The sequence below is a fragment of the Paenibacillus sp. Y660 genome, assembly GCF_057221575.1.
This window is the reverse complement of sequence record NZ_JBXBBJ010000015.1, coordinates 1-57,671: the sequence shown is the minus strand read 5'-3', so window position 1 is coordinate 57,671 and position 57,671 is coordinate 1. Positions and strand designations below refer to the sequence as shown.

Genomic DNA, 57,671 nt, shown 5'->3' with positions numbered 1-57,671 from the left:
AATGAAATCCAAAAGGTTTCCTTCAATACAGGTTTACAAATAAATGGAGGTTTTTATGAAAAGCATTCGAACAAAAACGTTAGTCATCATTTTGCCGTTGGTTCTATTAACGCTTATTGCTGTGTCGACCCTCTCTTATTTCTATTCGAATAAGATGATTCTCGAGCAGATCGAGAGCACGATGACTGAGCAGTTAAACGGAACGATCGATCGGCTCAATAACCGGTTTATTGCCCATACCAAAACGGCAGAGGTTTTAACTAGAACCTTTGAAACCTACGCTTCCGACTTCTCGCTTGATCAGTACAATCAAATGCTGGGAGGCGTGCTTCAATCAAACGACGACACATCAGGCATGGGCATTTTCTTCGAGCCGAACCAGTTCGAGCAAGGGAAGAAATATGCTTCTACTTACGGATACAAGGATCAGGGCAAGCTTGTGTATACGCAGGAATACAGTAATCCGGAATTCGATTATCTGAATCAGGAATGGTACAAAACAGGCATTAACGCAGCCGCAAGCACCGCATATTCAAGTGCGTATTATGACGAAATCATCGGAGTTACAATGACAACGGTAGCCGTTCCCGCTTATGACGTGAACAAGCAATTGCTAGCCATAGTAACTGCTGATTTCAACTTGAGCACGATCCAAGACATTGTAAACCAGACGAAGGTTGGAAATACCGGGTGGGCCATTTTGCTCGATAAGCAAAATCAGTACATAGCAGGTCCAGAGCCGGATAAAATTATGAAGATGAACGTCAGTCAGGATCCCAATACATCATTCGCTTCATTGTCCGATACTCTGCTCGGCAACGCATACGGGCAAGCGACTTATTCCGACGACAAGGGAATGAATCATGTCTACTATAAGAAAATTCCGCAATTGGAATGGACCTTGCTGCTCATCATCCCGGATCAGGAGTTTAAGGAACCGATATCCAAAATGATGAGGATACTGTTGATCGTCAGCCTCATTGGCATCTGCATTATTACCGCAACGATTTGGTTGTATAGTAGATTTATTTCGGTGAATATCCAAAAGGTGAACAAGTTGTCCTTCACACTTGCAGAAGGAGACTTCACACAAACCCTATCTCTCCAAAGCAAAGACGAATTCGGACAAATGACGAACCAGTTCAATCAGATGATTGTGCGGATCCAATCGATGCTTCTTGAAGTATCAGGCCACTCCCTTCATGTCGCCTCCACCTCTGAGCAGCTGATGGCGAGTGCAGATCAGACAAGCAAGGCTACCGAGATGATTGCCGAATCGATGCAGGTCGTTGCCGAAGGCTCCGAGACACAGGTGCAAAGCGCCGATGAGACGGCAAGAGCGATGGAGGAAATGGCCATCGGCATTCAGAGAATTGCAGAGTCGGCATCAGCGGTGTCCGAGTCTTCGATTCAAGTATCCAGCAAGACGCTTGAAGGCAATGAAATCATCCAAAAGACGGTTCAACAAATGCTGTCCATTCGCGATTCCGTCGATCAATCCGCCCGTATTATGGACACGCTGGACGAGCAGTCGCAGGAAATCGGCAAAATTATCGATGTCATCAGCAGCATCAGCACGCAGACGAATCTGCTGGCGCTCAATGCGGCGATCGAGGCGGCACGGGCTGGCGAGCATGGACGCGGGTTTGCCGTCGTTGCCGGGGAAGTCAGAAAGCTGGCTGAACAGACGCTCAGGGCAGCCGAACAGGTATCCACGCTAATCAAGTCGATCCAGTCTGAGACCCAGCTCGCAGTAACTTCGATTCATCAGGGAAATAAAGAAGTACATGAAGGTACCAAAGCCGTTCAGCTAACAGGTGAAATCTTCCAAAATATTATGACGCAAATGGAGCAGGTTTCGGATCAAGTACAAGAGGTATCAGCTGCTTCCGAGCAAATGTCAGCTTCCAGCGAGCAAGTAACAGCTACTGTTGTTCAGCTAGCCTTCATTGCAAGGGAAGCAGCTGACAACACGCAAAACGTAGCTTCTGCTTCCGAAGAACAGCTGGCATCAATGGAGGAAGTCACTTCCTCCGCGGAGTCGCTCAGCATGCTGGCGCAAGAATTGCATGCTTTGATCGGGAGATTTAAGATATAAATGATTAAAAAGGGGATGCTGCAAGCCTGCGCAGCATCCCCTCTTTCGTTTGTTCATCCATTAGATTTCATAGCTGGCCAATCGATTCAAAAATTGAATAGCGCGTGCGCTCTGTGGATTTTCCAAAACATTCTCCGGCGGCCCTTCTTCAATAATAACTCCGCCATCCATGAGAATGACGCGATCCGCTACATCCGCTGCGAACTTCATCTCGTGCGTGACGATGACCATCGTCATCCCGTCCGCAGCTAGCTGCTTAATAACCTTGAGCACCTCGCCAACCAATTCGGGATCAAGCGCTGATGTCGGCTCATCGAACAGCAGCACCTCCGGATCAACAGCCATTGCTCTGGCAATAGCAATCCGCTGTTGTTGTCCCCCTGACAATTGATGCGGGTAAAATTCAGCCTTATCGGCTAAGCCGACCTTAGCCAGCAGCTCTGCGGCGCGTTGCCGAGAGTCTGACTTGCTCTTCTTCTGCACTGTCACTTGCGCTTCCATAATATTCTCAATAGCTGTCTTATGTGGAAAAAGGTTAAACGACTGGAACACCATACCCGTTTGCTTGCGCAGGGCTACGACTTCCTTCTCCCGAACTTTCTTGCCCGCCTCAAAATTCAACGTCTGCTTACCGACCGTTAATATGCCTCGATCAGGCACTTCTAGAAAATTGAAGCATCGAAGCAGCGTCGTCTTGCCCGAACCGGAGGGCCCTATTATTGCGAGCACTTTGCCCCGCTCCAACGTCAAATCAATTCCCTTCAGAACTTCCAAAGAGCCGAAGGATTTATGCAAATTGCGTATTTCAATCATCTATTTCCTCTCCCTTAGCTTGAAGAATACCGTGCCAATCGTTTCTCGGTAACATCCTGCAGCCACGACAGTACAGAGCAGAACAAGAGATAGATGGCCCCTGCCGCGCTATAAATAATAAGAGGCTCATACTTTGCTGCAGAAATGTTTTGCGCAACACGAAACATCTCCACATAAGTAATGGTAGCTGCGAGAGATGTATCCTTTACCAGGCTTATGAACGAGCTGCCAAGCGGCGGAATCGACACGCGAGCCGCCTGCGGTAATATGACCCGCCGAAGCGCCTGCCACCTTGTCATCCCTAGTGAATATGCGGCTTCCCATTGGCCTTTCTGGATTGACTGAATTGCCGCACGCACAATCTCGGAGCCGTAGGCGCCTACACTGAGCGAGAAGCCGATGACAGCTGCAATAAACGGATCTAATATAATTCCAACGTAAGGAAGACCGTAGAAAATAATAAACAATTGGACAAGCAGCGGTGTTCCGCGAATGATCCATACATAGAAGCGTGCAACAAGCCGCAGTATTCTTATGGTGGATAGTCTTGCAAGAGCAGTAGCAACAGCTAAAATGAGACCAAGAGTAAATGAAACTAATGCTAGCGGAATCGTAAAAAGGACCCCTGCTTTAAGCAGGGGCAGCAGTGAATCTATAAGAATCTCTATTTGACGATCATTCATATGATAAACATCCTTTACGCCTGTGGGCTGTTAGTCAGCAAGGCAGCATTCATTATTTAGAGACGTCTGCTCCAAAATATTTCTCGGAGATTTTCAGGTAAGTGCCATCGCTCTTAATCTCGGCAAGCGCACCGTTTACCGCTTCAATTAACGCTTCGTTTCCTTTTCTGAAAAGAGCGGCGTTCTTGGCTGCATCCGGTGCTTCAGCAACGATTTTAAGCGGCAGGTCAGGCTTTTGTTTCTTTAAATCCAAGAAGGATAGTCCGTCATTTACGGTAGCATCGATACGCCCCGATGCAAGCAGATCGATCGCTTGGTTGAAACCGTCCGTCGTTACAATCTCTGCCCCATTCTCGCGTGCAATATCAGCGAGGTTGCTCGTTAACGATTGTCCCGCTTTCTTGCCTTTCAGGTCCGCGAACGTTTTAATATCCGTATTATCTTCAGCTACGATCAGAACTGCTTTGGAAACGATATAATCATCCGAGAAATCATACTTCTCTTTCCGTTCATCTGTAATGCCCACTTGGTTGAAAATAGTATCAAAGCGCTCAGCATCAAGGCCAGCGATAATGGAATCCCACGATGTCTCAATGAATTCAGCCTTTAAGCCAAGCCGCTTAGTAACCTCTTCTGCAATCTCAACATCGAAGCCGGTGAGTTTGCCTGACTCGTCATGAAATGTAAATGGCGCATATGTGCCCTCTGTACCAATGCGGAGCTTGCCGCTCGCTTTAATCGCATCCCAAGCCGCTTGCCCCGGTGCTGCCTCTGCCGAATTCGAAGTCTCCGCAGTAGGGCTTACCTCTGGCTCCTGTGTGCCTCCATTGCTATTGTCTTTCTTGGCGCCGCAAGCTGCCAGCAGCAATACGGTTAGTGCTATCAATAATGTTAGTGTGCTTATTCTCTTCATATTATTACCCCTCACTATTCTTTCTTTGTAATTTATGGAATGGTCGACTACATGGATTTTATAACGCTGGTGGTGTTGTGTCAATCTTTTTTCCGATAATTCTCATAGGAATTATATAATTTAAGTTTTTTGTCTCAAATTTTTATAAATAAGGCACTCTCATAATTACCTATATGGTTCTTCTTTATGCATTGATGAACCGTGCGTTATCCTTGCCATGGCGCAGCATGCTTCACCGCTTGACTATTTCACTCGAGTATTGGCGCGCGCAAATTAATTTTCGGAAAATAGTAGTGTGGTAATGTGCGCACTTTGGGGATTAATTACTGGCGGGTGGGGAGGCTTCATTTGTAGTGCGGTAATGATGTATACTTGTACTTATGTATCACTCTCAGGTGGTGGATTAATCAAAAATGATCTTCCTGAATACTACAAATATATTGGGGCATTAGGATTAGTTTTTATAATCATTTCTTTTATAATTAAGCGTCGTTAGAGCACTCTCGAATTAGATTTAACTATTTAATAAAGGGGCTGTCCCAAAAGTGTTCGCACGGAATGGGAACATCCCCATGCTGCTCGTTTACTTGTTCCTAACCTATGAAACCCAAGCTCCCGCTTCATTTTGGAGTGTACAAGCCGATTCTGATGCCTATCTGCAACGTAGCCCTTCATCCGGAGCGTCATGTTAGGTTTCTGCTGCCGTTTACAATCCCGCTTTATTTTTTGCTGCTCCGCATCCCTTTCAGCACGGTCACATTGTCGCGTCCGCCTTCAGCAAACTGATGGTATTCAGCCGATTCCTTAGGCACGAGTGCCAGCTTGCCCGCTTCATTAAAATGGATGCCCCAGCCATATTTCTTCGGCAGCATAGAAGCCCTTAAACAAGCCATCGGCTTCGAGAAAAACTCATCCCAAATCTCCGTCCCTCTTGTTTCGAGCTCCTCTGCAAGTCCCTTATGCCGAATATGTACTTCGTATAACAGCTCTTCCTGCGTATATCTGTAAGGCTGATTGGCTGCCAGCTCATATTCGAGGCTCGGCTTCGTCCGTCCGCTCTTCTTGTCAGGCGGCACTGTGCCGATCTCCACCGGACAGTCTGTTGACACCGTAATAAAGGTATTATAGTAGTTCAAGTCCATGACCCGTATCCTCCTAAACCTTGAATAAGGCTATTATATCGATATTCAACTTCCATGACTATACACTCTCATTTATGTCCAATTGTCCAGCGTTTCATTTCAGGCCTAACTTTCCTCCCTATGCTGGCAAAATAAAATGAATCAAGAGGCTGATGAAATAGTCTTGTTTTTATCGGCGCACTTAAGGCAGGAAGTTAGTTTTATGCAAGCTTCACTTAGTTTCGTGTATGTAGCAATTGCGCGGCATCTCCTATAATCGGTGTATAAAAACTTCTTAGGAGGATATCGAACACATGAAGCAATCACCGCTGTTACTGACGGATGAGCAAATGAGAAAGTTTATTACGGAAGGATTTCTGATCTTAAAAACAGACTTCCCTGAATCGTTCCACCTCGCGATGACCGAGGAGCTTACACGGGTATACAACGATGAAGGGAATCCTGGCAATAACCTGCTGCCGCGAATCCGTGAAGTTCAGCAGGTATTCGACAGCCCCGTCATTACAGGCGCATTGACGAGCGTGCTGGGGCCGAACTATATGCTGCATGCGCATAGACACGGCCATTATAACGCGCAGCCCGTTGCCGGCGGCTGGCATAAGGACAGCTACTGGGGCTACTCACGGATGCGCAGCCACCATCCATGGTGGGCCATGATTATGTATTTTCCGCAAAACACGCCGCTTGAGCTTGGACCTACCAGCGTACTCCCAGGCACGCAAAATTACGAATCACGCACCTTCGTCTCCGATGATCCCGCAGGGGAAGCTTATGCTAACGGTGAAGCAGGCACATTCGCGCTCATTCATTACGATATTTGGCATCGTTCAACGCCAAATGTGTTAGGCAGCGCCCGCTATATGCTGAAGTTCGAATTTATGCGCACGTCAGCTCCCACCGCGCCTTCTTGGGACAATCAGACTATAGAGTGGCAAGAGCCCCCCGATCTTGCGCTGCCCATTGCAAACCATGAAACGTTATGGGAAGAAACGTGGAACTGGCTGTCGGGCAGCGTCGGCAGTATAGCCAATTCACGTGATGAGGATGCTTCACAGCTTATAGAGCTCACACATGGTTTAGAAGATAGATTCGAGCCAACTGCGCTGAACGCAGCTTATGAGCTGGCGAGGTATGGCCATAAAGGCGTAGCCGCCTTGCTCGCCGGGCTTCATCATGAAAGTGTGGACGTATCGCGCGTTTCTGCCTACGGTTTGTCGGCAGCTGGCCCGGACGCCGTCGACGAATTAATTGCCGCGCTGGACCAGGATCGCGAGGAAACAATCTATCATGCCGTATTCGCGCTTGGCGAGCTGCGTCAATTCGCGGACTCTGCGCTTCCAAGGCTTGCTCGCTTATTGTCCCACCCTTCCGCTGCCATACGCAGCGCGGTCGCTGAAGCACTTGGGATGATCGAGTCAACCTGTGCAGTCGCGGTTGAAGGCTTAATCATTTGCCTAGCGGATGAGGATGCTCAGGTTCGCTTTACGGCCGGCCTTTCGTTATCAAAGCTTGGCTCCGCTGCTGCTGCAGCCGTTCCCGCTTTGGAGGCAGCGCTCGAAGACGAGAACCGCTACGTACGGGCGCATGCGCTCGAAGCGCTCCGTTATATCGGTACGGAGGAAGCGAAGGATATTCTAATCAAGTCGCTCTTTAATGCGCGCTGGTGTACAACTACGACGCACGCGAACGCCTTTTATCCTTGATCTGCATGAGCAAAGAACCGTAGCCATTTAGCCACGGTTCTTTGCTTATTAGTTTGGCTCATGAAGCTCTATTTGAGCAAAAGCTCCCTATACTCGCTTGGCGACAGCGCCGTGTACTCCTTAAAGAGCCGCGAGAAGTATGTCGCATCCATCCCCAGCGCTTCAGCCACGGCTGAAATGCTTAGAGCAGTAAAGGAAAGCAGCCCTCTCGCCTTGTCCATACGCTTGCGGTTCACATATTGAATCGGCGAGAGCCCGGTCGTATTTTTGAACATGCGTATAAAATAATTGGGGTGAAAATGTACCAGCTGTGCCAGCGTATCGACCGAAATGTTCTCGGAAAGATGCTCTTCGATATAAGTAAGCACGACGTTCATCTTCTCAAATGAGCTTGTTGTCGGCGTGTTGATCGTAACCCGGTCGGTCTGCTCCAGAAACATCGCCATGATCTCGAGGAAGGTCGCCTGTACATGCAAGTCAGCCGTCCATTCCTCGCTCTTATGTTGATCCTTAAGACGATCAAATTTATCTTTTAATGCCGGATGATCGGTTACCGTTAATATGACTGGCAGCTCAAGCATTTGAAAAAGATTGAAATTGCCCAGCTTCGCCGTAAAATGGCACCAATATTTGCCGAAAGTATTCGTATTGATCGTGCCATAGGATTGGGTCACATCCGCCGGCAGCAAGCATAGATCGCCAGCCTTCGGATAATAGATGCGGTCCCCAACCTTTATGTACCCTTCGCCCTCTTGAATATAATAGAGCTTATTCACGTCAGGCGTGTAATTGTCGTCATTCCACGAGAGCGGTACTTTCGTATACTCAACTACGGCCACATGCAATTGCAAACCGGTCAAATACGACTTCCAAAATGTTCTCAAGCTTGCAGCGTCCACTTCAATTCCCGCCTTCCAAGCCCACATATGTCCGCTTATATTAGTTGGAATCATTACTTGGCTTTTAAACTAAAGCGTCATTAGCTACTTCAATAAATAACGTCGCAGTGCGGAAATAAGCAGATCATGATCTTCCTGATCCGGCAAGCCGGAAACGGTAATCGTACCGATCTGCCCCTCACCCTCAACGATAAGCGGGAATGCCCCTCCTGCTCCCACGTAATCAGCAAGCGGAAGCCCATGCTTCTCCTCCATCGTCGTTCCCTCATTGCGAAGCCTGCAGGCCACATGCCAAGAGCTTGTGCCAAAATGTTTTACTGCATTATTTTTACGGCGAATCCAATCCTCGTTCTCAGCCGTTGTTCCTTCCATGGCATGCAGAAATAATCGCTGGCCCGACCGGGTAATATCAACCGTGATGCGCTTGCCGCTCCGCCGTGCCTCCTCCACGATCTCCAAACCTAACGCCAATGCTGTATCATTCGAAAATGTCTCAAAGCGAAGCTCCTGCTCTTCCTGTTCCATCTGCAGCAAGCGTTGATTTATATTCAGCATCATTTGCCTTAGCTCCCCTTTGCAATTCCATAGTAAAAGATAAATGCATCACTCTAGCCCTATCTTATCTCTTATTCTTTTGCTTGCCAACAGAAGCCTTGCACACCAAAAAAGAGGCAAGCATCACGCTGCCCCTTCATTCCTTTTAGCCCCATCAAGCTTACGCTTGCGCCTGTCCGAGCTTTACCCGCTGCGCTACATTTACGGCCTGTTTCGCATGGTATTCAACCGCGCTTTATAAAGTGTTCTATTTAATCATGTTAACGCTTAACGATATGAAACAAGCTCAACGGGCAGAATAACGTAACAAAATATGGTAAGGTAATATTAGCAAAATCGTATCTTTCTTTAGGAGAACCATTTAGTAGATGAGTTTTTATGAGGACGATCATATTACTTATGTTAGTCTTTTTAACTGGGTGCACTAACAATGACAACTCTATTGGAAGCGTGAGTAAGAAACTTGAAAAGAAGGTAGTAATAGATGAAGATATAGAAAGCGAAAAATATGCTGCAGAATTTGATGTGAATTACGACGGACATGGTTATTCAATAGATTAATTCAGAACGCGTCCAGCCGCGCGATTGGCGTTCGCAGCAGTGCAGCCGCCACTTTGATAAAACATAAATAACCCGCAAGAGGACATTGTTTTCCATGTGTCCTTCTTGCGGGTTACAGTTCATTGTCTAAAAGTGAGCGTGTTTCTATTCGAATAATTCATCCATTAGCGCGTCTATTTCACTCTTACGTTTTTTCGTATCTTCAGAGTTAACACGTTCGCATTGCGTGACAACTTTTCTTTCGGTACGTCAATTATTTCAAGATCCAATCGTTCAGGTCAAAATTATTGTCGGCCAGCTTCTCGTCCACAAGGAATTTCTTCGTTCCATCGAGAAGCTTGAGACCGGCGTCGGTAAAGGGAACATCCTTTATTATACTGATCGGGGCCGTCTTCTTAGCCAGCTCCGGTGTCGTGCCGCCGATCTCCGCCGCAAACTTGTAATATTCATCCTCATGCTGCTTGAGGTCCTCCAGTGCCTTCAACCGAATTTCGTTCCATATCTTAGGGAAATCCGGGAACTTTTTCAAATAATCCTCGGATACGACAGTTACACTCGATCCATAAAGATCCGGATGACTCGTCGCATCGTCCAGATGCGTAAAGCCCTGGTCGATCAGCTTGAGCGCATTGACGCCGTTGTTCGTCGTGGCATCCACCTCGCCCCGCGCAAGCGCCGCTTCGGCGTCCGGGCGAAGCAGATGAACCAGCTTGTAGTCCGTTACGCCTTCCTCTTTCAGAAGCCCGACTATATAACGGTGCATAAAGGAGCCTTTTTGAATGGCAATCGTCTTCCCTTGGAGGTCCTTAACCGTCTTGGGACCGTTTTTCTTGCCGATCAAATAGCCGATTAATTCGGTCGAGACCTGCGCGATCACCCGGGTTTTCGCTCCGGACGAGTGGGCCAGAATGGCCGGCGTATCGCCCAAGCCGCCGAAATCGAGCCTGCCGCCGATGAGCGCTTCACTTTGGTCAGGTCCGTTCGGAAAGCCGGTCAGCTTCACTTCGGTGATGCCGTATTTCTTCAATTCCGCTTGAATGATGCCTTTATAGAATCCCCAGCCTTCCGCGCCGGAAGGCAAATTCAGCTTGTTCGTGCCGATATAGCCATAGTTCAGAACAGCGGGAACATCACTCTTGGCACCGCCGGAAGCGGCCGTCACGCCGGCGTTTCCGCTTGCCGCGGATGAGTCCTCCTGCTTGCCGTCGCTTCCGCTTTTATTTCCGCATGCCTGAATGAAAAGCAGTATAAGTGCAAAAGCAAGAATGCCTGTGAAACGCAATGCCTCACGGCCTCCTTTTCCCCTCTTTGTCATCTCTGTTTCTCTCCTCTCAAGTCTCTATACATGTTGATTAAAATCTTGTTTTAACAGACAATTGAAACATATATTCGTGACTGGATACCGGCGTTCGTCCCTGCCCCCAGCCGACTTTCTCCCGGTAACCGCCGAGCAGCCCCTTCTGCACGATTTCCTCCTCGCTTATATGAATGACGGCTTCCGAATCCGGCGCCACATAGAGCGCATCCACCGGACAATACAACTCGCACATGAAGCAGGTTTGGCAGTCGCTTTGCCGCGCGATGAGCGGGATGCCGTTCTCTACGCGGTCAAAAACATTCGTGGGACAGACATTAACACACTGGTTGCACTCGATGCATTTTGACTCGCTGATGATTTCAATCAATTTATGACGGCCTCCTTCTGAACTTCCTGCGTCTTGACCCACACATGATCCAGCCCGCCGCTTACCAATCGGTAGCGCTGCTCATTATCCAATTGCGGGAAGTCTTCCCGTTTGTGCATTCCTCTCGTTTCGGTACGAACGCGTGCGGAATGATACATCCACCGGGCGGTCGCGGTCATGGCCGCCGCTTCGCGGGCTTTGACCCCATCAGAATTCAAGGTTACGGCTTTGCCGCGCAGCTCGTTCCAGATACTCTCGAGGCGCTCGATCGAACCATCCAACCCTTTCTCCGTTCTGAACAGGTTGCGGTCGTACGGCATGACTTCCTCTTGGATGGAACGAACGTATTCCTCCGTCTTCCGTGGAGCGGATTGATCCACTGCTTTGGTGGAGAGTGGAGAGGAGGACAAGCCTTTCAAACGGCGGAATTCCTTTTTCACGCCGAGGTTTTGAGCATACGCGGCCGCCCCTTCACCTGCGAACGATCCCGAAGACATCGCCCAAGCCGCATTATGGCTGCCGCCACCGGTGAAGCCGCCGCAGATCAGCTCGCGCGTTGCGGCGTCGCCGGCGGCGTATAATCCGGGCACTTTGGTGGCGCAGTGCTCGCTGGCGATATGAATTCCTCCGGTACCTCGCACGGTTCCTTCCAAACGCAGCGTGACCGGGAACTTGTCTTTGAACGGATCGATGCCGAGCCGGTCGAACGGCAGAAAGAAATTGGTCTGCCCGACGCGCAGCAGCGGCTGAATATCATCCGGCGCTTGATCGAGACTCGCGTATACTTGCCTTCCTTGCAGCAGGTTGCGGGCTATAACCGAACGGCCCCGCTTCGATCCGGCTTCTTCCACAACCGAACCGTCCTCATAATAGAAGCTGGCGTATTTGTAATAAGCCGTTTTGGTCACCGACGAGAATGTGGGTGAAATCGCGTAAGCATTCGAAAATTCCATTCCCGAGAGCTCCGCTCCTGCTTCCGCGGCGAGCAAGTAACCGTCTCCCGTCAGTACGTTGCAGCCGAGCGCCCTGCTGAGGAAGGCGCATCCGCCGGATGCGATAATGACTGCCCCTGCGCGCACGGTCCAGGTGTCGCCCGCTTGCGTGCGGACGCCGGTCGCTCCGCCAACGCCATGCTCATCCGCCAGCAGTTCCAGCGCGGGACTGTGGTCTAATATTTTCACGCCCGATTTCAGCGCCTTCTTGCGCATCAGCTTCATATATTCCGGTCCTTGAAGCCCTCTCCGGTATTGGGTGCCGTTCTCATCGAGCGGAAACGGATAGCCCCATTCGGCGATTTTGTTCATATTCTCGTAGGTCCGGTCGAGTACCCGATCCATCCACCCATTCTCTGCCAGATGGCCTCCCAGCCCGAAACGGCTTTGCTTTGCCTCTTCACGCAGCTGAGCGTCCGGCTTGATGTACCACACCCCAGTACCCGAAGGCGCCGTGGCGCCGCTCGATCCGCAGTATCCTTTATCCACAAGCACTACCTTCGCGCCTTTGGATGCTGCAGTAATCGCCGCCCACGTGCCCGCAGGTCCCCCGCCAATGACCAATACATCGGCATCCAACTGAAGATCGACCGCCTTTACACTCGTTTCACTCATTTTCCTTGCCTCCTATTTTTCATTATTGATCTATGGAACACATCTGCCATGTGCGACAAATGAAACCAATCAAGCTTAACCCCTGTAATTGTCTCGCCAGTGCAGCCAGCGTCGTTCCAACAGCCGCACAAGATAATCGAACAGCTTGCCGACGATTGCGAAAATAATGACCCCGACAAAAATGACTTCCGTCGTCGAGTTCTGCTTCCCGATGTTGATCAAAAATCCGATACCCGATTGTGAACCGATCAATTCGGCGACAACAAGGCCAAGCCATGAGACGGCCAAGGAAAGCCGCACTCCGAGCAGGATGTTCGGTAAAGCGGCGGGCAGGATGAGCCGCGTAATTTGTTTGAACCGGCTGAATTCCAGCACGCCCGCGACGTCGAACAGACGGTTATCTACGCTGCGTATTCCCGCGAACGTGTTGATATACATCGGGAAGAACGCCCCGTTTGCGATAATGAAGACTTTAGACGTCTCACCGAATCCGAACCATAAAATGATGAGCGGCGCGAGCGCCAGATGCGGCACCATCCGCAGCATTTGGAAGCTCGGATCGAGCACATGCTCCGCTTTCCGGGAAAATCCGACGAGCAGGCCGGTCAGCAGGCCCAAGCTGCCTCCTATGGCGAAACCGGCCGCCGCTCGCTGTATGCTGATGCTCAAATTGATGACTATTTCGCCTGACACGATCATCTCTTTGAATGACTCCAGTATCATGGCCGGTGTGGGAAGGAAGAAGGTGGAAATAAACCCCAGCTTGCCCGCAAGCTGCCAAACAATCACTATGATTACAGGAAGGATCGATCCGATAATAAAATCGTTTACTCTCGCTTTCCATTTCAAGACGGACCAAGAGGACTTCCGTTCATTTGTTCTGCCTATCGGCTGGACAAGCACTTCCACCTGGTTGCTCATAACGATGCATCGCCTCCTAGCCTTGATAATTGTCGCGCCACTTCAGCCACCTTCGTTCCAACAAACGGACGAGCGAATCGGTCAGCTTCCCGACGACTGCGAAAATGATAATACCTACAAATACGATTGGCGTCTTGCTAAACTGCCTCGCATCCGACATCAGATAGCCGATTCCCGAGGTAGAAGCCATGAGCTCCGCCACGACCAATCCGAGCCAAGAGATTCCAATCGAGAGGCGCACCCCCAGAAGTATGTTCGGCAGCGCAGCCGGAATGACGAGCCGAATCAACTGCTTAAACCGGCTGAAGCCGAGCACCCTCGCCACTTCAAACAGCTTGTTATCCACATTGCGGATACCGAGAAAAGCATTGATATAAAGCGGGAAAAAGGCGCCTTTGGCAATGAGCAGCACTTTCGATTCTTCCCCGATTCCGAACCATATGACGAACAGTGGCGCTACCGCCAGACTCGGAATCATTCGAATCATCTGGACGGTTGGATCGAATGCCCGCTCAGTCCGGCGGAACAGTCCTACAAGAATACCGCACAGAAGCCCGAACCCACCGCCAAGGAAAAAACCAAGCGCAGCGCGGGCAACGCTGATTCGAAAGTGCTCCCACAGCTCACCCGAGGCAGCAAGCTTACCGAAAGCTTTGGCAATTGTTACAGGCGTCGGGAACAACAAGGTCGAAATAACCCCAAGCTCGCCCAGCACCTGCCAGAAAACAAGAAGCGCGAGGGGCAGAAGCGAACCCAGCAAGAAAACCGTCGTTCGCTTGTAGCCTCCGGGTTTCGTGATTTCGGTCGATGCGCTCATTCTAGTATCCTCCCTTCATTTGGCCGCTAGATGCCTGCGCCGCTTTCGACTAGCTCCAGTTCCTCGATTCTCTCGAATTCGCCGATTACCTTATAACGCAGCTCCTGAAAGGCGACACTCGATTTCTTGCGCGGAAACAACAGCTCCACGGGGACAATTTTCTGAACCGTTCCGGGACGCGGCTTCAGAATGACGATCCGATTGGCCAGAAATACCGCTTCGTCAATATCGTGAGTAACAAAAATCATCGTCGTTTTGTTCTGTTGCCAAATATCGAGAAGCACCTCCTGCATATGCGCTCTCGTGAAGGCGTCAAGCGCGCCGAATGGCTCGTCGAGCAGCAGCACCTTCGGGTTGCGTAGCAGTGCCCGGGCAATGGCTACCCTTTGGGCCATACCTCCGGACAGCTCCCGCGGATACGATTTCTCGAAGCCCTTCAAGCGCACAAGTTCGATCAGTTCATCCACCTTCTTACGGATTTCCGGCTTATGCAGGGATAAGTCGGCGGCGATGTTCTTCTCGACTGTCAGCCATGGGAACAAGCGAGGCTCCTGAAAAATAAATCCCTTCTCAATGCCCGGCCCGGTCACCTGCCGGTCATTCAGCTTAACGCTGCCGTCAAAATCGACGTCGAGCCCGGCGACGATTTTGAGCAGCGTGCTTTTTCCACAGCCGCTCGGACCGATGACAGTAATGAATTCACCTTCTTTCACCGCCAGATTAATATTTTGAAGAGCCGAAATGGTGCCTTTGCCGGAATGAAAAGTCTTGCTGAGCTGCCGGATGTCGAGTAACGCGCTCATGAGTTTCATCCTTTCTCTCGTCCCGTTCGTTATTAACACAAAGAGGCATTCTCAATTGAGAATGCCTCCGTTCGAACGGTCGACCTTATATAATTTAGTCAAACCATATTATTCTTAGTGAATTAGTTGGTTTTAATATAACAAGAAACCGCCATGCTGTCAATGGTAGTGTAGAAGTTGGTTTTAAACCTGTACATACAGCTGTATGTACAGGTATAAAAATGATAATAAACGTCTGCATACTTGTTGAAATAGTACTCCTGTATGCTAAACTAGTAAATAAATGATAGAAAACGCAAGGAGATAAATGATGATCAAGCTCGTATCCTGGAACGTAAACGGTCTTAGAGCATGCGTAACCAAAGGCTTTAACGACTACTTCAAAGAAACAGACGCCGATATCTTTTGCCTGCAGGAGACGAAGCTGCAAGACGGACAAATCAGCATGGAGCTGGGCGAGGCGTATTTCCAGTATTGGAATTATGCGATTAAGAAAGGCTACTCCGGCACCGCTGTGTTCACGAGAATAAAGCCTCTATCCGTGCACTACGGCATAGAGGAGAACTCGGAGCCCGAAGGGCGTGTCATTACGCTTGAGTTCGACGGCTTCTACCTCGTCAACGTATATACACCGAATGCGAAGCGCGACTTGACGAGACTGGATTACAGAATGGAATGGGAAAATCGGTTCCGCAGCTACCTGCAGCAGCTGGATGCCGTAAAGCCTGTACTCGTATGCGGCGATCTGAACGTGGCGCATCAGGAGATCGACCTGAAGCATCCAAAACCGAATCTGGGCAACTCAGGCTTTACGTTAGAAGAGCGAGGCAAGATGACGGAGCTTCTAGAGGCTGGGTTCCTCGATACGTTCAGACATTTGTACCCGGATCGTGCGGATGTGTACAGCTGGTGGTCTTACATGCCGAAGGTGCGCGAGCGGAACGTTGGGTGGCGTATTGATTATTTTCTAGCTTCATCCAGGCTGAGCCCGCTGCTCATCGATGCGCAAATCGATACTCATATTTTGGGAAGCGACCACTGCCCTGTCCTGCTTATGATGGAGGATATTGAAGCCGAAGCTTCGGAATAGGCAGTACATTAAACTCGAATAGGCGGACGGCACTCAGGGCTTGAGCGTCGTCCGCCTATTTGCATCGTTAATTGGGGAGCGTCTCCGTCATGGCATCCTTTTCGCGCAAGTAAGCCAGCGCCGTCTGCATTTTATCGATATAAGCCGGCTCGTTGCCCGTACACCTAAATTGAACGTTTCCGGTTCCGCCGCCCCCGGCGAAGCCGTACCGGCTTAGCAAGGCTTGCAGACGCTTCACCGTCCCGGCATTCCCATCCACAATCTCGATATGAGCCGGAAGCAGCTCTCGCAAAATATCCTTGTAGAACGGGTAATGCGTGCAGCCAAGTACAATGATGCCGTAATCATTCAAATCATAATTAGAGAGCTTGGACCTGAAATATTCATTCATGATTTGTTTATCAAATTGCAGCGATTCGCAATAATGCACAAGCTCCGGCAGAGGCAGCGAATCGACGATTCCCATATCATCCACGCGGGAGACGAGCGCAAAATACTTAGGCATCTGAAGCGTTAATGGCGTTGCGAAGACGAGCACTCTTTTGCCCGTTGCACGGTTCATCTCCACCGCCGGCTTAACTGCAGGCTCCATGCCTACGATCGGAAGAGAGTATCGCTTCCTAAGCTCCGTAATCGCAATGCTAGTCGCTGTATTGCAAGCTACGACTAACGCATCCATTCCCTCATTCATCATCTTGCCAACCGTATCGAAAATGTACGCCTTCACGTCTTCCTTCGGCTTCGTGCCATAGGGAACGTGAAGCGTGTCCGCCATATAAAGAAAATCCTTGTCAGGGAGCCGTTTGAGCGCTTCCGCCAGCACGGTAAGTCCGCCGATCCCTGAATCAAAAAAACCTATTCGCATGTCTCATCGATTCCTTACGTTTAATGAAATAGAATAATCGGATAGAGCCTAATTCCATCTTAACTCATTCCCACCCTGCATTAAAGCTTATAATTGCTTCTTCGATGAAAAAAACGCCCCTCGTCCTTCATGGACAAGAGGCGCTCTATCGCATATTAAGGCGCTCGCTTCGGCAGCAGCCGGACATATTCATCCGAAAGCTTCATGAGCTCCAATATATAATCATAATCCTCGCGGTATTGGCTGAAATCTGCTACTGGTTCCTTCGTCCTAATATCGGTGGCCGTACCATCCTCGAATCCTTTGCCTGGCACGAACAAAATTTCATTGTTGAAAAATGACCCCGTCGGCAAATAATATCGCATACCGACTACATTTTGCGTCGTATTGAGCAAATCATGGCCAAAGGCCGTATAGCCTTCATCCTTGAGGGATATGCCAACCAAATTAGAAATCGTCGGCATAATATCCACTTGGCCGCCTACCTGATCAACGACTTTACCCTCTGCGCCTGGCACATGGATAAATAGCGGGATGTTGAAGCGGCTGACTAGACCGTCATATTTAATGCCCAGCTGCTCGCTGACCCATGCGGGATCATTATCCTTCGCCTGCAGCCCGGAGTGATCGCCGTATGCGACCAGCACCACATTTTCCCACATGCCGTTCGCTTTGAGTCCCTCTATAAATTTCCCGAGCGCGTAATCGGTATAATTGATCGCTGTTAAATAATCGCCTAGCTGCGTATCCTGCAGCGATTCCGGCATCTTAATCCGCTGGAGCTCGCTCGGCACCTTGAACGGATGATGGCTGGATGCCGTTACAAACTGCGCGTAAAAAGGCTTATTTTGCTGATCGAGCGCTTGAAGCTTCTCTAATCCGACCCGGTACAACTCCTCATCTGAGGCGCCAAAGGAATTAAAATGGTCATTTTTAAAAGAAGGCTTATCATAGTATGTTTCAAATCCTAAAGCAGAATACATTCGGTTGCGATCCCAGAACGTTACATCATTAATATGAAACGTGTTCGTGGCATAGCTGTTCTCTCCAAGCAATCTTGGCATACTGGGCACGACTCTGTTGCCATAACCGGTGGACATAGCCATAACGCCTGACGGATAGATGGAAGTGTTGGACATGAACTCGGCATCCGATGTGTTGCCCTGCCCGATTTGCTGGAAGAAATGCGGGAAGTAGAAGCTCTCCTTCGCCAGCTTATTCAAAACAGGAGTAACGGCTTGTCCTCCAACCGAAAGATTAATCGTAAAGTTTTGGAACGCTTCGAGCTGAACGACGATGACATTCTTACCTTTGGCGAAACCAAAGTAGTTCGGCGTACCTGCTGTCATCGCAGCCCCCGCTTGGTCAAAATAAGAAGTCTGAAGCGCCTCAGTGCTAGCAGCCGTTTCTTCCACGCTTCCGTTCTTAATTGCGTTCTGCTCCTGATTCGCTTTAATCGCAGCGACAACCTGATAATCTAGAAAGCCTAAGCTTTCAGCTTGCACGATCTCATTTGGGATAGAGCTGGCTGACCAGATGTATCCGCCCGATACAGCAACGCACAAAACAGCAGCCATACTTGCGATCAATGGCCTGACAACGCATCTTCGACCCTCGCTGCGCTTACCCCGTACAAGATTAATGATATACAGCAGAACAAATACGATAACATCTGCAAAAAATAAATAATATTTAGCTTGGATAATCGATCCTACGCTTGTCCGAATTTGCAGCACCTGATCCAATCCATGCAGTGCGGTGTATGTAGGCACCGTTCCATAATAGCTAAAATATATAGTAGAAGCGAAAAGTAGAAGCGACAGCACTGCATCCAGTATCCCAAATACCGTCCCTCTCCACTTCGCGGAGGTTACGATCTCAACGACCAGCAACAAGGCAAGCACCGCTGCCGCATCCGTAAGCAGACGATCCGCCTCTATGCCATTAAAGACGAATTGGCGAAACAGGACCATTTTCAGCATCATAACAACAAATAAAATAATAAACGGCGACCTATCGTAATTGGAACGGGTAGATATAAGCTTCAAGATCCTTCACTCCCTAGAAATCAACACTTGCTCCGAAAATAAAAATAAACCGTCAAGGAATGACGGCTTACTTAACTATTAATGTTAAGGGAATGTAAAGAAAAATGCAACGGCTAATATAGGATACCCTGAGGAAATAACCGTATTCGGAGATAATCTGAACGATATGGGCATGTTTGAAGGCTCATCGCATTATCGACGCTCGTAGGTGAAAGCAACGAAAATTGCAGAAGGGCATCCCTATCCTGAAGAACGGGAACCCTTGCGGGTTCCCGTTCTACGTTATTTATTTGACCAGCAAGGTGTAAATCGCTTTCGCGCTTTCTGCGCGTGTCAATTGCGCTTTAGGAGCGAATGAATTGCCGCTGCGGCCTTCAATGAAGCCAGCTGCATATGCTGTGTCGATGTAAGCTAGTGCCCACTCTGCAGCTTCGCTGCGATCCGCAAACTTCGCTTCAGCCCCAACTGCTAGCTTGCTGCCTGCTTTATGCTCGTATGCCCGAACCAATAGGGCTGACATTTCTTCTCTCGTAATCTTCGCGTTTGGTGCGAAGGTTGCAGCATCCTTACCTTGAACAATACCCGCTTGGCTTGCAGCAGCTACGGCTTCCGCATACCATGCGCTAGCGCTCACATCCGTGAACCCTGCCGGCCCAGTCGCTGTAAGACCGAGCGCTCTAACGAGCAATGCAGCAAACTCGGCACGCGTTACATCGGCTTGCGGTGCAAATTGATTCGCGCTTATACCTTTTATAATGTGCTTAGCGGCCATCTCTTTAATGATATCGGCTGCCCAATAATTAGCTGCCACATCCGTAAAGGATTTGTTATACTCCAAAACCGCATATTTACTGAAGTGATGAATATCTACCTTAAGCTCATCTCCAACAAGCTTGCCGCCTACATACTCCAGCTTGCCGTCATCGGCGATATAATACACGCCAATCAAAGATTTATTGCGACCTGCAGCCACTTTCAGACTGATCGTAATAGGCTCATCAAATTGGCTTAATACCGTTGTCTTGCCATCTTTCGTTACAACGGACAACGAGAAGTCGTAAATATCGCCTGCTGGCTTCACATCCGCATTGCTTTGCGTTTTTGCTTTGCTTAATAGATCAGATGATGCTGCGTCCGAAACCTTTTTATAATCAAATGAGATTTGGGCGCCTTCGAGCTGACTAGCAGGCAGTAACGCCTGAAGCTTCGCCAGCACCTTGGTTGGAATTTCTACGCTTAGGTCATCGCTGTCCAATTGCAGCTTGTTGCTGCCAATCGCTTCTGCCGCTGTAATAGGCAACAGAACTTGCGGCTTATCTTTGGCAATCGCTACCGTCACGACGCCGTCTTTACCGTTTTTCAAGCTATCCGTGGTGATAACTTGCTTTTCTTTATTGGGGTCCTCAATTAGAGGTCCACCACCAGAACCGCCAGGTTCACCTGTCGGGGGAGGGCCAGCTGTTCCCGTTGAATCAGCAACAAAGGAGAGGTTATTAAACCTTGTTATATTTTCACTTGTGAAATAATAAGTGTCCGCTCCTGTTTCCAAGCTATTAAATTTCAAATAGTTTCCATAGCGCAATACGGCTTTATATTTCTCCTTCGACGATGGCAGTATGACTTCATTTCCGCCGCTTGTGCTCGACAGCTGAAGTTCATAGGTCTCGCCCTTCACTAATGAAACAGGAAACTTCAAAGTAAAGATATGATCGCTATACACCACTTTTTGCAGCTCGCTATCGTACCATGAGTCTACTTGTACTTCAGATGCGTATGCAATTAGATTTATTTTACTATTTGATAATACAAAATCTGTTGGAACAGCAGCCGATCGATCAATTCGAGCTCCTTTTCCGTTATTTTCGGGCAGCTCTACTTGAATGAATGGATAGCCTGATTTTTCTGGTGTGAACGAAAAGAGCTTTTCTCCACTCTTGAGGTAAGAATTCTCTTTTTTTCCTGAGAGATATTCCGCAGTTTTCATCCGGTACAAATCCAATGCAACGGTTTCGTCTTCGTAAAGATACGATCCATCTTCACGTTTAGGAATAACAAACTCCTTCTTATCTTCTCCTTCTGTTATCTTCATTTCCTTTGTTGTATCCGAGCCAACAAACGCGCTATAAGCAACCCATTTGTAAGGTGTATTGTTATCGTCGTATTGTGTGCTCGCATTTGAAGACACTTTTCCAGCGATTTGTACAGCCTTGCCTGATGCGTCGATTCGTTCAACCGTCACGTTATCAGGGTCAGCTGTATAGATTCCCCCTGTTAACTCTCCCGTTGTTTCGTTGTAATCGAATCCTATGTAGGCAGCTGCATGAGAAAGGATTGGCATTAACATAGACAACAACAACAATGTTACTACTGAAGCACTAAACTTCTTGCGGAATGGCTTGTTCATCGATAAACTCCTTTTTTGAAATTTTTTACATAACTATTCTATTCTATCAAATATGATTTTCTATATCTAGGTTTTTAAGTCTTTATACTCTTTTTTTCCCTTCAAAATATTTTTTTAGTAAATTTATACAAAATAGAGATCAAGCACGATTCAGTTTCTTCCAGATTAAATCGCAAAGAAAATAGGAAGCCTATCGAGTTCCCATTATTCTATCTTTTATTTGACCAACAAAGTGTAAAACGCTTTCGCGCTTTCTGCGCGTTTTCCATATTACTCAAGCGGAAAATGGGAAGTATGCATATTAAATATTATTTAACTTCAACCTTGATTGCGTATGCAACAGATCCTTTTGACCATTTTGCAAAAAAAGAATATATATGCACTCCACTAACATCAGAGGCCTTAATTTGGTTAGACACTACCGTTATATTTTTAAAGTCTTTCTTACTTATTGTTTCAACAGCCCTTATCTCTTTTGGAGGATGATAAAATGATATATTAATTTTCGAGTTTTTAGGTACGACAATAGGCTCTTTATTTTTCATAATATCTGAAGGATCTCCATAACCGTCTTTTGTTCCCCAACTATAAGATATTACTTCTACAGGAATATTAGTCTCATTGTCCTCAGATACAGCTGTAGCATTAGGTAATGGCATATTGCTCAAACTCCCACAGCCAGTAGGTATCATAATACATATAAGCAAAAATATGAGTCTAAACATTAAACTCCCCTTTTCATCAATAAACTCAACATTTTTTTCCAAATCGAATGTAACATTTTTGTCGAGTTAGTGATTGCAGCACTGATAGGGTCTAAGATTACTAGAGCTTTTTCAGATGTTTAATAATAGAATCCAACAAGTCGTTATACAGCTTCTGTTGAGTTACCATATGCTTAGCCTTCACTAGCTTACTTGCAGCCCGCTCATAATAGCGAGAGTCCCCTGAATCATTGCCCATTCGTACATCTATTTTGGCTGATTCATATAGGATCGAGCTCGACCATGGAATAGCCCGCTCTGCCCGAACGAGCTGCGCTTGTGCATATTCCAGATGATTTGCTCTTACTGCTCTTACTGCTTGCTCCTTCCAATGGTAGCCGGCAGCCATCCATCCAAAGAAAAAGGCAACGAAAATTAAAGCCGAGCATGCTGCTGCAAGCTTAACCCCATTAACTTTTATCACCTTTATTTTCTGAGGCATATGAAGCATTAAGCTAATCAGCAAAGTGAGTATAAGCGGAAACGTCAGGTCAAAATCAAAGGCCGCGTGCAGGAGCATCATTGTGATCATAACAAATAAGCCTTTGCCTTCTATCTCATTCGTGCTTCCAGCCGCATGCCATACAGAAAGTCCATTCTTTATAAAAATAGCAATCAGAGCCAACCAGCATAGTCCGCCTATTAGACCGATATCCAAAAATACTTGAATATAGTGGTTGTGAATAAATTTTACAAAATACTCCTGAGATTGATACACATACTGAAGCACCGTCCAGCCGCCTCCGCCAGTACCTCCCCACATATAATCCATAAACATATGGATACTATCTTTCCAATACACCAAGCGGATTTGAAATTCTGATGTTTTTGTTTGAATGCTCGCCACGCGATTAAGAAAGAACAAAACATCCTGCTTAATTAACATGGCGATAATCAGACTTCCTAGATGGCAAACTGCCACGTAAAGGATTGATTTTTTTGTTCGTAATTGCGGAATAAGAAATAGGGTCACAGCTGCTGAGATAAGCCAAAGTATCCATACTGAGCGAGAGAAGGTTAAGAGCAAGCCAACGGCGTTGACTGTCAATAACAATAGCTGAAGCTTGGATTGGGTCTTAGCGAATGCAAGCATGCTTATGAGGATTCCTGCCAAAAGAATGATTGCGAGGGCATTGGCATATTGCAGCGTAGATTCCAGTCTTCCCTGTCGTTCGAGTTGAAACGCAATACCGATGAACACCAAGAAGGAGCCTATCCAAGGCCAGAGGTATAGGAGCTTTGCAAGCTTTTCACGCGCAAGCATCGTTGCCATCAAAGACAACGGAATCAGACTCGACACCCTTGATGCTTCTAATACAGCAGCTTCAAGATCTACAGCGTATAGGCAAGCAACCCAATAACAGGCTACAAATAATCCAATCGGCAAATGCAGCCAAGTAACCGAAACGGATCTTCTCCACATTAAAACAACAAAAAAACCTATGTAAGCAAATACATTCATCACTAGAAAAGTTTGCTCAACGATATAGCCCGTGAAGATAGCACCGCCCAGAAAAAACAACATCAATATGATATACACAAAAGAACCGCCCATCCTGCACGCTCCAAATCTATCGTTAATTATTGGCTATACTTAGTTCGACAAATATTTCAGATCCCCTCTACACCGCAAAAAAGGAGCTGCCCCAGGTCATCGACCTTACGGGACAGCTCCTATTTCCTGCTCGTGTTACTTCTTCGCAACGTATTTGCGAATATCGAATGCTACGGCAACGACGATGATCAAGCCTTTGATGATCAGCTGCCAGTTCGGGTTGATGCCGATGAAAGTCAAACCGTAGTTGATGACGGTGAAAATAAGAACACCTGCGATGATTCCTTTTACCCGGCCTACGCCTCCGGTTGTCGACACGCCTCCAACCACACAAGCTGCGATAGCATCAAGCTCGTACATATTACCATAGTTGTTTGACGCACCACCCGTACGCGCAGCTTCCAGTACGCCTGCCAGACCATACAAAGCGCCGGCAATCGCGTAGATCCACATCAGGTTGCGAGCAACGTTAATGCCTGATACATGAGCGGCTTGAATGTTGCCGCCAATAGCGTACATGTTTTTGCCAAGACGCGTTTTGTTGAAAACAACCCATACGATGAATGCTACGAATATAGCGATGAGTACGATATAAGGAATTGAGAATTGACCGTCGCCAATCGCGCCTGTTCCAATCTCCGTAAAATCCTTGCGCAGGCCGCCGATCGGCTGCGAGTGGTTAGGCGGCAAATCGAAATAAAGCGAGTTCATGCCATACACCGCAACCATTGTACCGAGCGTTGCGATAAACGGCGGAACGTTAAACTTGGCTACGATCAAGCCGTTCAAGAGTCCAACCAACAAGCCAACGATAATCGCAATTGCGATCGGGATGATGACTGACAGCTGCGGCAGGTTAGGGAAAAACTTGCTGGCGTAATCCGGCATTTGCAGCATCGATGCGGATACGACCGCACTGAGGCCAACGACACGTCCAGCGGACAAGTCCGTACCTGCGGTAATAAGTACAAAAGCGGCGCCAAGTGCAATAATTACCCTCGTAGAAGACTGCACCAGCATATCTCTAAGCGTTGTTATAGACAAAAAGTTGGCATCAATGATTCCGATTATTAAAATTAATACGACAAGTACAATCCAAATTGCGTTCTGCGAAAATGCATATTTTGCTTTCAAGCCTTTAGCTGTGGCCATTTGCCCTAAACCTCCTTAAATCCTTCATCATTAGCCCGTCTGTGCTGCCAGCCGCATAATACTTTGCTCGGTCGCCGAATCGCCATCCAAAATGCCGGTCGAGCGTCCTTCCGACATAATCATGATGCGATCCGACATGCCAATGAGCTCCGGCATTTCCGACGAAATCATAATGATGCTCTTTCCTTGCTTCGCCAGCTCAATAATAATGCTGTAAATCTCGTATTTAGCGCCAATGTCGATGCCCCTTGTCGGTTCATCCAGCAGCAAAATGTCTGGATCGGTCAGCAGCCATCGAGCCAGCAGCACCTTCTGCTGATTGCCGCCCGATAAGTTGCGAATAAGCTGATCGACTGACGGCGTTTTTGTTTTGAATTTCTCGACGCCTTTCGCCGCTTCTTTTCTCATCTTCGCTTCGTCTAGGAAGCCGAAGCGATTCTGATACATCCCCAGATTTGCGATAGCGGTATTCTCCATGACAGACAATACGGGGAAAATGCCCGTTACCCGCCGCTCTTCCGTTAACAGCGCGATTTTGTGCTTCTTCGCGTCAATTGGCGATTTCACCGTAATCGGCTTGCCATTCTTGTAAATCGTTCCCGATTTCACGGAACGAATACCGAATAGCGCCTCGATCAGCTCCGTACGCTGCGCTCCGACAAGCCCGCCTACGCCAAGTATTTCTCCTTTACGCAGCTCGAACGAAACATCTTTGAAAGAATGCGCATGAGGTGATGTTAAGCCATCCACCCGCAGCATGATCTCGCCTGGCTTGTTTGTCCGCTCTGGGAACCGGTCCGATAGATCGCGGCCAACCATACGGGTAATAATCGTATCGATAGTCAGCTCGGGAGCCGGCCAAGTGCCGATATATTTACCATCGCGCATAATCGTCACATCATCCGAAATGCGTAATATTTCTTCCATTTTGTGCGAAATATAAATAATGGAGACGCCTCGTGCCCGCAGCTTGTTGATAATAGCGAACAGCTGCTCAACCTCATTGCCTGTAAGCGATGACGTCGGCTCATCCATTACGATAATTTTCGAATTAAACGATACCGCTTTGGCAATTTCGAGCGATTGAATCTTGGATACGGACAATTCGCCGACAAGCTGGTTCGGATCAATCGTCATATTTAAATCCTCGAACAACGCTACCGTGTCGCGGTACATCTTTTTATGGTCAATGAACCGGAGAGGGGGAAAGCCTCTTACCGGAAATCTGCCAAGCCAAATGTTTTCCATCACGCTGCGCTGCGGCACCGGGTGTAGCTCCTGATGGATCATAGAGACGCCTTGGTTCAATGCGTCTTTTGAGTTTTTAATATCGACCTTCTGTTCATCCAAGAAGATCTCACCGGCATCCGGCTTATATATGCCAAACAAGCATTTCATTAAAGTAGATTTGCCTGCACCATTCTCTCCCATTAGAGCATGAACTGTGCCGGGACGTACCTTCAGCGTTACATCATCTAGCGCTTTGACACCTGGAAACGTCTTTGTAATCCCGTTCATTTCAAGCAAATAAGGATGCTGCTTTGCCATCGTATAGCCTCCTTTTATCCAGCCCACCTGGAAAGTGGGCGAAAAAAAACAGGGGCAACGCAAGTGACGTTATTCCCCTGCTTCTTGTTCATCCATCTGTCTGCTCGTATTATTTGCTTTCTTGCGTTACTTTTTGGTACGGAATCCAAACATATTTGCCATCCGTAATTTCAAAGCCTGTGTTTTCTTTCGTTGGCGTTTCGCCAGCCGCAAGTACACGCATAAGCTCAACTGTTGCTTTACCTTGGTTCGTTGCATCGTTCAGAACTGTTCCAAGCAATGTTCCTTCTTTCAAAGCTTGGTTTGCTGGATCTGTTGCGTCTACGCCGACAACCGGCATAAATTTATCGTCCTTGAAATAGCCGGCAGCTTTCAACGCTTCTATTGCACCAAGCGCCATATCGTCATTGTTAGCTAGAACAGCTTCGATGCTGTCGCCTTTGGAAGAAAGGAACGCTGCCATTTTTTCTTGGCCTTTAACGCGATCCCACATCGCTGTATCTTCAGCCAGCTTCTCTACTTTAATGCCTGCATCTTGGATCGCTTGAATGGAGAATTTCGTCCGAAGCTCAGCATCCTGATGTCCCGGCTCGCCTTTTAACATAACGTATTGCAATACGCCGTCGCCGTTTTTATCCGCTTCCGGATGCGCTTTCCAGTACTCAGCAACGATTTCGCCTTCCATCGTACCGGACTCTTCCGCTTTAGCGCCTACAAAGTATGCTTTATCCCATTTTGCCAAATCATCAGCAAGCGGCTCGCGGTTGATGAACACAACTGGAATGTTTGCTTTTTGCGCTTTATCGATAATGATGCCTGCAGCCGTACGGTCAACCGGATTGACCGACATCGCTTTTACTTTTTTCGTAATAAATAGATCAACCTTATCGTTTTGCGTTGGCTGCGAGTTTTGGCTATCTACGATATCTACTGCCAATTTACCTTCTGCCGCTGAATTGATTGCATTACGAACGCCGCTCATGAATGTATCGTCAAATTTATAAATCGCAACGCCTGCCTTTGGCAAGCCGCTAGTGCTTCCCTCTCCGTCTGAGTTTCCGCAAGCTGCTGCCGTAACCGCAAGTGCTCCGATCATAATCGCTGCCGTCCACTTTTTCATTTTTATTGACCCCCTGGTGGATTAATTAACTACAGCTTCATTATGTCGTATACAGCGATAGATTCACATTTAATATCCTCATCATTTTTATTAATATCCTCATGTCTTTCGATTATTGAACGACGGGGAACAGCAGTTTTTGATTTTTCAGCCAAAACATATTTTCCTCCGTAATAAATTCCATATCCATTTCCACGCGGGCAGAAACATTCTTTCCTTGCGCCGCCGCAAGCGCATGCTTGACGCCGAGATAGCCCATGCTGAACGGATTTTGCACTATTAACAGCTGCAATTGATTTTCCTGCAGCAATTCCAGAAGCTCTGGCGAGCTGTCGAAGCCGACCAGCTTAATCTTCTCCCCAGCCTGCCTGCGCTTAAGCTCAAGCGCCGCTCCGATCGATGTTTGTGTATTAAGCGACAGAATGCCGTCAACCTTTTGCCTATCCAGCATGCCGCTGACGGTTTGCTGACATTCGCTATATTCATCCGAGCAGGGCTTGCTGTCTACGAGCCGAATGCCTTCATATTCCGCAACGGCATCACGAATGCCCTGCTCACGCAGCTTGCCGTTAATGCCCCCTTTGGTGTACGCAACGATAGCTACGTCACCTTCGCCGCCAAGCTGGCCAGCCATCTCGCGCACCGCTGCTTTCCCGGCAACATAATTGTCCATGCCTATATAAGAGGCCGTCTCTCCTGAAGTGAGCAAGCTGTCGATTGCAATGACTGGAATATGCCGCTTGGCAGCCTCCTTCAGAAACGGTTCAAAGGCCCCATCGTCATTCGCTCCAAGCACAATGGCATCAGGCTTTGTCTCCAGCGATTGCATCGCCGTTTGCAGCTGGCCCGCAACATCACCTTCATCCGATGGAGCGGAGACATGCAGATTGATGCCAAATTCCCGAACGGCTGCCTGCGCGCCCATCGTCACGTTCTGCCAGTAGTCGCCTTTGCTTGTACGGAGAATAAGCTGAATCGTCTTCCCTGCCCGCTCCTCCTTCGGCTCCTGCTCATTTGGATAAAGGGCAGAATATAGCAGGTAGGCAGCTGCAAGGAAGAGAAGCACGCTAATGATGCTTCCTTTTTTCATGACCATTATGGCTGCTCCCCTCCTTCGACTTGCTCAGGCAAACGAGCAGGGAAACGAATCGTGACGGTTGTCCCGACTTCCAGCTCGCTTTCAAATTGCAAACCATACTTTTCGCCAAAATATAGTCTAATTCTTTCCTGCACGTTCATAATGCCTACACCTGATCCTTTCGAGCTAACGACTTCTCCCATCAGAATTTTGCCAAGCTGCTCCTCCGACATGCCGAGCCCATCATCGATCACCTTAATAACCACATCGCTGCCATCAAGCTTAACAGATACGACAATATGCCCCTTATCGACGGATGGCTCGATGCCATGCATAAGCGCATTCTCGATTAAAGGCTGGATAATAAGCTTCAAGGTTACACAAGACAAAGCCTCTTCTTGCATATCAAAGGAATAGTCGAATTTATTTTTGAAGCGCATCTGTTGAATAATCAAATAATTTCGAGCATGCTCCATCTCATCCGCAATCGGAATTAAGCTTTTTCCTTTGCCGATACTAATCCGGAACAGCTTCGACAGCGCCGTAATCGTCTTGATTACCTCTTCGTTCTTGTTCATGCCGACCATGCGGACGACCGTATTTAACGTGTTGTACAAAAAATGCGGATTAATTTGCGCTTGCAATGCTTCGAGCTCATACTTTCGTTTGCTCTCCTGCTCCGTGACGATTCGGTTCATCAATTGCTTGATCGTGCCGATCATAATGTTGAACCGATCCGCAAGATGCTTAATCTCAAGCGGTCCCTCGCCGCTCGCCGTTAGATCGAAGTCGCCTCGCTCCACGCTTTTCATCGATAGCTCCAGCCGCTTGATCGGCCTTGAAATACGCCGAGAAACCATGCTGGACAATAGGAAAACAATGAGCGCCAACGCGACAAGAAGCTTCGACATCGAACGGTTCAGCACCGCGCTCGTCGTCATCACCTCATCCATATACGATACGCCAACGACCTTCCAGCCTACGTTGCCGATCGTTTGGACGCTGATCATTTTCGCTTCCTCTGTAGATTCATCTATATAGCTCCCATAAGTATGCTTGAGCGCAAGCTCGACATTCTCATCCTTTAGACTCGCATAAATAAGCTCAAGCTGCGGATGATACACGATGTTTCCTGCCGATTCGTCAAGCATGTACACATACCCTTTCTGCCCTAAGCTTACTCGTTCGGACAGCTCATCTATCGTATTAAAATTTACATCAAGCAGCAGAACGCCGTTCACCTGCTTGCCATTATGCTGAACCGTAATGCTTTTGCTAATCGATACGACCCAGCGGAATTGCTGCTTGTACAGGTTTTGCACATGGGGAAGCGATATGGACAAATGCCCCGTCGTATCGAGAGCGCTTCGGAACCAGCCTTCCTCCGTCACCTTCAGCGTGTCCTTCAGCTCAACATTCGGCAGGTCGAACAGCAGCTGTCCTTTATCATCAAAGAGTGCCAACGAAACCGTATCAGTACGCGTAGACATCATCGATTCCAGCTGCCGGCGCATCGTGTCGGACTTTACATTTTCACTTAGACCAATCGCATGATGCATCATGTTGAACAGATCGGACGTAACCTCTACATAATTTTCAAGATTGTAGCTGACCTGATCGACGATTTGCTGCGAGTTGCGAAAGGCGTTTTCCTTGGCGGTAGCCGAGAATCGGCCATATAGAACGACGCTGACTATTAATATGATAAATACCGAGAACAACGTAAACGATATCGTCAAAATATACTGAATGCTTCTGCGCTGCATCATCTGCCTTGCTCCGTCAAGCCGCTTCGATATTCTTTGGCGGATAGTCCTGCATATTTCTTAAAGCTGAGGCTAAAATAGTTCGGGTCCGCAAAGCCCACCTTATCGGCAACTTCGAACGCTTTCAGCTCCGTCGTCCGCAGCAGCTCCTTGGCCGATTCCATGCGCAGCTGCAGCAAATAGGCGCCGAACGTCATTTTCAGCTCTTTTTTGAACAATCCGCTGAAATAGCCTGTGCTGATATGCAGCTGTGCGCAGAGCTTCGCTATCGATAAATCGCTTTCGTGAAAATGGCTCTTCGTATAGCTGATCGCATCCTCCACAATTTGCTTATACGTATGCTGCCTGCGGCTGGCGATACGGCTTCTCACCTTCGCACACAGCTCACCGAACCAAGCCTTCGTTTCCTGCATGCTGTTCAGCTTCTGATATTGATTCAATATCCCCCAGCTGCCCCCGAATATATCATCGGAATCGCTCTCGTGGATTCTTGTTAATTTGATAATGGCTGTAACCATTTCGAGCAAATAATGCTGGTATTCATGTACAGGCGCCTGAACGCGAGCGATTTCGTCGAATAGACCCTCAACGACCTCCTCCAGCTCCTTCTCTGTGCCCAGCTTGACGGCGCTAATCAAACTTTGCTCCTTCCACTCGTCGAAGAGCAGCTTCTCATGGTCGCGATTCTCCATATCATCAATGCAAATAATTAGGTTATTGCCAAGAATTCGCCGATAATCGAGAGCGACCATTGCGGATTCGTATGCATACTTCAAATTGCCGATATCCCGTGTGAACGTTCCGACGCCAATCATGACCGGGAACCGCAAAAACCTCTCGATGCTTTGCAAAATTTCTTTTAGCGCATCCTGCGTTTGCTCCATAATCAGCTCAGAGTCCGGGCGCGGACTCACGGAGAACAGCACGACCTGATCCTGATGAATAAAGACTTTGCCAAGCTCATGTCTCGCCCATATTTCACTCGCGATGTTGCAAACCGAAAATAGCTTCAGGTCCAAATCAGTTGACGAGGCTAGTGAATTCGTCGAGGGCTGAGCAGCTTCCTCATTTCCGATGTCTGAGTGGTTCACTGCAATAATCGATACGACATAGCCTTCGCCCTCGAGCTGCATGTCATATTTGGCTGCTTTCACCAAAATATCCTTAGGCTGCTGCTTGCGCGTAATCAAGGACGATAAAAACTTCTCGCGCACGATGGGCAAGCTTGTACGGTAATGCTCCTCTAGCAGCTCGATATTGCTCCGCTTCTCCCGCTCCTCGTCCATCCGCTTGGCAACCTCTGCAATCGTCTCCGTCAGCTGCTCGGCTGAGAACGGTTTCAAAACATATGCCTCAACCTGCAAATGAATCGCCTGCTTCGCATATTCGAACTCATCATGGCCGGACAAAATTACGATCCGCGTAATGGGATACATCTTCCTCGCCCATTCCGAGAGCTCAAGCCCGTTCATATAGGGCATACTAATATCGGTAATGAGCACATCCGGCTCCATTTTCTCAAACAGCTCCATCGCTTCCTTGCCGTTTCCTGCCGTTCTTACCTCTGTGAAGCCGCAGCTTGCCCAGTCCATTTCTATCATTAATCCTTCCGTTACTTCCGGCTCGTCATCGACTAGCAGCAGCTTATACATAAGGCTCCCCCTAAAACATAGCTTTGAGCGCGACGCCCCCTTGCGGACTGCGTATCGCCAATACCATTTTGCCATATATTTTGTCTTTGTAAAAATAGCATGGCCTGATTAGATTATGGTTTGTCATTCGCCATGCTATTTATTCACTATAAAATGTGCTGCACATCAATAAAGCCGGGCTCTCCAGCGGAGCTCCCGGAACTAAATATATGTGCCGCTAGCACGAGATGCTGGCTATTTCCTCATTAAATTGCTATATTACCTAAGATGAGTTAGATTTCTTATACAATAAGGGTCTCCTTAGACTAAAGAAAACGTAGGTGAGCAACATGATTGAGGTAAAGACTTCCAAGCTTAGCGACGGAGAGTTCAATAGAGGGGTATTCGCGACACGTGATATAGCAAAAGGCGATCTTATTCACGAAGCACCGGTAATTCCCTTCCCAAATGAAGAGCATGAACACATAGAGAAAACCTTGCTTGCTGATTATGTGTTTGAGTATGGCGCTAACCACACCGCAATTTTACTGGGCTATGGCATGCTGTTTAACCATTCCTACACGCCTAACGCCTACTATGATCTTAACTTCGACAACCATACGGTTGATTTCTTTGCTCACACGGCAATTACGGCCGGGGAAGAGATCCTCATTAACTATAATGGCGAAGTCGATAACGAAGATCCGCTATGGTTTAATGAAGATAAAGAAAAGTAATAAAGGTTAACGGCATGAAACGAGGCAGCTCAGGAGAAAATAAACCCGGGCTGCCTCGTTTTTCACACTTCGGATCCTCAATCTAATCACAAATAAGCTTATTTGAAATAATAAGTCCGAAGCACATCCATTAAGCCGAGCTGGTTTTTCCGGAGATCCTTAGCGCTGAAGAAAACATCGCCCTTCACTTCCGGATATTTCTTGTTGTACTCCAGCTGATTAATCATTTCCTGTACGCTTTTCCAGCCCGCTTCCTTCGTGCCGAGCTTATACGGTGAGTGCCCGATATACAGGTCAACCCCCGTTCCTTTCACTTCTTGTACCCACCAATCTACAAGCTTGTCATAGCGTGCAGCATTAAAGGAGAGGCTCCAATAAATTTGCGGATTGATGTAATCAATCCACCCCTTTTGAATCCACGTTCTTGTATCCGCAAACATATTATCGTACGCCGTTACGCCTGCGCTTGTATCTGAGCCCGACTTGTCCACTGACTTATTCCGCCACACCCCGAATGGGCTGATCCCGTATTCCGCCTGCGGCTTCACCGCGTGAATCGACTCTCCAAGCTGACGAACAAATTCATTGATATTGTTCCGGCGCCAGTCCGCTTTTGATGTTAATTTACCGGCATTATTGCTCTTAAAGGCTGCCTCGTCGTCAAAAGCCACATTCGACGGATAGAAATAATCATCCAAATGCACGCCGTCAATCGCATAGCCGTTCACGACCTCCATGATCGTATCGATAATATGCTGGCGTGCCGCCGGGATACCGGGGTTAATGTACAGCTTGCCTCCTGCATTCACGATCCAGTCTGGCTGCTGCTTAGCCACATGATTCACAGCCAGCTGATCGATCTTTGTATCCACATTTGCCCGAAACGGATTGAACCAAGCGTGGAACTCCATTTTCCGCTTATGCGTCTCCTCGATCATGAAAGCAAGCGGGTCATAAGTTGGGGCAAGACCTTGTACGCCTGACAAATATTTTGACCATGGAACAAGCTTTGAAGGATACAAAGCATCGCCAGTAGGACGCACCTGTACGAAGACTGCATTTAACCCCATCCCTTGCAGCTCATCCAGCAGGCTTATGAATTCACCCATCTGCTTCACTGGATTCTGATAGGAGGACGGAGTGGGCCAGTCCAAATTATACACGGTGGAAACCCATGTTCCGCGCAGCTCAGGCTTTGTGACTGGTCCTGTATTCGGATCTGGAACAGGAAGCGGATTTGGATCTGGCTCTGGATCAGGATCTGGCTGGACAATGCCGCCTGTCGGATCTTCGACCGCTGCTGTCAGCAGCGTAATCGTCTGCTCCGCTTGATTCCAATTAACCGTTAATCCGAGCTGCTCGCTGACGAACCGCAGTGGTACCATCGCCCGTCCGGCTTTGACCTGCACGGATGCGTCCAGCTTAACGCTTTCCCCATCTACGGTTGCAGTTGTGCTCCCGCTGGTCATCGAAATCTCTTTATTTCCGCTGCCTTGAATCGTTACCGACCTCTCCTTGGCGTTCCAATTCACGCTGGCGCCTAGTTCTTCACTAATGATACGAAGCGGTACCATCGTTACATTAACCTTCGGAAGGATATAAGGCGATACATCGCTTGTAATCGTTTTTCCGTTCAAAATAATGCGAATGCCTGTCTTTTGTGCCGCTTGGCTGATTGGCGCAGCTGCAGTCAAGCAAATAGCTGCAAGCAGCAGCCAGATGGACCATTTTCCTAATAATTTCATGCGTTTCAATTCCCCTATCCCCAAACCATGTAATATAGTATCAAAAAGTTAGACGATAGTTCCTATTCATTGGTTTCATAAGAGAAAACAAACAAAAAACTAATATGAGACAAGCATCGGGAGCACTGCAGAAATAACAGGAGAAAATTCATTAATAAATCGGCATATGTGGTGATCGGTATTGGTTTGGAAGGGCATAAAGACGTCCTCGGCATGTGCACTGGAAAGCATGAATCCGTCAAGTTCTGGCTAGATGTGCTGAACGAGCTCAAAAACTGTGGCGTGAAAGACATCCTGATTACCTGCGTAGATAACCTGAACGGATTTAGTGAGGTGATCGCCGCAGTTTATCCCCAAAACCTTTGCCCAGAAGTACATCTCGTTCACCAAATACGAATCTCCATAAAACACATTCTGGACGGGACGTGTCCAAGGTCGGGGAAAAATTATTCTTCAGTTGTTCATCCACTTTGTGGAACGAATCCCCCCTTATATCCAAATCCTTTCCAATATTTCATGTGCTTTATTGCCCTGATCGTGATTATAAAGATCATGATATAAATCTCCTTGAAGCGTAATAATAATCTTCTCTATTTTCAAATCATCGTACATCATTCGTTCCTCTTCTTGATAAGGAACAATTGACCTTGTGTATTCATGTTCATTTCCATCCGTATCGTTAAAATAGTCAGGAATTTCAAAAGAATCACGGTTAGATTTCGATTCAGATAGTCTAGCCTCAGCCCGATCTCTTCTATTTTCGATAACTCTTTTTGAAAGTATTCTGCATCCAGATTGGATAACTTAGACTGGGCTTCTAGCTTGGCTTTTGGGATGGGTCTACGCTTACTCAGCCAGTCCGTAACCGTAGATGGTGTAATCTCCATATTCTCAGCTAATTTTTTATACGTTCCGTTGTATAACTTTACGATGAATTCTAAATCTATCATAAATATTCCTCCACGTCTTGGTGTAAATACATCTTTGAAATTCCGATACGTCAATAGTTTGAATATAAATATTTCACTAAAAAAAGCCACTTGGAGTGTATACTCTCATGTGGCAAAAGAAATGTTATAAATAAAATTTTCGGCTCTGCTTTAGTAAGCGTCAAATCCAGCCCACCTTCAACGTCCAAACCATTCATGAGAAAATGAAGGCAACCCAATGAAGGAGGTTGCCACATGACCACGAGAGAACAACGTCGTCAAGCATGGATTGAACGTATCACAAATTACAAGTGGCCTTACCATGTCAGCATGGTGTACCGCCCAATTACTTTAAGCTAGATCAACTCAAATATTGGCTCTACTGATTCTGTAGCCGAAAGTGTATTTCCCCAAATATCATACTCATATTCGTTTAATACGGCACCTGTCGCACTTCGGATATCGACTACATCACCTTGTCATCCATTATGCTGGTAACTACTGCCTTCGCTATTCGGGACTTTAACTCTAGTGATAATGCCCATGCTGAGCGCACAAAAAAGAAGCGAAGGCATTCAGCCCTCAATTCTCCAAGAAATCATAAAAATTGTGTCAATTACTCTTTGTATCCAAACCATTCTAAATAATAATATTGTGGTTCTAATATTGATATAACTTTTAAATTGTATCGTATGCATCCCCAAGAGAAACAAAGTCATCCTCTAACCAATACCAGTAATCACCTTTGTTAGCTATTAATCTTGTCAGTAACTCCGTGAATGAATTAGCAATAATTGAGTTTTCACCAACTACTCCATGCCTGTCAGTGTAACTATCATAACACCTACCGAGTCTTTTACTTGATAAATCGATTGTAATATATTCTGAGCTACTTCCAACACCGATAATATACCAATCTGCAGTTATATCTTCTTCACCATGACTTATGCAGTTCATGAGATTAACCGGTAATTGTGAGAATCTATGTTTGAATAAACCGGCCACATGGTCATGGAGAGATTCTTAGGCCAGTATGCTGAAATAAGGCTTGCAAAACGGCGTACCTAAAGTCAAGGGGTTTTCCGGCTTTTAGCTTACATTTCTATGACTATTAATCGGTTTCCATCGCTTGGAATGAACTGCATAAGTCATGTAATTCCTAGTTCATTTCTAATATCCCAATATAATTGACTTCCAGATCCGTTTATACGTGCTATATTTAATAGCATTTCCACTTGACTACCAGAGTATGTCATATGGCCCGTAGGATCTGTATATCTTAGGGGATTATTATGCACATACGTATAAAGATTTTGACTTAGCGGATTCGTCAATTCCCCTTCATACGTATCCTAGTTAATAAAACGGAACTTAGAATAAAGAAGGTAGAAACTGGAATATAAATCCAATTACCACCAATTATATCATCCTGCTTGCTGTATCGGTAAGGTCGGCATCACGTAAACGGATTTGTTTTTCATCATTGCATAAATGATATTTACCAGTTTCCGCATAATGCAAACAATCGCTTGCTGCTTCGTTTTGCCTTCTGCTAGTCTTTGCTCATAATAGGAATGAAAATGAGGATTTCTTGACTCTTTCTTGGTGCGAGTAACGGCAATTTGTCGAATAGCAAGGCTTTTGAATATGTCATGTAGTTTTCGGTTACCTTGCTTACTCTTGTAGTTTCTTGACTTATTCCCAGAACCTACGGTCACAGGTGCGATTCCTGCGAATCGAGCAAGCTTGTCTGCTGATGAAAATCGGTGAATATCTCCTATTTCAGCAACGAGTTCTGCCGCTGTTACTAATTCAATGCCTGTCATGGATTCAAGCTGAAAACCAAGCTGCTTCATCAAGTCCTCAATATCGACTTCAATGCTGGCTATCTCCTTCTTCATAAAGCCTATGGTTTTCACCTGACTCTTCACAACAGAATCTCGTGAATCCTGATAATCTCTATACGTATCTCCGTCAGCAGCAATCACGATAAGATTTGACTAGCCTTCTTATTAGAAAGTCCATTGTTACTATGGCTACGTAGAAAAATAGCAAGTTCATCCTCTAATACATCTGTTAGTTTCTGTGGAGAAGGATAGGACTCCCAAAAGGCGAGTGCCGTTTTGCCATCAACTTCTGAGAAGAACTTCTTATAGCTGGGATACGGATAACTTATCTGCTGATGTAATTTCTTCACCGTTCCAGACAAGCTATTTGCTAACCATTTCCTTGCGTTATAAGCTGGCTAATTGCCCAGTATAGATCAATTGGCTTTGCATCAGGCAAATTGTGCAATTCATCACGCAAGACTCTTGCAACACATTCTGCATCCCAACTGTCAGACTTCTCGACCGTCACATGGCTCTTTCTTCTAGCGTTAGACAACTTAGGATTAACCTCTTTTACCCAGCACTGCTGTTCTATCAGATAGACAGCCAACCCTCTGCCGTAACCGCCTACATCTTCCAAGCCATAGATAACGGATAACTTCTTTTTTGTATGCTTCTTCACTTCCTTGACAAGTAAAGAAAATGCGGACGGCTTGTTGTCAAACTTGATTTCTCCTAGCTTTTTGTTCCAGCAATCCGTAATGACGGCTGTATGATGCTGTTTGTGGAGATCAACACCCACATAAATAAGATTTTGCTGTTCAATCATCTTTGTTCGCCCCTTTTGTCATTGTTATTTGAATCGTTACTAATAAGTTTGATTCTCATTTCACACAAGATTCATTACTACGGAAATACTCGCTCTGTATGAATCCAGCTTATTAGTAACCACTCAAATGAGCGGCTAGAACATCAATGGTTAGATAAGGTTGCATCCTCAGTTCGAGCGGTCAGAGCCGCAAAGACACGTTAGCAATCTCTTATTTACCTCAATTGTATTCCTTGACTAAATAATAGCTTGATGCAATCCATCTGCTTCAATCTGTCCGTAACGATACTTTCCTTGATAAAATGATTTGCGGTCGAGGATGCGTTTTACCTGTACCTTGGTAAATGACTTTCCTTGCTCCGTTGTGAATCCTTCTTCATTCAACTGCTCAGCTAATGCGGATAGTGACCGTGCTTGAAACTGTGCTTTTAATTGAAATAATCTCTTTACGATTGCTGCTTGCTTCTCGTCAATAACGATTTTCTTTAAACCACGCTTTCCCTTATAACCAAAAGGAATGCCACCTCCTGCAAACTTGCCTTCGGAAGCTTTCTTGTTTCTCCCACGCCCTAGCTTCATCGTAATCTCTAGGCGTTGATAAGCATCCAACAATTCCATCAACCCATTTATTAAAAAGTCTGATGGGTCTTTCTTAAAAATGCTGTATGTTGGCTGCTCAATGCTTTGTATGTCGATGCTATGCCGTTTTAATTCACGATGTACAAGCACTTTGACAATGTCGCTTCTCCATAACCTGCTTGTGTTTAGAACAATCACGTAATCAACCTTATGACTGGGTATAAATGTCATCATATCCTGAAAACCTTCACGTTCGACTTCTAAGGCTTCCTCGTCTACCTTTGCACCGCTGATTCCTTCGTCCGTAAATACGTGAACCAGATTCCATCCTTGGCGGTCACAATAGGCTTGAATCTCGTCCTGCTGATACGACAAGCTATAACCATCCTTCGCTTGCCCTTGTGTGCTTACCCGAACATAACCTATTACATTCATGATTAATCCTCCATCGTTACGGAAATTGTAATTAGTGTAACGCCTAACAGTTCCATATGGATATTATATACCCTTTAAGCGTGACATTCAATGATTTCCCAGATAGGTTCGTGGTATAATCTCTCTATATTTCCCTGTTGGAACGATGGAGGATAGGATGAAAATAAAAATTCGACTTAAAGATATATTAGACGAGCGTGGAATGTCACAAAGACAACTCGCCCGACAAATGAATTTACGTCCAAGTACGATTAATCATCTCTGCTCGGATAAGGTTGATCGGGTCTATATCCGAACGTTAGAAGCAATATGTGAAGCCCTTGATATAAAAATTCATGAACTTATTGTTGAAGAACAAGAATAAGCTATCGTATCGCTTTCTATTTTCAACTTGACTCGGTCGCTGGATGTGCTATGCCCATTTTGAATAACACGAAATAGCCTATTGATTTAAACCACTCCCCGATGGTTAGTTATCGTCTTTCCATTAGTTTCTCAGCATCGGGGATTTCTTTTTCTTTATTTTTAAGTAGAATTAGGTCTAAGTTATTTTTATTTCATCCAGCATTTTGGACTTTTTATCGTTATCGGCAAAATAACGTGTCCGTCTGTGAGTATGTGTATCTACTGGTTTATTGCCAGTGGCTCTAGGCAGTTCCCTGTGGGAATTGTCATTTTTTTTGCCAAGGCTTTGCGATTGGCAAACGTCGACGATGTAAATAGTGAAGTTAGACTGAATAGTAGACACAGATTATACTAGATTCAACAACTTGAACGAGGGAGACTGTGTCTGTGAAGAAGATCGAGCATGATGAAACATACAAGAAGCAAACAGTTCAATATATCAAGGAGAGTGGAAAGCCTGTCGCTGAGGTCGGACGTGAGTTAAAGATTAACGCCAATACCTTGTATGGCGGGGAGCCGGAAATCGTTGCTGTGCAAGCGGTGAAGTCGGAAGATGAACGGCTAAAAGAATACCAAAAGCAGATTCGTGAACTGCAAGAAGAGAACGAAATTCTAAAAAAGGCTATGCACTTCTTTGCGAAAGACCGTCGGTAAAGTATACGTTCATCCATGAACACCGCTCCGAGTACCGACTGGAGAAGATGTGCCTCGTACTGCAAGTTTCTCGTAGCGGCTATTATAAGTGGTTAGGGCGCCCTGAGAGTGAACGTGAGCGTCAACATAAGGAATGGACTGAGCAGGTAAAGGAAGTGTATGACCAATCCAGGAAGCTTTACGGTAGTCCTAAGGTGACCGAACGACTGCATCAAAAGGGCATCACAGTCTCTCAGCGTACGGTCACACGTATCATGAAAGCCAATGGTATCCGATCTAAAACCGTAAAGAAATACAAAGCGACGACGAACTCCAAACACACCCTACCCGTGCAAGAGAACGTGCTGAATCGGGAATTTACCGCAAGCAAGCCGAATGAGAAATGGGTTACAGATATTACCTACATTCATACGGCAGAGGGCTGGCTCTATTTGGCGAGCGTAATGGACTTGTACTCACGTAAAATCGTAGGCTGGCATATGAATGAGCGGATGACCAAAGAGCTTGTCCTTCAGGCTTTAAAGCAAGCTCATGGACGTCAGCATCCGGATCAAGGTCTGATTCACCATTCGGATCGCGGTAGCCAATACGCCTCCTTAGACTACCAGAAACAACTCCAGATTTACGAGATGGTTGGTAGCATGAGCCGGAAAGGAAACTGTTATGACAACGCCTGCATTGAGTCATTTCATAGTGTACTGAAAAAGGAACTGATTTACCTTAATAAGTACGAAACCCGAGAAGAAGCGAAGAAAAGCATCTTTGAATACATTGAGGTATTTTACAACAATGAACGCATTCATTCTTCGATCGGGTATCAAACGCCATCAGATTTCGAACGTATGTACCTGAATCGAGTGGCGCAAGAAAAATATCTGTGTCTACTATCTTGACAGAAGTCCATAGCTGTCGTAGTGTTGATTCTTCAAACATGCTTTGCAACACTTGGAAACCTAGAAGCGTTTCTATCTTAGATATGCTCTCTTTATTTTCCATTAGCCATGATAAGTCCATCGTGCTTACTGATGATGGATATTCAATTTCATATAGCACTTTAGCCGTCATGTAATCAAAGAATGGCTTACCCAGTAACTCAACAGCATTTTTAGTCTGTGAGAACTTCTTCATCTCGCTATTACTTGGCTTAATTTCAAGCCGTAGGATTCCCTTGGATTGCTCGACAAGTTCAGGAGATGCTTTCTCCTTTTGTATCTGTCGCTGCTTGTCATAGAACATTCTTCTGCTGCTCTTGTTGGAAAACGTCTGATCTTGGTTGTAGCTTCTTGTGTTCTTAAGTGCTAACTTCTGCTTGCTTAGCATTCGTACATACTCACCAACATCTCTACCTGCTTGAAAGTTCCAACATATATCTGCTCGGCTTATCAACCATTCCGAATGGGGAATACTAACAGAAAAGAGTAGATGTATGCGTTCCTGTACTCTTTCAAAAAATCTCGGTATGTCCTGTTGATTAATGAGAGTTACATTGTTTCCATACAACAGCTTTGGAATGGATACTTGAATCGACAATGTCTGACTGCCATCAAGATATTTGATATATGGCAATTGTTTCACACCTCGTTTGCAGTACACCAGTTTCCTTATTTAGAAGTGTAAGTGACTTACAGTTCTCCATGCTTAACAATAAATCTGATTCAAGGTAAATAGGTTTGCTTTTATCACAACCGTATCAAACATTCAATTCCTTCTTTCTATTTTCTGGATAGATTAATATTCTGGATCAAATTAGCTATGTTATAAGAAAAGACAACATGCCTACATCATCATCACCTCCTTTCAAATTTTCTCGTTTTACTCTTTCATCCACAGCAATTCATGCTTTTTCAGAAGCTTAAACAATTCGTTATGAAAGCTTTCTTCCTCTTCGTCCCATACCGAAAATCCTGTAATACCCATGAAATACATCATGGAACGCAATGCTTCAATGCGCTTATCATGCTTTCTCTCCCATTGCAGTTGCTGCTCAAAATCCAGATCATTGGGAACAGATTCATTTAACAGGTTTGAAGTCCTTTCCAGTATCTCATGTGTTTTATTTCCCATATCAACAGCGTAGAGTTCATTATACAAAGCACCTTGAAGCGTAAGAATAATCCTCTCCATTTTCAATTCAGCGTAAATCATTCGTTTCTCTTCTTGATAAGGATCAATTGACCTTGTGTATTCATGTTCATTTCCGTCTGTATCCGTAAAGTAGTCGGGTATTTCAAACGAATCTCGTCTTGATATTCGATCAAGATAATCCAGTCGCAATTCAATTTCCTCAATTTTCGATAACTCTTTTTGAAAGTATTCTGCTTCTAGTTTGAACAACTTGGAAAGGGCTTCTAGCTTGGCTTTTGGAATGGGTCTACGCTTACTCAGCCAGTCCGTAACCGTTGATGGTGTAATCTCTAGCTTCTCAGCTAATTTCTTATACGTTCCGTTGTACAGCTTTACGATGTATTCTAAGCCGATCATAAATAATATCCCTCCAATCGAATGACGTGTCATTACGTCTTGATGTAAATATAGCATTGACGTTTTAATACGTCAATAGGGAGTGAGTAAATATTTTTAAGCAAAAAAGAAACCACATGGAGTTATTATACTCGCATGTGGTTTGCACTGAAAATTATGGATTATATAACTTTGGAACTAGTTCATCTTTACACTTATTCCACCACTGTGAATCATGACCATAGTAGATAGTGTATGCCCAATCAGTAGGTGAATCATAAAATAAAAAATCATCATCAAAAGGACTTTCATATTGGCTCCAATGGTTGTTTAACCTTCCAATAGCTTCCTCATCAGATATCAAAAACTCTTTAATCATTGCTTTGGCAATTAACTTTAAATAATTCAGATTCTCTTCACTACCCACATTGAAGGAAAACTTCAGCAAATGACATCCCTCCTGTATAGAACTACTTTACTTTTACGTAAGTAGGTAACATTAATCCTTCATGTATTGTATTCGCAAGTGTTTGATTATGCACTGATAATTGAAATCCTGTCCCATTGTAATAGTCTCTAGGCATAACTTCTCCATTTGTGAAATAAGGATTCGCCAGCATTGGTCCACTGACAAAATCATACTTGTGATGTTGTCCACCGTTACGATGGTTATAAACAAAGGTTTTCCAATCATCGCTTTCTCCATTGAAAGACAAACCATCGTAAGCGTCTAAAAAATCATCATCAACTTTAAATGTCATTACAACACCTTGCGTATCCCCTGCTTTCTTGGCTTGTCTTTTTGCCCACTTCACAGCCTGTCCTTTATCAGTTGTAACATAGAATCCTTTTCCAAAATCCAAGTTGTCTCGACCTCTTTTTATGTCAATTCCATTGTTAATACTTTTCGCATCAGCAATTGTTGTTCCGTGATACAGAAAAACATCATCGTTCTTTTTATTTTTTGTTGGCGTAGTCGCTATATCTTTAGACTTTGATTCTGACCTCTCCTTGGCATTATGCATCATTGAACTTACACCAATCCCAGCTCCTACAGCAGCAGCACCTCCTGCTATTGCTGCCCATGCAGTGGGGAATGCTAACGGTACTAACGGTATTAGGAACGCAAAATGCCCAGATGGATCAATATACTTAAGTGGATTATTCTTCACATAAGTATACAGATTCTGACTCAGCGGATTTGTCAATTCCCCCTCATAAGTATCCTCATTTATAAATCGACCCATACTTGGATCATACCAACGTGCACGGAGATATTGCAAGTCAGTTGTTTCATCCCAATACTCCCCGGAATAACGGAATGAGTTATCTACTAATTCTGTAGCTGAAAGTGTATTTCCCCAAATATCATACTCATATTTGTTTAATACGGCTCCTGTCGCGCTTCGTATATCGACTACGTCACCATGACCATTATGCTGGTAATAACCCTTGTCTCCACTTTTATTTTCTTGCATCACTAGTCCGTTACCACGAAGATAACTTACTTTTTCAGTTACTTTTCCATCAGGCTGTACGATCCCTTCGGCTATGATTTGTTGACCGTCATAATAATAACGTGTTTTCACACCATTTTCTTGACGTTCAACAAGTAGATTATCACCATTGTAGCGATAATTAACGACTTTTCCGTCATCACCGGTCACTTTCTTCAGACGATCCCAGTCATCATACTCATAAGCAGTATTCGTTTTTAATTCGACATCACTCGTCGTTACTATGGTCTGACGATTTCCTCGATTATCATACATATACGCTTCATTAAATTGCGTCGAAGTATCAATTCGATTCAATGGATCATAAGTAAAGCTGTTATTCGCCGTAACTTTTTCATTATTTTTCTCCAAGATCGACTTTATATTACGATTTAAATCATGATCGTAAGTTATTTCCTTTTGCACAACGGTATTTGGATCAACATGCTTCAAATTCGTCATTTTGTTATCAACAAATCCATATTCAGTTTGCATACCATTGGCTTGTGTTTTCTTTAGTTGCTGCCCATTTACATAATAACTATAACTTTCTTGTATTTCACCATTCCAAGATACGCTTTCCAACTGATTCATTTTATTAAATGTATATTTTGCTTTGTCCGCAAACGGAGTCGTCATCTGGTCACGAAGACCACGCACATCATAGGTGTAGCCAATTGTTTTGCCATCTGGATAAATAACCGTTTCTAATTCATTTGTATATGGTTTATACATATACTGAGTTATTCCTGTTCCATCTGTCATTTTCTCGCGAGAACCGTTATCTTTATACTGGAATGAAATGGTTTCCGTTGGACTCTGTTTGGTCAGTTGGCGATTACGATCATCATATGAATAATTGAATATTTGTCCAGCTTTATCTATCATCTTCGTACGATTGCTATTGGCATCGTAATAAAAAGTATCCTGTTTCAGCATCGGATCTGTATTTCTAATTAGTCGACCGAGTTCGTCATACTCCTTCAATTGTATTTTTCCATCCGGGAAAATGATTTTAGTCAGATTACCCATTTTATCATATTCATAATTCGTCTTTTCTAGCTTCGCATTGATAACTGATTTCAATTGTCCAATTAAATCATAGGACATTGACGTTAATTCGTTCTTCGCATCCCGCTGTTCTACTACTTGTCCATTAAATGGGTGATACTTATTTTGTGTAATGAGCTTAACCGCCCCACCTAGTTGGGATTGCTCTTCCACAGTCATTAGTTGACCAAACTTATTGTACGATTCAATCTGTTTGTATCCAAGAGCGTCGCTATAGGTCACTTTTCTCAAAGCATCGTTGTAGGCAATGCTTGATACGGAAGCATCCTCTGAAATGTTCTTAACTGCTCGACTCCAATTATCATATTCTACCTGTGTCCGACTACCTAGCGCATCTTGAGTCTCAACAGGTCTTCCATGAGTATCATAAATAGTCTTGCTTTTCCTCAAGTAGCCGGTTTGGTCAAATAAACCCTCTTCTTCTATCCATCCTATTCCGTTATAACGCGTTTGTGACCGGTTTCCGATTTCATCAGTCATGGTTACTGTATTTAAAATATCATCATAAACCACACCCAATGTCTTATTACCAGGGTAAACTACTTGTTTTATCCGTCCTAGCTTATCGTATTGATATTCTGTCCGAATATTCCTCCCATCTATGGATTCTGTAATGGATGCTGTCATTTGCCCAGTTGACTTTGCATATTCTGTATCCATTTTAATGGTACTCGACACGCCATCTGCATCCCTGACAGTTACACGCTGTCGGGTTGGAAAGGCTTGAGCATAATCACTACTATATTCCGTCGTCTTCATTACGCTTTTATTTCCATTGGCAATCTGAAGAGTGGTGAAATTACCATGGTTATCGATATCACCATAAGAAACTTCTTGTACAACTTCACCTGAAGCATCATTTTTTCTTACTGTAACCTTGATAATATCTCCTTTTGCATTGCGTTCATAGGCAGTATACAGGTAAACTCCAGTATCTACGAGTGTACGTTCGGTCATCAACCATTTCTTTGCAGGATCGTAAGTAAAGGTTGAAGAAACACCATTTGCATTCGTAGATGCTAATACGTTTCCGTAATCATCATACTGCACACTTGAAGTGAGAGTATCACTCGTTTTATTGTCACTTAATGCCGTACTTGTTGGTGATGTGACCGGATAAGCGCGAGTTCCCACATTTTTGGAATACGCATAAACCGATTTTTTTTCCATCCCATCAGCTACCTCTATTTGCTGCTCAAGATAGACCTGCGTAGGTGTTTGATTATCAATATAATCTTTTTTATATTGTGAGGTTACGCTTGTAAGACCATTGTTCAGTGTAGTTGAGAATGTATAGTCCTGACCGTACGCCTGGCCAAAATCCGTGTTGTTATAGAATAAAGTATGACGGTTAAATTCTTTAATTATCCCATTCTCGTAAAACAACTTATCTACTCGAGAAGAAATTCGGTAAGCTTCATTTGTAGATTCGGCACCAGTAAACCGTTTAATGGGAGCAGGTTCATACGTATAGGAAGATTTTAATCCGGTTGGATGTTGAATTTCAGTCAGTAAGGCATATGGATTGGATTTTGCTCTTTCTGGATATGCTCCAAATAGATTAAACTTGGCATTAGATATGGAATAAGAATAAGTGGTTTTTCTCCCTTCCGCATCTGTTACCGAATCTAGCAGCTCGGTAGACCCCTCTACTCGTTTTTTGTAAGTTACTTTTTCATTTCCTTTTATAATGCTAACTTCAGAAGAAGAATAAGTAATTTCCATCGTATTCCCAATGGCGTCTTTTACTTGACTGAGCAGTTTGCGACCGTATGTTGGATGATGTGCATATATAAACTCTGTTGTATTATCATAAGCGTCTGCAATTTGGATGATTCGACCGTCTTCGTCAAAATACTTTTTAATGCTTCCATCTATTTGAGATAATACATACTTAGATCTCACACCATTAACAACTTTAGTGGTATCTGTCGTTAAGCTTATTCCTTCCCAGTCGTAGCCCTTAAGTAAATTACCTTCCACTTCATACCTTCCACCATCACCCATTTGCATATATTGTTTACCATTCTCAGATCCTACATATGGCAAGCTCCACGACCAGCCCTTTCCAATCGGATAGAGTTGTTCATTCAGCGGGACAGCCGTATCGTTGAAATAAGTAACGCTTGAATAAGTACCCGTTTGGACGGACATGACCTTCGCTGCTGTATTGCTAGAAATGTAATAATTAAATCCACTATCATTACCAATAAAATTATTGGCTTGTCTATTAATTACTGTCTGCGTATTCAATGCTTCGTAGTAATCAGATGTTAAGGAGGTCCTCAACATTATTTCAGTTCCAGGGCCCTCATACGGCACTGAGTTTATCCATTGAGATCCATTTATTGAATAGACATTTCTCCATCTATCACCGTCACCTGATGATACCCATGGTCCATAGTTCACTGAACTGGAATATGCTGGCATTGTTACCGTTCCCAGATATTTTTGAGTATACACGCGTGTATCAGTTGCCGGTTTCTTAACCGTCCCCGAGTAATAAACTTTCCATTGTTTAGTACAAACGTAACCTTTTTGTCCTTTAACAGCACAATCTTTTAATACATCCGGCGTTCCTCCCGTTAATACTCCTGTATAACCATCAACGTTATAGTATTGCGTAGATGGACAAGTTGTTGCGGCTCCTGACGTTTCTTTCCAAGTGCCTGTTGAATCATAAGAACCAGGTTTAGAATATGTACACGAATTGGAAGAAGAATTGGAAATTGATTTGGAATGCGCTGCGGTATATTTACCAGATGTAACTTCGGGTACCCCCGAATTGTACAGTGCACCGCTATAACCATATTGACTGTACATTACATAAGGCGCAAAATTAGCTGGATTAGCATTTGTTCTAGTTGCTTTTTTTTCAATCGAATCGGATGGGATACTAAAGTTTAACGGTTGGTTCATTATTTGCATAGCGCTCAATGCAGTTGAATATGTACCGCGCAACTTTTCTTCAGTATTTAAAATAGAGGTATATCGGTCTATACTTCCATCACTGTCATAATCTTCTTGAACCCACCTATTCTCTTGATACTTTACTTCATATTTATACAAAATCTGTTTTTTCATTGCATAATATTGAACATAATATTGATAAATTCCGTATTCATTTCTACTAGAACCATATTTCATATCATAAAACTGAGAATCACCAGAGTCATATTGTCTCGTCAAGGCAAAAGAGAGGCCATTTCTACCAGGCAAAGTCATATCCGTGTTCTTAGTGGACAGGCTCCCAGAAAGGCTTGAGATTGATTCATTATTAATGCCAACCGAATATGGGGCTTCATTTATTTTCGTCTTATCATATACGGGCGGCTTTTCTAAAATTGGTGGTACTCCAAATGCGCTCATACTCATAAATTTATTAGATCCATAAACATTTTTTGTAACCGTTTGATCGTTATAGTCTGATGTTTTAACATTAGGATCATAGACCTGTCCCGTGACAGTAGATTGATTAGCTTCAATGATCACAACATCTTGAAGCGATTCAACAGGCAGGTTACTGTACACACTACCACTTACAGAAGGAGATATGTTTAACACATCAGAAAATAAAAGATTAAGCGCATTTTCAAATGTAATGCCTTCTAATTCTGCTTTATATAATGCGGAATAAATTTCATTCATCGTATAGCCAGCATCCATATATTGCTGTAAAAATGCTTCCGTTACAGGAAAACGTTCCATCACCTTTTGGAAAGTAAGGGTTGTTTCATCCTCCGAACTCGCTTTTACCTTTTCAGCCTCAAAATTGCTAAATATACCAGTGAAGAATGTAAGTATAAGTAATATTGAAATAATACGCATCCATTTTTTTGTTTTCAATGCTGTTATCTCCCGACTCAAAATAATAGTTAGTTATGCTGTGTTATCTACTTTTAGTTGATAATTTTTATGTGTTAATTAAGATAAAACACTTTAAATAATGATAGACGCTTAAGATATACGTTTGATCGATAATAGATTACCGTTCTCATCATACGTATACTTATATTTCACACCATCTTTTAAAATAAAGTCCACGCGGTTATTTGAATCATAATAATATTCAATCATTTTGTTAAACACTAGATTTCTTATCTGACCACTAGAACCCCACCACAACCAGGCTGTCCCATCTATTTTTATTGCACTCAAAGCTCCTCCACTATTTATAACCTTTACATTTGTAAGACCACTCACTTGTCCTGGTGAAGTATTATTCCCTCCCCATGACCATACCGTTCCATCTTGTTTCAAAGCTAAGGAAGTGCTGCGTCCGGCAGATATTGATATCACGTTCGACAAACCACTCTGTACTGGAAACAATCGTTCAGTATTTGTTCCATCACCCAATTGTTTAGCATTGTTCACTCCCCATGACCAAACTGTTCCATCTTGTTTTAGGACTAATGAAAAACCATCTCGTACGCTATCATCTCCTGCGCTAACAGCTACTACGTCTATCAAACCACTAACTTTTGTTGGATTGGGATAGTATTCAAATTCTTTCGTACCATTCCCTAATTGACCTGTTGAATTATACCCCCATGTCCAGACTGTACCGTCTTGCTTTAAAGCGATAGAATGATTTTCCGATGTATTGATGGCAATTATATTAGTCAACCCTGCTTTTTGGACAGGAGTCCTCATATAGGTTCTGACTTCATCATGCAAATAACCTTCCATTTCTAGGCCCCACGCCCAAACCGTACCGTCTTTTTTTAGAGCCAATGAATAGTTATATCCAGCAGATATAGCAATCACGTTCGACAAACCAATCACTTGGACGGGAAGTAATCTTTTTGTACCAGTTCCGTCACCTAGTTGACTATCAAAGTTATTTCCCCATGACCAAACCGTTCCATCTTCCTTTAATGCAAGCGAATAGAAAACACCCGAATCTACAGAAATAATATTCGATAATCCTTTTACTTTGGTAGGGATAGTACTTGATGTTGTTGATGTTGTTCCATTACCTAATTGTCCGTATTGATTACTCCCCCATGCCCATATAGTTCTATCTTCTCTAATTGCAAGAGAATGACTGCCGCTTGAAGATATCTGTGTTACTGTTTGCGCATTTGCTGCTTCTACTTCTGGATTTATAAATAGAAAAATTGCATTAAAAAACAGTATAAAACTGATAATTATTTTGAGCTTCATTCTTCACTCTTCCTCGCTTTTTGTTTTTTTCAATCTGATAATCTGTTTGATTTTTAAAAAATGTAATAATCTTTATTTTTCACTTCGTCGTATTTCTCCCCTCCGCTGAAAATATGCATTTCAAATTAGAAAAATGAGAATTATAAAAGCACATTTACACATTATATCTTTTAGTTACAAAAAAAGTAAATGTCTCATTATGTTGACAATTGTCGAATAGTTATAATGTAACGTAAATTCTTTAAATTAATAGATTAAAAATATATACTTTTTTCAAAAACTTAATATTTGTTTGGAAAATGGATCGAGCTTCGCCTGAGAAGTGCCGTGTCAGCTTAAAGCTTGAACTTACATACACTCTGCCAAAGTCTTTGATCTCGAAGCTGTCAAATTAGCAGGTTGACAACGACAAACTAGATTTAACTACACCGCCTAACTATATGCTAAGGGGCCCGACCATTTATGGTCGGGCCCCTTAGCATATAGTATGATCAGCTCCTTATTTCGCTACAAACGGTTTATCCTGCGATACAGCAATCTGATACGTATATAGATCCGTTCCGTCGCCTATCGCATAGTTGAGTATCCGCTTGTTGACCGGAGAGATCACAGCGCGGTACAAGGTTGGGAATACCGGAACCTCATCTACCATTAGCTGCTGCCATTCCTTATAAATGCCTTGACGAACCTTCACATCAAACGCTTCCGCTGATAAGCCAGCTTTAAGCAGACGATCCTGCTCATCGCTCGCATAACGCGAGAAGTTGTAGATCGCGTCGCGACCATACAAGCTTGCAGGATCAACGTCAATGCCTACACCCCATGCCCCTTGATATACATCAACCTTAGGATCATCCTCGCCATTGGAGCCCACACGCTCATAGAAGGTGTTGAATTCTAGCATTTCAAGCTGAACGTTCAATCCGATTGCTTGCCAAGACTGCACGTAATACTGGGCTAAAGGCTGAGCAGTATCCCCGCCAGTCATGGAGATAAAGTTAATGACCAGCTCGCTGCCATCCGGATTGGTACGATATTTTCCATTTAACTTATAGCCCGCATCATCCAAAATCTTCTTGGCTAATTCCGGATCAAAAGCAAGACCTTTATTCGTATCATCATGGTATTCAGGATGGGACGGCGGGATTAGCGTCGTCGCGTTCCATCGCAAGCCGTGATAGAACTTTTTGCCGACCTGGTCATTATCGACGGCATGCGCCATCGCTTTCCGCAAATTCACATCGCCCATTTTGGCTTTTGGATCAGGAGCAACCTTTTTGGTCGCTGCATCCCATTTCCCTAGCTTAAAGCCAATGTACGTATACGCTCGGTCAATCGCGCCCAAATATTCTACGTTCGACATCGTCGCGTTGTCCGGGTATTGATCAACCGGGAATGAATCGACGAGATCGACTCCGCCGCTTTCGAGCTGCTGAACGATAGTCGTAGGGTTAATAACTTTCAGGATAACTTCATCCAAAGCAGGCTCTCCCCGCCAATAATCCGCGTTTTTCTCAAAGACTACCGATTCGCCAGGAACGATGCTTTTCACTTTAAAAGCCCCGAAGCCGATTGGCTTCTCGCGCACCTCTGGCGAGGAAGAAATTTTTGCTACATCCATATTGCCGAAAATATGCTTTGCCAATGGATAATTCCACACGCCGCCGGTTAATAAGGATGGCGTTGATTCAATGTAAGTAATTTTAAGCTTTTTGTCAGAAAGAACCTCTATGCCGGAGATGGTTTTTGCTTTGCCATCATGGAATTCATTCATCCCTACAATATTCGTGAAACTAGAGTCATATCGCGGGCCGTCATATTTCGGATTTCCAATAACTTCATGGGCAAACAGCCAGTCTTCAGCTGTTACCGGCTTGCCATCATGCCAGTTGACATTATCACGAATCGTAAGCGTAAACGTTTTGCCGTCTTCCGACACTTCATACGTTGCAGCTCCGTCATTCGTGTATACATAGTTTTTATCCCAAGTGAGCAGCGCTTCATCAAACCAGCCGAGCACCTGAGAATCCGGGTCACCGGAATAAAAGTTGAAGTTCAGCGTCCCTTCAAACGGTGTATCCGATACCAAACCGAAGGTGATGGAGCCGCCTTTAATGGCTTCGCCCTCATTTTTCTTCACGTTGCTGAAATCATCAATGGAATAAAGACCATCCTCTACGGCAGGCTTCTCGCTCTCGGTTGGCGTTGGTTTATCCCCGCCGTCCGTCGGAGACGGATTCCCCGCCTTGTTCCCATTGCCGGATGTACATGCCGCTAGAAAGACGAGCAGCGCCAGCATTAGCGGAAGGATTAGCGACCTTGCAAAAACAGACTTCCTCTTAACCATAAATTTCCTCCTCTATTATCCTTTTCTTTGTCTTGCATCCGTCGCACGCTTTAACGCTTGACCGACATTATTTATACTCAACATCAATACCAGGATCAGTAACGATGCAGGTAACCAGATCCACCATCTAGACTCTAGCGTTTGCGGGTCCCTAGCATAGCTGACTAGAGTGCCTAGACTAGGCGTGCTCTCTGGAAAACCGAACCCTAAGAAGGAAAGGCCGGATTCCAAGCCGATATTTGCCGCCAAATTCAAAGTCATCGTAACGATAATAAGAGAGCTTAAATTTGGCAGCACTTGCGACAGCATGATTTTCAGATTAGAAGAGCCTAACGTCTTGGATGCTTGCACATAATCGAGCTCCTTCTCCTGCAGCGCTTTGGAGCGAATCAGCCTTGCAATCCCCATCCATAGAAAAGCGGTCATAATGAGCGAAAAGGAAACAATGCTATATTTAGGAACGGCTGTGACAAAGGCAATAACGATCATCAAAGTCGGCAAAATCATAAAGAAATCAACGAATCGCATAAAGACATTGTCCACCGTTCCCCCGAAATAACCGGAGATGAGTCCTACTAAAACGCCAATAATCCCAGTGAGCAAAGTAACGATAATACCGATTGATAAAGAGTTCCGTGTTCCGATAATCAATTGCCCAAAAACATCGCGTCCGCCATAATCGGTGCCCAGCCAGTATTCAGCCGATGGCGGCTGCTTAAGCGCGAATAAATCTACCGTTACGATTTGCTCTTGGTCCAGAACAAGTGATATCCCATAGACGGACAAGATCACTAGGCTTAAGAAGATTAATGACACGAAGGCCAGCCTATCTCGAACGATTTCCCGCCAGATGATGCTCCAGCCTGAAGGACTTTTGTCCAGTTGCTTGTGCGTGCTTATTGGGGCGGTTGCCTTTCTCATTTCATTCACCTCAAGGTATCGGGTTCTTATTTAATTCGAATACGAGGATCAACTATGCTTAAAATGATGTCGGAAATTAATGCTCCGAGAATGGATGCCACTCCGTACAAGAGAACCAAGGTCGTAACGACGCTGAAATCACGCAGGGAGATCGAGCTGAGGAACAGCTCGCCCATTCCGGGATAACTGAAGATACTTTCAATGAACACCGTACCTCCGATAAGCCCTGTAATTTCATAGCCAAAGAACGCTGCGATCGGCAATAACGAATTCCGTAAAATATGACGATTATACACGCGCGATTCCGAGGCGCCCTTTGCTCTTGCCGTTATGATGAAATCCTTCTGCTTCGTATCGATAATCTCGCTGCGCAGCAATTGAACGCTTGTTACCGTCGTAATTAATGCCATGGACAAGGCCGGCAGCAGCAAGTGATAAAATTTGCTCATAACGTATTCAAGCGTTCCTGGCTCCACTCCAGGTTCGATGCTTCCTCCTGTCGGAAACCAGCCAAAATGAAAGCCGAACACCCATAGCATCAGCAAGCCAAATATAAATAACGGTGCTGCAAAGCCTAAGTATGTATAGCCTGTAATCATTCGATCCGCCCATGTATCGTTATAGCGTCCGCTAGTGATGCCGAGTGGAATCGCAATTAAATAGGTAAGGATTAACGTCACTAAGGATAACCAAATGGTATTCATCATCCGCTGACCGATCAGATCGGAAACCGGCATTTTAAAGCGAAACGATTGCCCGAAATCGCCTTGAAAAGCCTTCGTAATCCAGTCCCAATATTGCACATACCAAGGGTTGTTGAGACCTAGCCTCTCACGCAGCGCATCCAGCGCCGCCGGATCTACATCTGGACCGATCATGCCTGTCAACGCATCTCCCGGCATGGCTTTAGCCATTAGAAATACAAGAATACTCAATAAAAAAATTTGAGGAACCATAATGACCATTCTTCGCGCAATTGTCCTCCACATCGTCCTCAACCTCTCTCAGGCAAAGCCACGAAATGTGTCTCTGATATTCGTTTCAATGGATAAGCTAAGCCATCCTCGTCAAAATAATTGCCATAGGCTTGTTCATATTCCGTCTTTACCGCTGCTCGGAACCTATTCTTTTCCTCACGTTTATTCGGATCAATATCAGGTATGGCAGAGATAAGGCGCTTCGTATAAATATGCTGCGGGTCATCGAAAATATCCGCTGTCGTTCCTTGCTCTACGTAACGGCCCTTATACATAATGCCAATCTGATCGCACATATGCCGAATAATGCCAAGATCATGACTGATCAATAAATAAGTAAGATTCAATTCCTTCTGGATATCCTGCATAAAATTCAGCACCTGCGCTTGCACCGACACATCGAGTGCCGACACCGGCTCATCAGCGATAATCAGCTTCGGCTTGAGCGCAATTGCTCTCGCAATGCCGATCCGCTGCCGCTGGCCTCCCGAAAATTCATGCGGATATTTATAAATCGATTCCGGGCTTAAGCCTACCTGCTCCAATAGCTGCTGGACGCGGCGTTTCTCCTCACTTGCCGACAGCTTCTCGAAGTTTCGCAATGGCTCGGAAATAATGTCCAGTACGCGCTTCTTCGGATTTAAAGAGGAATAAGGGTCTTGGAAGATCATTTGAATATCTCTGCGGAATGCGGAATGTCTCTGCACGCCATCTGCAGCAAGCTGTCGTCCTTCAAAGAGAATTCTGCCCGATGTTACTGAATTTAGACCTATAATCGCTCGGCCTGTCGTTGTCTTGCCGGAGCCGGATTCGCCTACGAGCCCATAAGTTTGTCCCTGCTCCATGGAGAAGTGTATACCGTCTACCGCTTTGACCGGTTGACCTTTTTTGCTGAAAAGGCCGCCGCGATTTGGAAAGTGCACCTTCAGATCACTTACCTCAAGAAATGACATGATGACGATCCCCCTCCTTCGAATCAGGGAAGTGAAAGTGCTTGTAGCAGCTGCATCTGACCAGATGCCCCGGTGAAATCTCATGCATAATCGGGTTCTCTTCATGCGCAGATTCATCAATCCAAGGAATCCTTGACCGAAAGCGGCAGCCCTGACGCGGGAGATTTTGCAGAGACGGTACGATTCCCTGTATGACATGGAGCTTGGATTTTGCTTCATTCACAGTCGGTATGGATTGCAGCAGCGATCTTGTGTAGGGGTGCTGGGCATTTGAGATTAACGTATAAATATCGGCGATCTCGACAATTTGGCCGGCATAAATGACCGCTACGCGATCAGCCATTTCGGCAACAACACCGAGGTCATGCGTAATTAAGACGATTCCAGCCTTGCTATCCTCCTTTAGCTTTCGGAGCAGTTCGAGAATTTGCAGTTGAATCGTCACATCAAGTGCGGTAGTCGGTTCATCGGCAATCAGCAGCTTGGGATCATTCGCGATCGCGATCGCAATAATTACCCGCTGCCTCATTCCGCCGGATAATTCATGGGGGTATCGCCCGTAGGTATGCTCGGGGCGGGGAATACCTACTTTCGCCAAAAGCTCGATTGCTCTGTTTGCCCTCTCCTTCTTCGAAAGCCTAGGCTGATGAAGGAGAATGATCTCTTCAATCTGGGAGCCAATAATCATGAGCGGATTTAATGCCGACAAGGGATCTTGGAAGATCATGCCCATATCTTTTCCCCTTAGCTTGTTTAGCTTGGAGGGAGACAACTGCGCAATATTGTGCCCGTTGTAAATAATATTCCCTTCAATTCTCGCTCTCGTATGCAGCCCCATGATCGAGTAGGCTAGCGCACTCTTGCCGGAGCCGGATTCGCCGACTATCGCCAGCACCTCATTTTCTCTCACCGATAGCGTGACATCATCCACCGCTGCATAATAATGATCCGAGATTCGAAAAGAGGTCGTTAAATGTTCGATTTTCAGCAGCTCTTCGTTCAAATAAATCCTCCTAACAGCGCAATCATGCTAAAGTCTCAATTCTCTTAATATTCAGATAATTACACGCGAATAGAACCATGTCTTCGGAACGATATAAAGAAATATCTACTACTAAAGCAGTAGTCATATAGACATTTATTTACTTATATTTGGTTAACGTTCCTTATTTTCTCCATATATTAATGTTAAATTTACATTATGTCAAGTATTTATGTGGAATTAATCCTATTAATAATTCAGTTTGTTTATGTAATAATATTACATAAACAAACTATTTTAAATTATTTTATGCAGCTTTCGTTTTATTATAGTGTCTTCACAATCAATCTTTTCAATGAACTATCACTAATTATCAATAAACAAATCAATTCTATAAAATTATTATTTTTTTTGCTTAAACGGTTCCTTTTCTATTCATTAACATGCTTAGCTATTTGCACATGGAATATCGAACATAAACATGACATGCATGACGAATCAAGCGTTAAGCCTTTCTTTATATCAATAATTAACTAGGTATATATTCCTGCATGCGAATGACTAGGATTAATGACTTCTATTGGGCGAAAATACAATAGGGCCTCGCTTAGAAGACGGCGCACCGGCGTAAGCAACAGGAGAGCGTTAAATTTTATGAGAAGGAATTGTCATCAAAGAAAAGCAGTCTATATTTATGAAATCGGTCATGCGTTAGGACTTGCTCATGCTTCGACCGGAGTGGCTTCTATCATGAGAGATCAAGATCAACGTCATGCAAACGGTTGGTATGTTCCTCAGACGGATGATATTAACCTGAATTTCGAAAGCCCCTAGTAATGAGTGTTAATACACGATGTCATAGGGGACCACTTCCAAATATGTAAGTGAAAATGATGAAGTGATTGGTCCTGCTAGATTTTAGCGTACATCATCCC

General features: G+C 45.1%; 41 protein-coding genes and 3 pseudogenes. 7 read left to right on the top strand and 37 right to left on the bottom strand.

Features of this window, described 5'->3' with window-relative positions:
• Positions 1-55: 55 nt before the first annotated feature.
• Complete coding sequence (locus tag AC2TDN_RS17170; RefSeq protein WP_484689244.1) at positions 56-2,098, top strand: methyl-accepting chemotaxis protein; 2,043 nt, start codon at positions 56-58, stop codon at positions 2,096-2,098.
• A gap of 60 nt (positions 2,099-2,158) precedes the next feature.
• Here the strand turns inward: AC2TDN_RS17170 and AC2TDN_RS17165 are convergent, their stop codons facing one another.
• The 4 genes from AC2TDN_RS17165 to AC2TDN_RS17150 form a co-directional block, all read right to left on the bottom strand.
• The gene (locus tag AC2TDN_RS17165) at positions 2,159-2,911 is read right to left on the bottom strand and encodes an amino acid ABC transporter ATP-binding protein (protein WP_482068484.1); all 753 of its coding nucleotides are present in this window, start codon (positions 2,909-2,911) and stop codon (positions 2,159-2,161) included.
• 14 nt (positions 2,912-2,925) lie between these two features.
• The gene (locus tag AC2TDN_RS17160) at positions 2,926-3,594 is read right to left on the bottom strand and encodes an amino acid ABC transporter permease (protein ID WP_484689241.1); all 669 of its coding nucleotides are present in this window, start codon (positions 3,592-3,594) and stop codon (positions 2,926-2,928) included.
• Positions 3,595-3,646: 52 nt separating this feature from the next.
• Positions 3,647-4,507: an amino acid ABC transporter substrate-binding protein gene (locus tag AC2TDN_RS17155; RefSeq protein ID WP_484689239.1), complete on the bottom strand. Its 861-nt coding sequence runs from the start codon at positions 4,505-4,507 to the stop codon at positions 3,647-3,649.
• A 719-nt stretch (positions 4,508-5,226) separates the two neighbouring features.
• Positions 5,227-5,649, bottom strand: a complete 423-nt coding sequence (locus AC2TDN_RS17150) for a DUF6157 family protein (RefSeq protein ID WP_482068480.1) — start codon at positions 5,647-5,649, stop codon at positions 5,227-5,229.
• Positions 5,650-5,942: 293 nt separating this feature from the next.
• On the opposite strand from AC2TDN_RS17150, the gene AC2TDN_RS17145 reads away from it, so the two are divergent.
• Positions 5,943-7,352, top strand: coding sequence for a HEAT repeat domain-containing protein (locus tag AC2TDN_RS17145; RefSeq protein WP_484689236.1), 1,410 nt, complete (start codon positions 5,943-5,945; stop codon positions 7,350-7,352).
• Positions 7,353-7,420: 68 nt separating this feature from the next.
• On the opposite strand, the gene AC2TDN_RS17140 is transcribed toward AC2TDN_RS17145, so the two are convergent.
• The 8 genes from AC2TDN_RS17140 to AC2TDN_RS17105 all read right to left on the bottom strand — a co-directional run bounded on the left by AC2TDN_RS17140 (position 7,421) and on the right by AC2TDN_RS17105 (position 15,200).
• Positions 7,421-8,305 carry an AraC family transcriptional regulator gene (locus tag AC2TDN_RS17140; protein ID WP_484689234.1) on the bottom strand — a complete coding sequence of 295 codons (885 nt, stop codon included), beginning with the start codon at positions 8,303-8,305 and terminating at the stop codon, positions 7,421-7,423.
• A 30-nt stretch (positions 8,306-8,335) separates the two neighbouring features.
• Entirely contained in the window at positions 8,336-8,809 is a 474-nt protein-coding gene (locus tag AC2TDN_RS17135) for a heme-degrading domain-containing protein (protein ID WP_484689232.1), read from the bottom strand.
• Positions 8,810-9,620: 811 nt separating this feature from the next.
• Positions 9,621-10,682 carry an ABC transporter substrate-binding protein gene (locus AC2TDN_RS17130; protein WP_484689230.1) on the bottom strand — a complete coding sequence of 354 codons (1,062 nt, stop codon included), beginning with the start codon at positions 10,680-10,682 and terminating at the stop codon, positions 9,621-9,623.
• Between the two features lie 37 nt (positions 10,683-10,719).
• Positions 10,720-11,052, bottom strand: coding sequence for a 4Fe-4S binding protein (locus AC2TDN_RS17125; RefSeq protein ID WP_484689228.1), 333 nt, complete (start codon positions 11,050-11,052; stop codon positions 10,720-10,722).
• A complete protein-coding gene (locus tag AC2TDN_RS17120; RefSeq protein WP_484689226.1) occupies positions 11,049-12,659 on the bottom strand; it encodes an FAD-dependent oxidoreductase in 1,611 nt (536 codons plus the stop codon). The genes AC2TDN_RS17125 and AC2TDN_RS17120 overlap by 4 nt, the downstream gene beginning before the upstream one ends.
• A gap of 75 nt (positions 12,660-12,734) precedes the next feature.
• Entirely contained in the window at positions 12,735-13,580 is an 846-nt protein-coding gene (locus AC2TDN_RS17115; RefSeq protein ID WP_484689224.1) for an ABC transporter permease, read from the bottom strand.
• A 16-nt stretch (positions 13,581-13,596) separates the two neighbouring features.
• Entirely contained in the window at positions 13,597-14,397 is an 801-nt protein-coding gene (locus tag AC2TDN_RS17110; protein WP_482067864.1) for an ABC transporter permease, read from the bottom strand.
• Between the two features lie 26 nt (positions 14,398-14,423).
• A complete protein-coding gene (locus AC2TDN_RS17105; RefSeq protein ID WP_484689222.1) occupies positions 14,424-15,200 on the bottom strand; it encodes an ABC transporter ATP-binding protein in 777 nt (258 codons plus the stop codon).
• Between the two features lie 313 nt (positions 15,201-15,513).
• Here AC2TDN_RS17105 and AC2TDN_RS17100 point away from each other — a divergent pair, with 313 nt between their 5' ends.
• Positions 15,514-16,290 carry an exodeoxyribonuclease III gene (locus AC2TDN_RS17100; RefSeq protein WP_482067873.1) on the top strand — a complete coding sequence of 259 codons (777 nt, stop codon included), beginning with the start codon at positions 15,514-15,516 and terminating at the stop codon, positions 16,288-16,290.
• Between the two features lie 67 nt (positions 16,291-16,357).
• Here AC2TDN_RS17100 and murI read toward each other — a convergent pair whose 3' ends face one another.
• The 11 genes from murI to AC2TDN_RS17045 all read right to left on the bottom strand — a co-directional run bounded on the left by murI (position 16,358) and on the right by AC2TDN_RS17045 (position 32,242).
• Positions 16,358-17,155, bottom strand: a complete 798-nt coding sequence (murI, locus tag AC2TDN_RS17095; protein ID WP_484689220.1) for a glutamate racemase — start codon at positions 17,153-17,155, stop codon at positions 16,358-16,360.
• A gap of 155 nt (positions 17,156-17,310) precedes the next feature.
• Positions 17,311-19,203 carry an LTA synthase family protein gene (locus AC2TDN_RS17090; RefSeq protein WP_484689217.1) on the bottom strand — a complete coding sequence of 631 codons (1,893 nt, stop codon included), beginning with the start codon at positions 19,201-19,203 and terminating at the stop codon, positions 17,311-17,313.
• A gap of 286 nt (positions 19,204-19,489) precedes the next feature.
• Positions 19,490-21,607 carry an S-layer homology domain-containing protein gene (locus AC2TDN_RS17085; RefSeq protein WP_484689214.1) on the bottom strand — a complete coding sequence of 706 codons (2,118 nt, stop codon included), beginning with the start codon at positions 21,605-21,607 and terminating at the stop codon, positions 19,490-19,492.
• A 308-nt stretch (positions 21,608-21,915) separates the two neighbouring features.
• On the bottom strand, positions 21,916-22,266 hold the full coding sequence (locus AC2TDN_RS17080; RefSeq protein WP_484689212.1) for a hypothetical protein: 351 nt from the start codon (positions 22,264-22,266) through the stop codon (positions 21,916-21,918).
• Between the two features lie 166 nt (positions 22,267-22,432).
• Positions 22,433-23,926, bottom strand: a complete 1,494-nt coding sequence (locus AC2TDN_RS17075) for an O-antigen ligase family protein (RefSeq protein ID WP_484689210.1) — start codon at positions 23,924-23,926, stop codon at positions 22,433-22,435.
• A 135-nt stretch (positions 23,927-24,061) separates the two neighbouring features.
• Positions 24,062-25,078, bottom strand: a complete 1,017-nt coding sequence (gene mglC, locus AC2TDN_RS17070) for a galactose/methyl galactoside ABC transporter permease MglC (RefSeq protein ID WP_484689208.1) — start codon at positions 25,076-25,078, stop codon at positions 24,062-24,064.
• Positions 25,079-25,108: 30 nt separating this feature from the next.
• Positions 25,109-26,626 carry a sugar ABC transporter ATP-binding protein gene (locus AC2TDN_RS17065; protein WP_484689205.1) on the bottom strand — a complete coding sequence of 506 codons (1,518 nt, stop codon included), beginning with the start codon at positions 26,624-26,626 and terminating at the stop codon, positions 25,109-25,111.
• Between the two features lie 109 nt (positions 26,627-26,735).
• Positions 26,736-27,746, bottom strand: a complete 1,011-nt coding sequence (locus tag AC2TDN_RS17060; protein WP_482067853.1) for a galactose ABC transporter substrate-binding protein — start codon at positions 27,744-27,746, stop codon at positions 26,736-26,738.
• A 112-nt stretch (positions 27,747-27,858) separates the two neighbouring features.
• Positions 27,859-28,842 carry a substrate-binding domain-containing protein gene (locus tag AC2TDN_RS17055; protein WP_484689200.1) on the bottom strand — a complete coding sequence of 328 codons (984 nt, stop codon included), beginning with the start codon at positions 28,840-28,842 and terminating at the stop codon, positions 27,859-27,861.
• Positions 28,842-30,593 (bottom strand): cache domain-containing sensor histidine kinase, encoded by a 1,752-nt coding sequence (locus AC2TDN_RS17050; protein ID WP_484689197.1) that lies wholly within the window; start codon positions 30,591-30,593, stop codon positions 28,842-28,844. The genes AC2TDN_RS17055 and AC2TDN_RS17050 overlap by 1 nt, the downstream gene beginning before the upstream one ends.
• Positions 30,590-32,242 (bottom strand): response regulator, encoded by a 1,653-nt coding sequence (locus AC2TDN_RS17045; RefSeq protein ID WP_484689196.1) that lies wholly within the window; start codon positions 32,240-32,242, stop codon positions 30,590-30,592. The genes AC2TDN_RS17050 and AC2TDN_RS17045 overlap by 4 nt, the downstream gene beginning before the upstream one ends.
• Positions 32,243-32,571: 329 nt before the next feature.
• Between AC2TDN_RS17045 and AC2TDN_RS17040 the strand changes: the two genes are divergently transcribed.
• Positions 32,572-32,958, top strand: coding sequence for an SET domain-containing protein (locus AC2TDN_RS17040; RefSeq protein WP_482067849.1), 387 nt, complete (start codon positions 32,572-32,574; stop codon positions 32,956-32,958).
• Positions 32,959-33,056: 98 nt separating this feature from the next.
• Here the strand turns inward: AC2TDN_RS17040 and AC2TDN_RS17035 are convergent, their stop codons facing one another.
• The gene (locus AC2TDN_RS17035; protein WP_484689193.1) at positions 33,057-34,703 is read right to left on the bottom strand and encodes a family 10 glycosylhydrolase; all 1,647 of its coding nucleotides are present in this window, start codon (positions 34,701-34,703) and stop codon (positions 33,057-33,059) included.
• A gap of 150 nt (positions 34,704-34,853) precedes the next feature.
• Here AC2TDN_RS17035 and AC2TDN_RS17030 point away from each other — a divergent pair.
• Positions 34,854-35,117: pseudogene (locus AC2TDN_RS17030) on the top strand (transposase); the annotation flags it as partial.
• 197 nt (positions 35,118-35,314) lie between these two features.
• Here AC2TDN_RS17030 and AC2TDN_RS17025 read toward each other — a convergent pair.
• From AC2TDN_RS17025 to AC2TDN_RS17010, 4 genes and pseudogenes are all read right to left on the bottom strand, one after another.
• Positions 35,315-35,653, bottom strand: a complete 339-nt coding sequence (locus tag AC2TDN_RS17025) for a helix-turn-helix domain-containing protein (protein ID WP_484689190.1) — start codon at positions 35,651-35,653, stop codon at positions 35,315-35,317.
• A gap of 657 nt (positions 35,654-36,310) precedes the next feature.
• Positions 36,311-36,568 (bottom strand): annotated as a pseudogene (locus AC2TDN_RS17020) (SMI1/KNR4 family protein); the annotation flags it as partial.
• 488 nt (positions 36,569-37,056) lie between these two features.
• Positions 37,057-38,290 (bottom strand): annotated as a pseudogene (locus tag AC2TDN_RS17015) (IS110 family RNA-guided transposase).
• Between the two features lie 237 nt (positions 38,291-38,527).
• The gene (locus AC2TDN_RS17010) at positions 38,528-39,304 is read right to left on the bottom strand and encodes a recombinase family protein (RefSeq protein ID WP_484689188.1); all 777 of its coding nucleotides are present in this window, start codon (positions 39,302-39,304) and stop codon (positions 38,528-38,530) included.
• A 157-nt stretch (positions 39,305-39,461) separates the two neighbouring features.
• On the opposite strand from AC2TDN_RS17010, the gene AC2TDN_RS17005 reads away from it, so the two are divergent.
• Both AC2TDN_RS17005 and AC2TDN_RS17000 read left to right on the top strand, forming a co-directional pair.
• On the top strand, positions 39,462-39,668 hold the full coding sequence (locus AC2TDN_RS17005) for a helix-turn-helix domain-containing protein (RefSeq protein WP_484689186.1): 207 nt from the start codon (positions 39,462-39,464) through the stop codon (positions 39,666-39,668).
• A 428-nt stretch (positions 39,669-40,096) separates the two neighbouring features.
• Positions 40,097-41,256, top strand: a protein-coding gene (locus AC2TDN_RS17000; protein WP_484689183.1) for an IS3 family transposase whose coding sequence is annotated in 2 segments (ribosomal slippage) — positions 40,097-40,334 and positions 40,334-41,256 — 1,161 coding nt in all. Because the reading frame shifts where the segments join, the coding sequence is not laid out codon by codon here.
• Positions 41,257-42,175: 919 nt separating this feature from the next.
• Here the strand turns inward: AC2TDN_RS17000 and AC2TDN_RS16995 are convergent.
• From AC2TDN_RS16995 to AC2TDN_RS16955, 9 genes are all read right to left on the bottom strand, one after another.
• Positions 42,176-42,844 carry a helix-turn-helix domain-containing protein gene (locus AC2TDN_RS16995; protein ID WP_484689181.1) on the bottom strand — a complete coding sequence of 223 codons (669 nt, stop codon included), beginning with the start codon at positions 42,842-42,844 and terminating at the stop codon, positions 42,176-42,178.
• A gap of 154 nt (positions 42,845-42,998) precedes the next feature.
• On the bottom strand, positions 42,999-43,271 hold the full coding sequence (locus tag AC2TDN_RS16990) for a hypothetical protein (protein WP_484689178.1): 273 nt from the start codon (positions 43,269-43,271) through the stop codon (positions 42,999-43,001).
• Positions 43,272-43,293: 22 nt separating this feature from the next.
• Positions 43,294-49,236: a DUF3990 domain-containing protein gene (locus tag AC2TDN_RS16985; protein WP_484689176.1), complete on the bottom strand. Its 5,943-nt coding sequence runs from the start codon at positions 49,234-49,236 to the stop codon at positions 43,294-43,296.
• A gap of 111 nt (positions 49,237-49,347) precedes the next feature.
• Positions 49,348-50,556: an RCC1 domain-containing protein gene (locus tag AC2TDN_RS16980; protein WP_484689174.1), complete on the bottom strand. Its 1,209-nt coding sequence runs from the start codon at positions 50,554-50,556 to the stop codon at positions 49,348-49,350.
• Between the two features lie 499 nt (positions 50,557-51,055).
• Positions 51,056-52,903 (bottom strand): oligopeptide ABC transporter substrate-binding protein, encoded by a 1,848-nt coding sequence (locus AC2TDN_RS16975; RefSeq protein WP_484689171.1) that lies wholly within the window; start codon positions 52,901-52,903, stop codon positions 51,056-51,058.
• A 15-nt stretch (positions 52,904-52,918) separates the two neighbouring features.
• Entirely contained in the window at positions 52,919-53,824 is a 906-nt protein-coding gene (locus tag AC2TDN_RS16970) for an ABC transporter permease (RefSeq protein ID WP_484689169.1), read from the bottom strand.
• A 26-nt stretch (positions 53,825-53,850) separates the two neighbouring features.
• Positions 53,851-54,813, bottom strand: coding sequence for an oligopeptide ABC transporter permease (gene opp4B / locus AC2TDN_RS16965; RefSeq protein WP_484689166.1), 963 nt, complete (start codon positions 54,811-54,813; stop codon positions 53,851-53,853).
• A 5-nt stretch (positions 54,814-54,818) separates the two neighbouring features.
• Positions 54,819-55,754, bottom strand: a complete 936-nt coding sequence (locus tag AC2TDN_RS16960) for an ABC transporter ATP-binding protein (protein ID WP_484689163.1) — start codon at positions 55,752-55,754, stop codon at positions 54,819-54,821.
• Complete coding sequence (locus AC2TDN_RS16955) at positions 55,741-56,757, bottom strand: ABC transporter ATP-binding protein (protein ID WP_484689161.1); 1,017 nt, start codon at positions 56,755-56,757, stop codon at positions 55,741-55,743. The genes AC2TDN_RS16960 and AC2TDN_RS16955 overlap by 14 nt, the downstream gene beginning before the upstream one ends.
• Positions 56,758-57,671 lie beyond the last annotated feature (914 nt).

Coding starts and splice junctions, on each gene's coding strand:
- AC2TDN_RS17170 (WP_484689244.1), top strand. CDS start 56: ATGAAAAGCATTCGAACAAAAACGTTAGTCATCATTTTGCCGTTGGTT.
- AC2TDN_RS17165 (WP_482068484.1), bottom strand. CDS start 2,911: ATGATTGAAATACGCAATTTGCATAAATCCTTCGGCTCTTTGGAAGTT.
- AC2TDN_RS17160 (WP_484689241.1), bottom strand. CDS start 3,594: ATGAATGATCGTCAAATAGAGATTCTTATAGATTCACTGCTGCCCCTG.
- AC2TDN_RS17155 (WP_484689239.1), bottom strand. CDS start 4,507: ATGAAGAGAATAAGCACACTAACATTATTGATAGCACTAACCGTATTG.
- AC2TDN_RS17150 (WP_482068480.1), bottom strand. CDS start 5,649: ATGGACTTGAACTACTATAATACCTTTATTACGGTGTCAACAGACTGT.
- AC2TDN_RS17145 (WP_484689236.1), top strand. CDS start 5,943: ATGAAGCAATCACCGCTGTTACTGACGGATGAGCAAATGAGAAAGTTT.
- AC2TDN_RS17140 (WP_484689234.1), bottom strand. CDS start 8,305: ATGATTCCAACTAATATAAGCGGACATATGTGGGCTTGGAAGGCGGGA.
- AC2TDN_RS17135 (WP_484689232.1), bottom strand. CDS start 8,809: ATGATGCTGAATATAAATCAACGCTTGCTGCAGATGGAACAGGAAGAG.
- AC2TDN_RS17130 (WP_484689230.1), bottom strand. CDS start 10,682: ATGACAAAGAGGGGAAAAGGAGGCCGTGAGGCATTGCGTTTCACAGGC.
- AC2TDN_RS17120 (WP_484689226.1), bottom strand. CDS start 12,659: ATGAGTGAAACGAGTGTAAAGGCGGTCGATCTTCAGTTGGATGCCGAT.
- AC2TDN_RS17115 (WP_484689224.1), bottom strand. CDS start 13,580: ATGAGCAACCAGGTGGAAGTGCTTGTCCAGCCGATAGGCAGAACAAAT.
- AC2TDN_RS17110 (WP_482067864.1), bottom strand. CDS start 14,397: ATGAGCGCATCGACCGAAATCACGAAACCCGGAGGCTACAAGCGAACG.
- AC2TDN_RS17105 (WP_484689222.1), bottom strand. CDS start 15,200: ATGAGCGCGTTACTCGACATCCGGCAGCTCAGCAAGACTTTTCATTCC.
- murI (WP_484689220.1), bottom strand. CDS start 17,155: ATGCGAATAGGTTTTTTTGATTCAGGGATCGGCGGACTTACCGTGCTG.
- AC2TDN_RS17085 (WP_484689214.1), bottom strand. CDS start 21,607: ATGAACAAGCCATTCCGCAAGAAGTTTAGTGCTTCAGTAGTAACATTG.
- AC2TDN_RS17080 (WP_484689212.1), bottom strand. CDS start 22,266: ATGCCATTACCTAATGCTACAGCTGTATCTGAGGACAATGAGACTAAT.
- AC2TDN_RS17075 (WP_484689210.1), bottom strand. CDS start 23,926: ATGGGCGGTTCTTTTGTGTATATCATATTGATGTTGTTTTTTCTGGGC.
- mglC (WP_484689208.1), bottom strand. CDS start 25,078: ATGGCCACAGCTAAAGGCTTGAAAGCAAAATATGCATTTTCGCAGAAC.
- AC2TDN_RS17065 (WP_484689205.1), bottom strand. CDS start 26,626: ATGGCAAAGCAGCATCCTTATTTGCTTGAAATGAACGGGATTACAAAG.
- AC2TDN_RS17060 (WP_482067853.1), bottom strand. CDS start 27,746: ATGAAAAAGTGGACGGCAGCGATTATGATCGGAGCACTTGCGGTTACG.
- AC2TDN_RS17055 (WP_484689200.1), bottom strand. CDS start 28,842: ATGGTCATGAAAAAAGGAAGCATCATTAGCGTGCTTCTCTTCCTTGCA.
- AC2TDN_RS17050 (WP_484689197.1), bottom strand. CDS start 30,593: ATGATGCAGCGCAGAAGCATTCAGTATATTTTGACGATATCGTTTACG.
- AC2TDN_RS17045 (WP_484689196.1), bottom strand. CDS start 32,242: ATGTATAAGCTGCTGCTAGTCGATGACGAGCCGGAAGTAACGGAAGGA.
- AC2TDN_RS17040 (WP_482067849.1), top strand. CDS start 32,572: ATGATTGAGGTAAAGACTTCCAAGCTTAGCGACGGAGAGTTCAATAGA.
- AC2TDN_RS17035 (WP_484689193.1), bottom strand. CDS start 34,703: ATGAAATTATTAGGAAAATGGTCCATCTGGCTGCTGCTTGCAGCTATT.
- AC2TDN_RS17025 (WP_484689190.1), bottom strand. CDS start 35,653: ATGATAGATTTAGAATTCATCGTAAAGTTATACAACGGAACGTATAAA.
- AC2TDN_RS17010 (WP_484689188.1), bottom strand. CDS start 39,304: ATGAATGTAATAGGTTATGTTCGGGTAAGCACACAAGGGCAAGCGAAG.
- AC2TDN_RS17005 (WP_484689186.1), top strand. CDS start 39,462: ATGAAAATAAAAATTCGACTTAAAGATATATTAGACGAGCGTGGAATG.
- AC2TDN_RS16995 (WP_484689181.1), bottom strand. CDS start 42,844: ATGATCGGCTTAGAATACATCGTAAAGCTGTACAACGGAACGTATAAG.
- AC2TDN_RS16980 (WP_484689174.1), bottom strand. CDS start 50,556: ATGAAGCTCAAAATAATTATCAGTTTTATACTGTTTTTTAATGCAATT.
- AC2TDN_RS16975 (WP_484689171.1), bottom strand. CDS start 52,903: ATGGTTAAGAGGAAGTCTGTTTTTGCAAGGTCGCTAATCCTTCCGCTA.
- AC2TDN_RS16970 (WP_484689169.1), bottom strand. CDS start 53,824: ATGAGAAAGGCAACCGCCCCAATAAGCACGCACAAGCAACTGGACAAA.
- opp4B (WP_484689166.1), bottom strand. CDS start 54,813: ATGTGGAGGACAATTGCGCGAAGAATGGTCATTATGGTTCCTCAAATT.
- AC2TDN_RS16960 (WP_484689163.1), bottom strand. CDS start 55,754: ATGTCATTTCTTGAGGTAAGTGATCTGAAGGTGCACTTTCCAAATCGC.